Here is a 56640-nt window from a genome sequence, read left to right on the forward strand (position 1 = left end):
GACCAGCAGGATGCTCAGCCCGGAGAGCGCGGTCAGCAGGTAGACCAGCTGGTTGAACTGCAGGCTGGTGGCTACCAGCAGGGCTACGCAGAGCAGCCCGATCAGCCCCACCTCGATGCTCAGCAGGTAGTTCAGCGGCGTGCGCGGGCAGACCTGGCGGAAGAAACTGGCGGTGAAGGTCAGCGCGCAGAGCATGGCCGCGAGCATCGACAGGTTGGCGATCTGCGGCTGCAGGCTTTGCATCTCGCCGAGCCAGCGCGTGCTGATGCCCAGCAGGCTGACGGCGCTCAGCAGCACGCAGGTCTGCGTCGCGGCCAGCCACAGGCTGCTGGTGGCGCGGGTATAGACGAAGCGCACGATGTTGTAGAGCACCAGCATGACCATGGCCCCGAGCAGCAGGCCGTAGAGTGTGCCGCGGCTGTCGTCGGCGGCCATGCTCTGTGCGTGGTGCAGGCCGATGGTCGGGCGCAGGGCGTGTTCGGAGGCCAGGCGCAGGTAGATATCCACAGGGGCATCGAACTGGGGCAGCGGCAGGAGGAAGTCACGGCTGGCCAGCGGGCGACTGGAGAAGGGCAGGTGGCTGCCGGTATGGGTCTGGGCGATCAGTTGGTCGCCGTGCAGCACATAGAGATCGAGGTAGGCCAGGTAGGGGGCGAAGACCCTGAGCATCTGCGCGTCGGGGCTGGCCGGCAGGCGGTGATGCAGCCACAGCGCGGCATTGTTGCCGGGGGTGTACACCGCGGCCAGATCGGTGCGGGCAAAGCGCGCCATATGCCGCGGTGAACGAACGTCATCCAGTTGCAGCTCGGCCCCGGGGTCGGCCAGTTGCGACCAGATAGCCTGTGGTTCCGCCTGGGCGGAGGCTACAGCGAGCGCCATCAGCAGCAGACTGCTGAGCAACAGGTGTATGGCATTCCTCAGCCGGCGCACGGTGAATTCCCTTCGAAAGTAAGTGGTCGGATTATAGCCAAGCTGTTACCCAGCGAAATATGAAAAAGGTGGCCATTTGGCCACCTTTACAGGGTTTTAGCGCTGAATCGGCCTTCAGCCTTCGCCGCGTTCACGGGCAATGGCACGGTAACCTATGTCATGCCGATAAAAACAGCCATTCCAGCTGATCTGTTGCGCCAGGCGATAGGCCTGCTGCTGGGCTTCCTCAACCGTACGGCCGATGGCAGTGGCGCAGAGTACCCGGCCCCCAGCGGTGACCACCTGGCCATCCAACAGGGCGGTGCCGGCGTGGAATACCTTGCCGTCGATCTGCGCGGCGGCGTCCAGGCCTGCGATCACCTCGCCCTTGGCGTAGTCGCCCGGGTAACCACCGGCAGCCAGTACCACGCCGACAGTCGGGCGCGGATCCCACTTGGCTTCGACCTTGTCCAGCGCCTTGGCCAGTGCGGCTTCGACCAGCAGCACCAGGGAAGATTCCAGGCGGCACATGATCGGCTGGGTTTCCGGGTCGCCAAAGCGGCAGTTGAATTCGATAACCTTGGGCTTGCCGGCCTTGTCGATCATCAGCCCGGCGTAGAGGAAGCCGGTGTAGACGTTGCCTTCGCTGGCCATGCCGCGCACGGTGGGGTAAATCACCTCGTCCATCACCCGCTGGTGCACCTCGGCGGTGACCACTGGGGCTGGCGAGTAGGCACCCATGCCGCCAGTGTTCGGGCCGGTATCGGCGTCGCCGACGCGTTTGTGGTCCTGGCTGGTGGCCATCGGCAGCACGTTGGCACCATCGACCATAACGATAAAGCTGGCTTCTTCGCCGTCGAGGAATTCCTCGATCACTACCCGCGAACCGGCTTCGCCAAAGGCATTGCCAGCGAGCATATCGCGCACCGCGTCTTCGGCTTCAGTCAGGGTCATGGCCACGATCACGCCCTTGCCCGCGGCCAGGCCGTCGGCCTTGATCACGATCGGCGCGCCGACCTTTTGCAGGTAGGCCAGGGCCGGCTCGACTTCGGTGAAGTTCTGGTAGTCGGCGGTGGGGATCGCGTGGCGAGCGAGGAAGTCCTTGGTAAAGGCCTTGGAACCTTCCAGCTGCGCAGCGGCGGCGGTAGGGCCAAAGATATCCAGCTTGCGTGTGCGGAACAGATCGACCACGCCCTTCACCAGTGGCGCTTCCGGGCCGACGATGGTCAGCTGCACGTTCTTTTCAGCAAAATCAGCAAGCTGCTCGATGGCCAGCACGTCGATGGCGACGTTCTCGCATTTGGCCTCAGTGGCGGTGCCGGCGTTGCCGGGGGCGACGAAGACCTTCTGCACGCGCGGGTCTTGCGCAACTTTCCAGGCCAGGGCGTGTTCACGACCGCCGCTGCCGATAATCAATACGTTCATGTTTCTCTCCCAATGGAGGCCGGCGTATGGCCGTTTGGTGGATAAGCGAAGCGTTATCCACCCTACAAATTTCGAGGTCGCGATCGGGCTGGTAGATGCAAGGCGTCCGGCCCTTCACCCAGCTGAGTTGCCTTCTGGCAATGAGCATGGGGGGAGGGCCGGACAACGCCGCAGATGCCTGTCCGAGTGCGGCCGATTTTAGTGCCTAAAGTGACGCATGCCGGTAAACACCATGGCAATACCGGCCTCGTCGGCCGCGGCGATGACTTCTGCATCGCGCATCGAACCACCCGGTTGAATCACCGCGGTGATGCCATTGGCTGCTGCGTTATCCAGGCCGTCGCGGAACGGGAAGAAGGCGTCGCTGGCCATGACCGAGCCGGCGACTTGCAGGCCGGCATGCTCGGCCTTGATCGCGGCGATACGGGCAGAGTTCACCCGGCTCATCTGACCAGCACCGACGCCGATGGTCTGGCGGCCCTTGGCATAGACGATGGCGTTGGATTTAACGAACTTGGCCACTTTCCAGGCGAAGATCAGGTCGTGGATTTCCTGCTCGCTCGGTGCGCGCTGGGTGACGATCTTCAGGTCTTCAGCCTTGATCATACCGATATCGCGGCTCTGTACCAGCAGGCCGCCGTTGACCCGCTTGAAGTCCCAGCCGGCGCTGCGCTCGGCCGGCCATTCGCCGCATTCCAGCAGGCGCACATTGGCCTTGGCGGCGACTACGGCGCGGGCTTCGGCACTGATCTTCGGCGCGATAATCACTTCGACAAACTGACGCTCGACGATGGCCTGGGCGGTGGCACCGTCCAGCTCACGGTTGAAGGCGATAATGCCGCCAAACGCAGACTCGGTGTCGGTGGCGTAGGCCAGTTCGTAGGCCTGGCGGATGCCGCCTTCGCTGTCCAGGGCCACGGCCACGCCGCACGGGTTGGCGTGCTTGACGATTACGCAGGCGGGTTTGACGAAGCTCTTCACGCATTCCAGCGCGGCGTCGGTGTCGGCGACGTTGTTGAACGACAGCTCTTTGCCCTGCAGCTGGACGGCGCTGGCCACGCTGGCTTCGCCCTTCTGCGCTTCCACGTAGAACGCCGCGCTTTGGTGCGGGTTCTCGCCGTAGCGCATTTCCTGGGCCTTGACGAACTGGCTGTTGAAGGTGCGCGGGAACGCGCCGCGGTCTTCGGTGGACAGGGTGTCGCGGCTCTGGTCGATGGTGCCCAGGTAGTTGGCGATCATACCGTCGTAGGCAGCGGTGTGCTCGAAGGCTTTCAGGGCCAGGTCGAAGCGTTGGGCGTAGCTCAGGCCACCGGCTTTCAGCGACTCGACTATGCCGGCGTAGTCGCCAGCGTTGACCACGATGGCCACGTCTTTATGGTTCTTCGCCGCGGAGCGGACCATGGTCGGGCCGCCGATGTCGATGTTCTCGATGGCGTCGGGAAGAGAGCAGCCCGGCTTGGCCACGGTGGCGGCGAAGGGGTAGAGGTTGACCGCGACCAGGTCGATTGGCTTGATGCCGTGCTCGTCCATCACCGCGCCGTCGAGGGCGCGACGGCCGAGGATGCCGCCGTGGATCTTCGGATGCAGGGTCTTGACCCGGCCGTCCATCATTTCCGGGAAGCCGGTGTAGTCGGCGACTTCCACTGCGGCTACGCCGTTGTCCTTGAGCAGCTTGTAGGTGCCGCCGGTGGAGAGGATTTCCACGCCAAGGGCGGACAGCTCGCGAGCGAATTCGAGGATGCCGGTCTTGTCGGAAACACTGATCAAGGCACGGCGAACGGGGAGGCGGGTGGTCTGGTCGGTCATTTCAGAGTCCATCAGGCGAAGGTATCGGCAAAAAAGAGCTATCAGCAAAAAAGGCGGCTTATGTGGGCCGCCCTTTTCGGGAGTTCGGGGGTTACAGCAAATCGTATTGCTTGAGCTTCTTGCGCAGGGTGCCGCGATTCAGGCCGAGCAGTTCGGAGGCCTTGGTCTGGTTGCCCTTGACGTAATTCATCACGGTTTCCAGCAAGGGAGCCTCGACTTCGGTGAGGACCAGGTTGTAGACGTCGGTGACGTCGGCACCTTCGAGGTGGGCGAAGTAGTTGTGCAGGGCTTTTTCAACGCTGCCGCGCAGGGTTTGGCCTTCTTCGCTCGGCGTGTTGAGGTGCTGTTTCAAACTGCTGTTGTCACTCACGGGAGCCATTCCACTCTCTAAAGTCTCGGTCAACATCGTCATGCGGCCACCCCTTCTCCATTGTTATGACGTTCGCCGAAAAACTCGCGAACGTTGGCGCACTGCGCGTCCGTACTGTCCAGACGATTGAAGTGGGCGCGGAACTCCCTGGCGCCCGGCAGGGTTGCGAGATACCAACTGACATGCTTACGGGCGATACGTACGCCCATTACATCGCCGTAGAAGGCGTGCAGTGCCGTCAGGTGCTCAAGCAGAATACGTTCCACTTCGAACAGGCCTGGTGCCGGGAGCTGTTCACCGGTACGCAGGTAGTGCTCGATCTCACGGAATATCCACGGCCGGCCCTGGGCCGCGCGACCGATCAGCAGGCCGTCGACGCCGGTGGCAGCCAATACGGCCTTGGCCTTCTGGGGCGAGTCGATATCGCCATTGGCCAGCACCGGTATCGACAGCGCCTGCTTGATCGCGGCGATGGTGTCGTACTCGGCCTCGCCGGTGTACAGGTCGGCGCGGGTCCGGCCGTGTACGGCCAGGGCCACTATGCCGGCGTCTTCGGCGATCTTCGCCACCTCGACGCCGTTCTTGTTCTGCCGGTCCCAGCCGGTGCGGATCTTCAGGGTCACCGGCACGTCTACCGCGGCGACTACCGCCTGAAGAATCTCGCGAACCAGGGCCTGGTCTTTCAGCAGGGCGGAACCGGCGGCCTTGTTGCAGACCTTCTTGGCCGGGCAGCCCATATTGATATCGATGATCTGCGCGCCCAGTTCAACATTGCGCCTGGCCGCTTCGGCGAGCATCTGCGCGTCGCCACCGGCGATCTGCACCGAACGGGGCTCGGGATCGCCCTCGTGCACCATGCGCAGGCTCGACTTGCGGGTATTCCACAGGCGCATATCGCTGGTGACCATCTCCGACACCACCATGCCGGCACCCAGCCGCCGGCACAGCTGGCGGAATGGCTGGTCGGTGACGCCCGCCATGGGGGCGAGGATCAGCTGGTTGGGCAATGTATAGGGGCCGATGCGTAGCGCCGACATAGGGCTTCCCTGCTCAAGAGACCTGCGAAGAGATCTGCTATTGAGGCCGATAGGAGAGTGCGAAAAAGGGTGGGCATGATACCCGCTCTGGATGACCGGAGAAAGGCTGTTTTGAACAAATTCTGAACAGCTATCGGCTTATCGCGAAGGGTTTGGTTGGGGGCGGATTTCCAACCATTGCGCCAGGTGCGCCTTATTCCGGCGAGTGAAAGCTCAGGCTGTAGTTCACGGCCCGGGTGCCTGGGTCGAGGATGTCTAGGGCGATATGGATGGGGGTTTGCGGCGGCATCTCGGCCTTGCCGGCCAGCTCGCCTGCCAGGTATTCGCTGGGTTTGAAGCGGCGGCTGGCCAGGAGCTGGCCGTTGATATCGGCGAAGCGCATCTCCAGCAGCGGGAAGGGCTGGGAGAACGGCGCACGGTTGTAGAGAATGGCGTCGACCACCAGTGCACCGCTGAATTCGGGGTGGCTGCGCACCACCAGGTTGCTGCTCTTGACCTGGGTGATATCGACCTTGGACGGTAGCTGGCAGCCGAGCAGCGGGCAGAGTTGTTCGAACCAGGGGCGGTACTGGTCCTGGCGGGCCAGTTCGTTGAAGTTGTAGGCCAGATACTGGCCGCCCAGGGCGCTGGCCGCGAGCAGGTTCAGCAGACCCCAGCCGAGCCAGCGACCCCAGGGCTTTTGCGCCGGCTGCCAGTCCAGTTGCAGGGGGTCTTCGTCGAGGTCGAAGTGGTAGCTGTCGCGCAGTTCGGGTTCGCTGCGTGTTGCCGGGCTGGTCGCCGCCTTGTGCGGCGCGACAGGCGTTGGGTCGGCTGGCTCTTCGTTCTGGTCTTGGTTCTGCTCCGGCAGTGGTTCTTCGCGCTCGGCGCGCAGGTCGACGTGTGGCTGGGCGGGCTCTTCGTCATCCACGGCCGTGGCGGACAGTTTGACTTCGGGCGGGCCGGCTGGCGGCTCGGCCGTTGGCTGGGGGGCTGGTGTCGGCGCTGCGCGGGTGGCTGGCGCTACGGGTGCTGCTGCGGGGGCGGGTTTGCTCGCATCCTCGTGCAGCAATGCTTCGGCCCAGCGCTCGTCATGAGCGTCGGCCTCGTCCGGTTCGGCCGCCGGGAAGCTCTCGCTGCGGCTGGGGGCCTGATCGATGGCGAGAAACTGCCGGGACAGTTGCTGTTCCTGTTCTTCCAGCTTGGCCAGCTCTTCATCCAGATCGAGGCTGTCGAGATCCAGATCGTCGTGGATCCACAGGGTTTCGTCGGCTTTGCCGCTCGGCGCAGCGCTGGCCGCGCGGGCGGGTGCCGGCGGTGCTGCGGGGGCTACGGGCGCTGGCGCGGGTTTGTTCGGTGGCGGTGCGGCGACCGGCAGTTGCTCACCCTGTTCGCGCAGTTGCTGCGCCGCATTGAATACGTGCAGGCAGGCCCCGCAGCGCACGGCACCATGGGCGGCACCCAGCTGCGCGAGATTGACGCGGAAGCTGGTGCGGCAATGGGGGCACTGGGTGACGAAACTCTGGGTCATGCGGCGATCCGGCTAAACAAGGCGGCTAGTCTAACGTAAGTGCTCGGTAATGCAGCACCTAGCGGCGTACACCGCTAATTCGCACCCAGCCGTCTTTATCGGCGGTGGGGTCGAGGTCAAAGGCGTCGTTGTAGGCGGCGCGCACCTCTTCGGCCTGTTCGGCGAGGATGCCCGACAGTGCCAGGCGGCCGCCCGGCTTGACCAGGCGAGTGATCTGCGGGGCCAGCGCCACCAGCGGGCCGGCGAGGATATTGGCAACTACCACGTCTGCCGGCTGTTGCGGCATGGCGTCCGGCAGGTAAAGCGGGAAGCGCGCCGGGTCGATGCCGTTGCGCCCAGCGTTATCGCGGGAGGCTTCGATGGCCTGGATGTCGATATCGGTGCCCACCGCGTGGGGCGCGCCGAGCAGCAGGGCGGCAATCGCCAGGATGCCCGAACCGCAACCGAAGTCGATCACGCTGCAATCCTGCAGGTTCTGGCCGTCCAGCCATTCCAGGCACAGTGCGGTGGTCGGATGGGTGCCGGTGCCAAAGGCCAGGCCCGGATCGAGCAGCAGATTGACCGCGTCCGGCTCCGGCGCGGCGTGCCAGCTGGGCACTATCCACAGGCGCTGGCCGAAACGCATGGGCTGGAAACCGTCCATCCAGCTACGTTCCCAGTCCTGATCGGCGATCACCTCGGCCTGGTGCTCGGGCAATTCGGCACCGGTCAGCAGTTGCAGGTGAGCGAACACTGCATTGGCGTCGGTCTCGGCTTCGAACAGGGCGAGCAGGTGGGTATGCGACCACAGCGGCGTGGTGCCCAGGTCCGGCTCGAAAATCGGTTGGTCTTCGGCGTCCATAAAGGTCACCGAAACGGCACCCACTTCCAGCAGGGCGTCTTCATAGGTTTCGGCCTGATCCGGAGTAATGGCGAGACGGACTTGTAGCCAGGGCATGGGAAACCTCGTGAGCGCTGTGGCGTGATGGTGCAAATTGGCGCGCAGCTTACTTGAAGCGGTGGGGCGGCTGCCACCGCTTGCGGTCGGCGGAAACGACAAGGGCCGCCCAATGGCGGCCCTTGTCTGAGAGCCTATTTATGATCTGCTGCGCGTCGGCCCTGCTGCGTTAAAAACAGGCTCGGAATGCTCATTTACACCAGTAAACTCCGCTTCCTCGCCGTTTTGACCAGCCGGAGGCTGTTACTAACGTAGCGCCTTGCATGACTCTAGCTCGCGAGATCCTAAACAGGCTCTGATCGCGCTATGCCGAAGCTTAGTGCTTATCCATACCTAGCTTTTTCTCTAGGTAATGGATATTCACGCCGCCTTTGCAGAAGCCCTTGTCGCGGACCAGCATGCGGTGCAGCGGCACGTTGGTTTTGATGCCGTCGACCACGATTTCCTCCAGGGCATTGCGCATGCGCGCCATGGCTTCTTCGCGGGTTGCGCCGTAGGTGATCAGCTTGCCGATCAGCGAGTCGTAGTGCGGCGGTACGGTGTAGCCGCTGTACAGGTGCGAATCGACCCGCACGCCATTGCCGCCCGGGGCATGGAAGTGCTTGACCTTGCCGGGGCAGGGCATGAAGTTGTCCGGGTCTTCGGCGTTGATCCGGCATTCCAGGGAATGGCCGCGGATCACTACGTCTTCCTGGGTAAACGACAGCTTGTTGCCGGCGGCGATGCTGAGCATCTCCTTGACGATATCGATACCGGTGACCATTTCCGAGACCGGGTGCTCGACCTGGACGCGGGTGTTCATCTCGATAAAGTAGAAGTTGCCGTCTTCGTAGAGGAACTCGAAGGTGCCGGCACCGCGGTAGCCGATCTCGATGCAGGCATCGACGCAGCGCTTAAGCACTTCGGCGCGGGATTTTTCGTTGATAAACGGCGCTGGCGCTTCTTCCAATACCTTCTGGTGGCGGCGCTGCAGCGAGCAGTCGCGGTCACCCAGGTGAATGGCGTTACCCTGGCCGTCGGACAGTACCTGGACTTCCACGTGACGTGGATTACCGAGGAACTTCTCCAGATAGACCATGGGGTTGCCGAATACCGAACCGGCTTCGCTGCGGGTCAGCTTGGCCGATTTGATCAGGTCTTCTTCCTTGTGTACCACACGCATGCCGCGACCACCGCCGCCGCCAGCGGCCTTGATGATCACCGGGTAACCGACGTCGCGAGCAATCTGCAGGGCGGTTTCCTCGTCTTCCGGTAGCGGGCCGTCAGAGCCGGGTACTACCGGTACACCGGCCTTGATCATGGCGTGCTTGGCCGACACCTTGTCGCCCATCAGGCGAATGGTCTCGGCTTTCGGGCCGATAAAGGCGAAGCCGGAGTTTTCCACCTGTTCGGCGAAATCGGCGTTTTCCGCAAGGAAGCCGTAGCCGGGGTGAATCGCGGTGGCACCGGTGACTTCAGCTGCGCTGATGATCGCCGGAATATTCAAATAAGACAGTGCGCCGGAGGCCGGGCCGATGCATACGGACTCGTCGGCGAGGCCCAGGTGCATCAGTTCGCTGTCGGCGGTGGAATGCACCGCGACGGTCTTGATGCCCAGCTCTTTACAGGCGCGCAAGACGCGCAGGGCGATCTCGCCGCGGTTGGCGATCAGAACTTTTTCCAACATCGCAGGCTCTCCTCGGTTCAAACGATGGTGAACAGAGGCTGATCGTATTCCACCGGCTGGCCGTTCTCGCCCAGGATGGATTCGATAGTGCCGCTGGCTTCTGCCTCGATGTGGTTCATCATCTTCATCGCTTCGACGATGCAGAGAATGTCGCCTTTCTTCACGCTCGAACCAACTTCGACGAAGTTGCCCGAGTCCGGGCCGGAGGCGCGGTAGAAGGTGCCAACCATCGGCGAGCGCACCACGGTGCCGTTGAGCTTGGCAGCAGCCGGAGCGGCGGCTTCAGCAGCGACCGGAGCCGCGGCAGCCGGAGCAGCTGCTGGCGCAGGTGCTGGGGCGTACATCGGCTGTTGCATATAGGTCGGCTGCTTGCTGTGACGACTGATGCGTACCGACTCTTCGCCTTCGCGAATTTCCAGCTCGTCGATGCCGGACTCTTCCAGCAGCTCGATCAGTTTTTTGACTTTACGAATATCCATAGTTTTTCAACTCCCGGTGAGGTCAGGGGCGCTTAAGATCAAGTTGTTCGAGTGCAGCCTCCAGGGCCAGTCGGTAACCGCTGGCGCCAAGGCCGCAGATCACTCCTACAGCTACATCGGAAAAGTAGGAGTGATGGCGGAAAGCTTCGCGTTTGTGCACGTTGGACAGGTGCACTTCGATGAATGGGATGCTCACCGCCAGCAATGCGTCACGTAATGCGACGCTTGTGTGGGTAAAAGCGGCGGGATTGATCAGAATAAAGTCGACGCCTTCGCCTTGTGCGGCGTGAATGCGCTCGATCAGCTCGTACTCGGCATTGCTCTGCAGGTAGAGCAGGTGATGACCGGCTTCGCGGGCGCGGCGCTCCAGATCCAGGTTGATCTGCTCCAGGGTGGTGGAGCCGTAGGTGCCTGGTTCACGGGTGCCGAGCAGATTGAGATTGGGGCCGTGGAGCACCAAGAGGGTAGCCATGATCCTGAGTCCTTGTTTTTACACTCGCCGGACTATGCCGGAGTCGCCTTGCGACTGTCCAGTTCTGTGCAATAGCCTGCACGATGACCGTAGTTTGCGCCATTAATGTGACCGCTTTGCTTAAAAGCGTTCGCGTGCCTGGATCAGGCGGGCGGCAAAACCGCTGGCATCGATCTCGCCGACGACGCGCAAATCCCGCCATTCGTTGCCCTTGGCGTCGAACAGCAGGATCGCAGGTGGCCCGAACAACTGATAACGGTCGAGCAGGGCGCGTTGCGCGGGGTTGCTTTCGGTGATGTCGAAACGTACCAACTCATAGTCGCCCAGCTGGCTGCCGACCTGCGGGGCGCTGAGCACTTCGCGCTCGATCACCTTGCAGCTGATGCACCAGTCGGCGTACCAGTCGAGCAGCAGCGGTTTGCCGTTATTTTTTGCAGCGAGCAGGGCCGCGTCCAACTCAGCTGGGGTGCTGATGGCTTGCCACTGGCCTGATTGCACCTGAGTCGCCTCGGCGCTGCTGACCATCCGCCCGAGTGGGCGCAGCGGATCATCCTGCCCCTGCAGCGCGCCAACCCAGGCCACCAGGGCGTAGACCAGCAGCGGCAGGCCCAGCAGCTGGGCGAGCTTCTGGTGATGAGTCTTGGGGGTCAGCTCCAGCGCGCCGAGCCAGAGGGCCACGCCGGCGGCCAGCAGGCCCCACAGCGCCAGGCTGACCGGCCCCGGTACGACGCGTTCGAGCAGCCAGATGGCCACCGCCAGCAGCAGAGCACCGAACAGGTTACGCACGGTGAGCATCCAGGGCCCGGATTTCGGCAGCAGCGCGCCGCCGCCGACGGCGAACAACACCAGCGGTGCACCCATGCCCAGGCCCAGGGCCAGCAGCTTGAGGCCGCCGCCCAGGGCATCGCCGCTGGCGCTGATATACAGCAGGGCACCGGCCAGTGGCGCGGATACGCAGGGCGATACCAGCACGCTGGACAGCACGCCGAGGGCCGCCGCGCTGAAAATCGTGCCGCCGTGCAGGCGCTGGCTCAGACGCTGCAAGCGACCGTCGAGGGCTGCCGGCAGGCGCAGTTCGAGAAAGCCCAGGCTGGCCGCGCCGAACAGGGCGAAGAAAATCGCAAACGGCACCAGCACCCAGGGCGATTGCAGGCGTGCCTGCAGATTCAGTTCGGCACCGAACAGGCCCATCAGCGCGCCGAGAATGGCAAAGCTCAGGGCCATTGGCAGCACGTAGGCCAGCGACAGCACCAGGCTGCGCAGGCCGCCTGGCTGGCCGCGCAGCACCACGCCGGTGAGGATCGGCAGCATCGGCAGCACGCAAGGCGTGAAGGTCAGGGCCAGGCCGCCGAGGAAGAACAACGCCAGATCGGTCCAGCTCCAGGATGTCGCTGCATCCGCGCTGGCGTTGCCGGGCGCTGCACCGCCGCCGATGGCCAGTACTATGGTTTCCGGCGGGTAGCACAGACCTTTGTCGGCGCAGCCCTGGTAGTTGACACTGAGATTGAACGGGAGGTTGTCCGGGTTCGCCACCGGCACCTCGATGTCCATCACCTCGTAATATACCTCGACCTCGCCGAAGTACTCGTCGGTCTTGGCCTGGCCGGCCGGCAGCACGGCCTCGCCTAGGCGCACGCTCGCCGGTTCAGCACTGAAACTGAAGCGATGACGGTAGAGGTAGTAGCCCTCGGCGGCGACGAACCGCAGTTTGATCGACTCGCTCGAGCTGTCGATCAGGTTGAGCTTGAAGGCTTCGCTTACCGGCAGAAAATCCGCGCTGTTGTTCAGTGCCGCACCCAGTTGCGCAGGCGCAGGGCGCTGGTCGAGCAGACCGGCGCTGGCGGGCAGGACGAACAGAAGCAGAAGCAGGCTGAGTAGACGGTGCATGGCAGGCTCGTGATGCGGGAATCGCCGCATCATAACGGAGGCGCAAGGCTGCGCGCATGCCTTAGCCTGTAAGCGGTCTTGTCTGCAGGCCGGATGGTGCGCGACAGATTGCCGCGCCAGCGGCCGTCAAACCCTGAAGGCCTGCACCGCGGTATGCAACTGACCGCCCAGTTGCAACAGCTGCTCGCCCTGGTTGCGCCCTTCGCCGATGCGCAACAGGTTGTCGCCGCCCAGCTTGTGGATGCGCTCGCTGTGGCCGCGGATCTCGCTGACCGCGCCGCTCTGCTGGGCAGTGGCGTCGGCGATGCGTTCGGCCATGCTGGCGATGGTGCGGATCGCTGCGACTATCTCGTCCAGCGCGCCATCGGCCGCTTCTGCCTGGCTGGCGGTATGTTCGGCATGCTGGACCTGGGCGCGCATGGCCTGCACCGACTGCAGGGCGGCCTGTTGCAGGCGGCCGATCAGCGCCTGAATCTCGGCGGTCGCGCCGCTGGTGCGTTGCGACAGCGAGCGCACCTCGTCAGCCACTACGGCAAAACCGCGGCCCAGTTCGCCGGCCCGCGCCGCTTCGATGGCGGCATTCAGGGCCAGCAGATTGGTCTGCTCGGCGATGCCGCGGATCACCGTCAGCACCTTGTCGATGGTGGCGGTTTCCTCGGCCAGGCGTTCGATGGCCTGGGCATTGCCCTGCACCTCGCCGACCAGTGAGTGCAAACCGCTCAGGCTCTGGCCGATCACCTGCTGGCCCTGGCCCAGTGCGCGGTCAGCATCACGGCTGGCATCGGCGGCCTGGCTGGCGTCGCCGGCCACCTGCTGGATGGTGGCCTGCAGCTCGCCGAGGGCGTCGTGAATCTGCGCGGTATCGCCGGCCTGGCGCTCGGCCCCGCCGTGCAGGCCGCCGCTGAGCTCGGCCAGGGTGCGGCTGGAGCCAACCACCTGTTCGGCGTGCTGGCGGATGGTACCGACCAGGTCGACCAGGTAGGCGCGCAGACGATTGAGCGAGGCTTCGATATCCGCCAGCTCGCGGATCTTCGAGCCCAGGTGGATATCCGTGGCGAAGTCGCCCTGGGCCCAGGCGGAGAGGGACGGCACCAGGTGGGTGAGGATCTTCGTCAGGCGGCGTTGGATGGTGTCGATGATCAGGGCGATCAGCAGAATCAGGCCGATCATCAGGCCCAGAATCAGTTGCACTTCGCCCTGGATACGTCCGTGTTCGGCGCGCACCAGAGGCTCCAGGGCGGCCAGGGCCTGCTGCACCTGATCGACCTGAGCGCGGGTGCTGCTGGCCAGCACGCCGCGTTGCTCGATCAGCTCACGGGTGCGCTGCAGTTCGGCCGGGTAGCGCTTGATCAGGTTGGCCAGGTCGCGCTTGAGGGCAATGCCGCGGTCTTCGGCCTGGCTGCTTTCGCTGCTTTCGTCTAGGCCCAGCAGGCCGGCAAAGCTGTTGCTGGCGGACTGCTCGGTCTCGGCCACGCCGAGCAGCGGTAAATCGCTGAGTGCCTGCGCCTGTTTTTGCAGTGCGGTAAGTTCGCGCTCGACCTCGCTGACCAGTTCGCCGCGGCCGCTGCTGACCAGCTTGGCCCGGGCATGGCCCAGGCGCGTGAGATGGCGGGCCGCGCTGAACAGCGGGCGGCGATAGCCAGCGGCTGCGGCGGGTTCGCCGCTGTCGGCGTAGTTCGCCAGTTGTTCCAGTGCTGCTTCCATTTCCCGTTCGGCTTGCAGCAGCAGGCCCTGGGGATCGCCGGACAGCTTGCCGGCGGCCAGCAGCTGGTTGGCGCTGAAACGCTGCAGTTCGCTCAGGCTGGGACGCAGGTTTTCCGCCAGCTGTGTTGGCAGGTCGGCGAGCGCCAGCTCCAGGGCAGCCAGGGATTGCAGGGCGGCGCTATGGCGCAGGGCGTCGCCGCTTTCCAGGTATGCCGCAATGTTCTGTGCGCTCTCGCCTTGAAACTGTTGCGACAGGCTCAGGTAGCGCTCCATCAGCTGGTAGGGGCGCTCCAGGGCGCGCTGCGACCACCAGAGCGTCGCCGTCAGGGCCACACAGACGGCGACCAGCAACAGGGTGTTGAGGTTGGTAAGGGATTTAAGGCGCATAGGGCTCGACCGATGGGGAACGGTACGGGCCACCTCCGGGGTGACCGCTAAGTCCGGGAGTTTATTGCTTTTTCATGACCGTAATATGACGGCGCGTGCTGCGTCACAGTTTTCTGCCGGTTGCTCGGCGGTCTGCTTCAGTCGCCCTGGTAAATCTCCACCCGGTTGCGCCCGCCATGTTTGGCCACATAAAGCGCCTGGTCGGCCTGCTGCGAGAGCAGTTTGCCGTCCAGTTCTGGGGCGAGTTGGGAGATGCCGCAACTGAAGGTGCAGGACAGTTCGTGGGGCTGCGCCGAGTACTGGATTTCGGCGAAACGCTGGCGGATTTCGTCAAGCACCAGCTTGGCCGACTGGGCATCGGTGTCTGGCATCACCACCGCAAACTCCTCACCGCCGTAGCGGCCGATATGGTCGCTTTTGCGCAGGCGCTGCTTGAGGAACAAGGCCAGGCTCTTGATTACCCGGTCGCCCATGGGGTGGCCGTAGGTGTCGTTGACCTTCTTGAAGAAGTCGATATCGATCATGGCAAAGCTCAGCGGCTGGCTATCGCGCTCGGCACGAAAGCGCGCATCTTCGAGCAGTTGCAGGGTGTGGGTGTGGTTGAACAGGCCAGTCAGGCTGTCGCGCACCATGCGCGCCTTAAGGTTACGCGCGCGGGCGGCGCGGTTGCGCACCGTGGCGATCAGATGGCGCGGCTTGATCGGCTTGGTAAGGAAGTCATCGCCGCCTTCGCTCATGGCGTCGAGCTGCTTGTCCAGATCGTCTTCGGCCGATAGGTAGATGATCGGTACGCTGACGTAGCGGTCGTTGTGACGAATCACCTTGGCCAGTTCCGGGCCGTTGCACTCGGGCATATACATGTCGAGGATGATCAGGTCCGGCTGGAATTCAGCCAGCTGACCCATGGCGGCAATCGGCTCGATCAGGGTGCGGGTGATGATGCCGGCACTGTTGAGCACCCGTTCGGTGTGGGTGGCCTGTGCCCGCGAGTCATCGATGATCAGCGCCTTGTAGGGCTCGTACTGGGCCACGTGGGTGAGCACTTCAATGCGCTCGAACAGGTTCGAGGCATCCAGATTGCCGGTGAAGAACTCCTGGCCGCCGGCCCGTACTGCCGCTAGACGAGTGGGGGTGTCGGTGTCCTGGCGGCTGAAAAACAGCAGCGGGATCTTGTGCTCCAGGCCTTCCTGTACCGCCTGGGCCAGTTCCAGGCCGCAGCCCGGGCCGGAGAAGTCGACGTCCATCAGAATGGCTGCCGGGTGGCGCTCCAGCACCGCGTCGCGAAACCCGTTGGCGCTGTCGAAGGGCAGCGCGGTCATGCCGAAGAACTCCAGGCGCTGGGCCAGCTGCTCGGCCTGGTCAAGATGCTGCAGGGCCAGGTAGACCGGCTTGCGCAGGGGCGGCAGGACGGTCTGCTCGAAGCGGTCGCCATGGCGCAGGCCGGTACGCGACAGGCGCTGCATCAGCAGGTTGAGCTGGCTGATCAGTTCGCTATTGAGACGGCCGCGATTGCTCGCGACCTGCTCCAGGCAATGACCGATTTCCCCCGCCAGCTGGCTGTGCTCGGCCTGCTCGAAGCGTCCGGCATAGCGCAGCAGCAGTTGGTTGGCCTGGTCCAGCTCGCGCATGCCGCTGTCATTCCACTCGCTGCGCTGCAGGCGTTGCCAAACCTCAAGCAGCTGGCGTGCCTGGTTGATCACGCGCTGGGCGAAGTGCTGTTTGAGACGGTCGCTGCTGGGGTCTTCGTGTTCGGTCATGGCCTTTGGTCTAATTAGGCGGCCTGGCGGTCGCGGGTAATGGCGCATTGCCAGTAATGCTACCACCGACAATTGCCTCTGCGGGTGCCGTCGATCTATTGGCGGCGGCCTTCTGTCTAGAACGTCACACTATGTGACAACGGCAACCGGTAGTAAGTTTGCCGCGCGACGCTGCGCAGCACGTCGCGCTTCCCTTATAGTGCTAGGGTCTGTTGCCGCTTCCGCGCGGTCGTGATGGCGCGGCAATAAACCTTAGGATCTGTTCGCAACCCTGTGCAGGGCTTGCGGTCGAATCACCGAGTTGAGTAAACAAAGGACAAGGCCATGCTGGATTGGAAGAACCGAACTGCCGGCGCACGCAATGGTGCTGCGGACTCCGTCGATAACGTACGCAGCTATTTCGCCGGCGGCTGGGCCGTCCGTGTGGTGGGCGGTCTGCTGGGGCTCTACCTGCTGCTGGCTGTGATCGTGGGCTGGTACTGGAGCCAGGAACCGGCGCAGTTCTCCGTGCAGCAACGTGCCGAAGCCGCCTCCCAGGCGCGCGGGCACAAGCTGGTCAATGGCTACACCACTGCCGAAACCCTCAAACAGGTGGCCAATACCCTGCTCGACAAGCCGGGTGGCTACCTGTCCAACGACCTCGCACCGCCGGGCCTGTGGCTCGATAACATGCCGAGCTGGGAGTTTGGCGTGCTGGTGCAGGTGCGTGATATGTCCCGCGCGCTGCGCAAGGACTTCACCCGCTCGCAGTCGCAGTCCACCGAAGATCCGGACCTGGCTAAGGCCGAACCGCGCTTCCACTTCGACAACAAGAGCTGGGCGCTGCCGGCCTCCGAGGCTGAATACGCCGAAGGCATCAAGTCGCTGGACCGCTACCTGGCGCGTCTGGCCGATCCGAGCCAGTCCAATGCGCAGTTCTATACCCGCGCCGATAACCTCAACAACTGGCTTGGCGATGCCGCTACGCGTCTGGGTTCGCTGTCGCAGCGCTTGTCGGCCAGTGTCGGTCAGGTGCGTCTGAATACCGCAGTGGTCGATCCGAGCCAGCTGGGTGGTGGTGCGCCGGCCGATTTTGTCGAGGGGGTGAATTACGAAACCCCGTGGCTGCAGATCGACAACGTGTTCTACGAGGCGCGCGGTCAGGCCTGGGCCCTGGCCCATCTGCTGCGCGCCATCGAAATCGATTTCGCCGATGTGCTGGCGAAGAAGAACGCCACCGTCAGCGTGCGCCAGATCATCCGTGAGCTGGAGGCCGCGCAGGAAACTCTGTGGAGCCCGATGATCCTCAACGGCAGCGGTTACGGCCTGCTGGCCAACCACTCGCTGGTGATGGCCAACTACATCTCGCGGGCCAATGCCGGCCTGATCGACCTACGTCAGCTGTTGTCGCAGGGCTGATCCATGGCCTGGTCCGAGGCCGAGGTGGCGCACCGCGCCGCCTCTGACGCCGAGCTGATCGCCTGGGTCGACGAGCAGGACCAGCCCCTGGGCGGCGTGCTGCGCGGCGAGTTGCGCGAGCGCCGGCTGATCGGTCGGGGCACTTATATCCTGCTGTTCAACGGTGCCGGCCAGTTGTGCGTGCACCGGCGTACCCTGAGCAAGGCGCTGTACCCCGGTTACTGGGATGTGGCGGCTGGCGGCATGGTGCTCGAAGGCGAAAGCTACGCCGAATCCGCCTCCCGCGAACTGGCTGAGGAGCTGGGCATCGAAGGTGCGCCGCTGATCGAGCACGCGCATTTTTTCTACGACGCCCCGGAAAGCCGCCTGTGGTGCATGGCCTACTCGGCGGTGTCCGATGCGCCGCTGCGCTTGCAGCCTGAGGAAGTGCTGGAGGCGCGGTTTATCTCCATCGACCAGGCTCTGGCCGAGACGCAGCACCTGCCGTATTGCCCCGACTCGCTGGCGGCGCTTGAGCGTTATCTGGCGGCCACTCGCTAGGTCCTCAATACCAGCCAAACCCCGCGTCAGTCCTGGCTTTGTGCAGGATATCTGGGCGTTTTGTTCGGCATCCTGAACAACGTCGCCAATCCACCGATTAATGGCGCATTTTTACACTTAGCAGCGCAGGTTTTTGCCGTTACACTGCGCGGCCTTCAAGCCCTGGCCGTGTATCGCCAGGGTGCGCTGCCCCTGCCTGAGTGGGGCTTCGCGGTCGACTATGAATGCTCAGTCGATCAGTCGCTATCCTGACCCCTTCGAGGACCAACCGGTGGTCAAGAAAGCTTCCTCATTTGCCGCCCTGAGCGGCCTGGTGTATTCCACCGACAGCGGCCGGCATTGCCCGGATTGCAGTCAGCCAGTGGACGCCTGCATCTGTAAACAGACCCTGATCCCCGAAGGGGATGGTATCGCCCGCGTGCGCCGTGAAAGCAAAGGCCGCGGCGGCAAGACGGTGACCACCATCAGTGGCGTGCCGCTGGCCATCGATGCGCTTCAGGAGCTGACCAGCGCACTGAAGAAGCGCTGCGGTTGCGGCGGCTCGCTCAAGGACGGGGTGATCGAGATTCAGGGCGAGCATGTCGAACTGTTGATCGCCGAGCTGATCAAGCGTGGCTTTAAAGCCAAGAAGTCCGGCGGCTGATCCAGTCTTTTCTAAACTTCCTCGGCTAAGGGGCTGCTGTCGTTTCATCGCTTGCGCTGAAACGACAGCAGCCCCTTGGGGTCACAGCCGAGCAATCGTCATTTCCAGACTTTAATCTGTACGCGTCTTGGCACTGCCAAGGCCACTATCGCCAGCAAGGGAGACTTCGATGTCTGCACGACGCACACGCAAAGATGACGGCAGCCAATGGACCGTAGCGGACAGCCGCAGCGTCTATGGCATTCGCCATTGGGGCGCGGGTTATTTCGCGATCAATGACCAGGGCCGCGTCGAGGTGCGTCCGAACGGACCCGAGAGCACGCCCATTGACCTGTATGAACAGGTTGAAGAACTGCGCTCCAGTGGCCTTAGCCTGCCGCTGTTGGTGCGTTTTCCGGACATCCTGCAAGACCGCGTGCGTCGGCTCACCGGTGCCTTCGATGCCAATATCGCGCGCCTGGAATACCAGAGCCAGTACACCGCGCTCTACCCGATCAAGGTCAACCAGCAGGAGGCGGTGATCGAGAACATCATCGCCACGCAGAACGTCTCCATTGGCCTCGAAGCCGGCTCCAAGCCGGAGCTGATGGCGGTGCTGGCGCTGGCACCCAAGGGCGGCACCATCGTCTGCAACGGCTACAAGGACCGCGAATTTATCAAGCTGGCCCTGATGGGGCAGAAGCTCGGTCACAACGTGTTTATCGTGATCGAGAAAGAGTCCGAAGTGCAGCTGGTGATTGAGGAGGCGGCCGAACTCAAGGTCGCCCCGCAGATTGGTCTGCGCGTGCGTCTGTCCTCCCTGGCTTCGAGCAAGTGGGCGGACACTGGCGGTGAAAAATCCAAGTTCGGCCTGTCCGCGGCGCAGCTGCTGTCTGTGGTCGAGCGCTTCCGCGCCGCGGGTCTGGATCAGGGCATCCGCCTGCTGCATTTCCATATGGGCTCGCAGATCGCCAACCTGGCCGACTACCAGCACGGCTTCAAGGAAGCCATCCGCTATTACGGCGAGCTGCGTGGTCTGGGTCTGCCGGTCGACCATATCGACGTCGGCGGCGGCCTGGGGGTGGATTACGACGGCACCCATTCGCGCAACGCCAGCTCGATCAACTACGACATGGACGACTACGCCGGTGTGGTGGTGGGCATGTTGAAGGAGTTCTGCGATGCCCAGGAGTTGCCGCATCCGCATATCTTCTCGGAAAGCGGCCGTTCGCTGACCGCGCACCACGCCATGCTGGTGGTGCAGGTTACCGATGTGGAAAAACACAACGACGAGATCCCCCGGATCGAGGATGTCACCAGCCTGCCGGAAACCGTGCGTTACCTGGTCGAGCTGCTCGGCCCGACCGATATCGAGATGGTCACCGAAACCTACTGGCGCGCCACCCACTATATGAGTGACGTGGCCAGCCAGTACGCCGACGGCAAACTCAGCCTGACCGAAAAGGCCCTGGCCGAGCAGTGCTACTTCGCCGTATGCCGGCGTTTGCACAACTCGCTCAAAGCCCGTCAACGCTCGCACCGTCAGGTGCTCGATGAGCTCAACGACAAGCTGGCCGACAAGTACATCTGCAACTTCTCGGTGTTCCAGAGCCTGCCGGATACCTGGGCCATCGGCCAGGTGCTGCCGATCCTGCCGCTCAACCGCCTCGACGAAGAGCCCATGCGTCGCGCGGTGCTGCAGGACCTGACCTGCGACTCCGACGGCAAGATCCGCCAGTACGTCGACGAGCAGAGCATCGAAACCAGCCTGCCGGTGCACGAAGTGCGCGAGGGCGAGGACTACCTGCTGGGGATCTTCCTGGTCGGTGCCTATCAGGAAATTCTCGGTGATATGCACAACCTGTTCGGCGATACCGACTCGGTGAATATCTACCAGAACCCCAATGGCAGCGTGTACCACGCCGGTATCGAGACCCACGACACCATCGAGGACATGCTGCGCTACGTGCACCTGTCGCCCGAGGAGTTGATGACTCACTACCGCGACAAGGTCGCCAGCGCCAAGATCAGCCCGCGTGAACGTACCCAGTTCCTTGACGCGCTGCGTTTGGGGTTGACCCGTTCGTCCTATCTGTCGTCCTGATCGCGGGCAAGCCCGCTCCTACAAAAGACAAGGCCCCGCACTGCGGGGCCTTTTGCTATCTGCTGGCCCTGATCAAGAGCCCTAGGGTGGATCGGGGCGCGTAGCTGACGCTCTTTTCATCCACCACAAGCACAATTGGTGGATGGATAAAGCGTCATCCACCCTACGACAGCGCTCGTTAGGCCCCGATCAGGCTCTGCCCGCAGACACGCATCACCTGCGCGGTGGCCGCGCCGGAACCTGGCTGGGCGAACCAGGCCACGGCTTCGGCGACGTCCTGGGGCTGGCCACCTTGGCCCATGGAGTTCATCCGCCGGCCGGCTTCGCGGATGGTCAGCGGGATGGCGGCGGTCATCTGGGTTTCGATAAAGCCGGGGGCAACGGCGTTGATGCTGATGCCGCGTTTGGCCAGCATCGGTGCCCAGGCCTGGGCCAGGCCGATCACGCCAGCTTTGCTCACCGCGTAGTTGGTTTGGCCCATATTGCCGGCGATGCCGCTGATCGAGGCGATCAACACCACGCGGCCGTTGTCGTGCAGCTTGCCGGCGTCCAGCAGGGCCTGGGTCAGCACCTGCGGGGCATTCAGGTTGACGTTGATCACCGAGTTCCAGAACTCGTCGCTCATCTTCGCCAGGGTCTTGTCGCGGGTGATACCGGCGTTGTGTACGACGATATCGACGCCGTCCGGCAGCGCGTCAATCAGCTGCGCGGCAGCATCGGCAGCGCAGATATCCAGGGCCAAGCCGCGGCCGCCGAGGCGCGCGGCCAGGGCATCCAGCGCTTGCTTGGCGGGCGGTACGTCCAGCAGCACCACTTCGGCACCGTCGCGGGCCAGGGTTTCGGCGATGGCCGCACCGATGCCGCGCGAGGCACCGGTGACCAGGGCCTTCTTGCCGGCGAGTGGGCGGGTCCAGTCCTTGACCTGCTCGCTGCAGGCATTCAGGCGCAATACCTGGCCGGAGACATAGGCGCTTTTCGGTGAGAGGAAGAAGCGCAGCGCGCCTTCCAGTTGTGTTTCGCCACCCTTGCCGACATAGATCAGCTGAACGTTGCCGCCGCGGCGGATTTCCTTGCCCAGGGCGCGGGTAAAGCCTTCCAGTGAGCGCTGCACGCTGGCAGCAATCGGGTCTTTCAGGGATTCCGGGGGGCGGCCCAGGACCACCACCCGCGGGCATTTGCCCAGGCCCTTGAGGGCCGGCTGGAAGAAGTCGCGCAGCTCGATCAGCTGCTCGAAACGGGTCAGCCCGCTTGCGTCAAACACCAGGGCCTTGAGCTTGGGGCCGTGCTCGGCGGTCCAGCGCGGCAGCTCGAACTGGCCTTCTTGAGGGGCGAACAAAGCGTCGGTCAGCTTGTTGGCAAATGGCAGCACGGCGCTGGCCAGGCTGCCGTCGCCACCTATCAGCAGGGCACCGTCCACCGGCCGGCTGCGGCCCGCCATCCAGCGCTCCAGCAGCAGCGGAGCGGGCAGGCCGAGCGCGCCGACCAGGCGGCGACCGGCGTTGGAGTTGGCGAAGGCGAGATAACGGTCGGACATGGAATGGCTCCTGCGCATGGATCGAAAGTGCGCCCACTCTACGCAGGCCACGGCAATGCGCAATTGACCGCACCGCCTGCCGCGCTGGCAAGGCGGCCAATGCGGGTGGCCAGGTATAGGCTAGCCTTGGCCCCCATTCATCTGCCTCACTAGCCAAGGACCTCTCCATGACCCAGTCGCGCCGCGTCGCCATTGTTGGCGGTAACCGCATTCCGTTCGCCCGCTCCAATACCGTCTATGCCACCACGAGCAATCAGGAAATGCTGATCAGCGCGCTGGATGGTCTGGTCGAGCGCTTCAATCTGCACGGCGAGCGCCTCGGCGAGGTAGTGGCCGGTGCGGTACTCAAGCATTCGCGCGACTTCAACCTGACTCGCGAATGCGTGCTGGGCTCGCGCCTGGCCCCGGAAACCCCGGCCTATGACCTGCAGCAGGCCTGCGGCACTGGCCTGGAAGCGGCGCTGCTGGTGGCCAACAAGATCGCCCTCGGGCAGATCGAATGCGGTATCGCTGGCGGCGTCGACACCACCTCGGACGCGCCGATCGGGGTCAACGAAGGGCTGCGCAAGATTCTCCTGCAGGCCAACCGCGGCAAGAGCAACGGCGACAAGATCAAGAGCCTGCTGCAGATTCGCCCACGCCATCTGGCCCCGGCCGTTCCGCGCAACGGCGAGCCGCGCACTGGGCTGTCCATGGGCGAGCATTGTGAGCTGATGGCGCAGGCCTGGGCCATTCCCCGTGACGAGCAGGACCTGCTGACCGTGGCCAGCCACCAGAAACTCGCCGCCGCTTACGCCGAAGGCTGGCATGACGACCTGCTCACTCCCTTCCGTGGCCTGACCCGCGACCAGAACCTGCGCGCCGATATCAGCCTGGAAAAACTCGCCACCCTCAAGCCCTGCTTCGAGCGCAGCCCGCGCGGCACCATGACCGCCGCCAACTCGACGCCGCTGACCGATGGCGCGTCCCTGGTGCTGCTGGCCAGCGAAGACTGGGCCAAGGCCCGTGGTTTGCCGATCCTGGCTTACTGGAAGGATGGCGAAGCGGCGGCGGTGGATTTCGTCGGCGGTAAGGAAGGCCTGCTGATGGCCCCGGCCTACGCGGTGCCGCGTCTGCTGGCGCGCAACAAGCTGAGCCTGCAGGACTTCGATTACTACGAAATCCACGAGGCCTTCGCCGCCCAGGTGCTCTGCACCCTCAAGGCCTGGGAAGACGCCGACTACTGCAAGACCCGTCTGGGCCTGGATGCGCCGCTGGGTTCCATCGACCGCAGCAAGATGAACGTAAAGGGCAGCTCCCTGGCTGCCGGCCACCCCTTTGCCGCCACCGGCGGGCGCATCGTCGCCAACCTGGCCAAGCTGCTCTCGGTGGCCCAGGAAGGCCGCGGCCTGATCTCGATCTGCGCCGCTGGCGGTCAGGGTGTGACTGCAATCCTGGAAAAGTAATCAAACAGTCGTATTCGCACGCTGTGCGGGTACTGATGTATGCAACTCCGTGATTTAGAGCGGCCCACGCAGGTGGTGCCGCTCTTTTTTATGGCGCGTCATTCGATGGCCGCGCGTCCTCCGTGGCAGGGGTTGGGCGGCACTCCGCTTTAGCCGCGACTTGTAGCGCCGCCAAGGTCTGTCGCGGCTAAAGCCCCTCCCACAAAACTGCCCGTATACCATTGATTTTATGGCTTATTGCGTTTTCTGTAGGAGCGGGCCATGCCCGCGATCGAGGCCAGCGCCGATATCGAAGGCCAACCCCGTTTTTACAGGTGCCTACAAGCCAATAGACGCGATGCCTCTAGTTTGCTGCGCGACGGGGAATTTCCCTCAGCCAAGCTGACTTCACAGGAGGGCGAGCACTATTGCGTCTGGTCAGCAGACTCGCCCTCAAGCAACGCGGCCTTGCGTGCCAGGCCCCAGCGGTAACCGCTGAGGCTGCCGTTGCTGGCGATCACCCGGTGGCAGGGCACCAGCAGGCCCAGCGGGTTGCTGGCGCAGGCACGGGCGACGGCGCGGGGGTGGCTGCCCAGTTGCGCGGCCAGTTCGGCGTAGTTACGCGTCTGCCCAACTGGGATTTGCTGCAGGGCGCGCCATACCTGCTGCTGAAACGCCGTGCCGCGAATATCCAGCGGCAGCTGGGCGGCGCGCTGCGGTTCGCTGATCTGCGCCAATACCTGGCGCAAGCTGTCGCCCAGACCTGCGTCATCCATGGACAGCTCGGCGGCAGCAAAACGTTGCTGCAGTTCAGTCAGCAGGGCGGCCGGGTCGTCACCAAACAGCAGCGCGCAGATGCCCTTGGCGCTGCTGGCTAGCAGCAAGTGGCCGAGCGGGCAGGGCACGATGCTGTAGCGCAGCTGCTCGCCGGCGGCCTGTTTACGTCGTTGCGCCGGGGTCAGGGTCGCTGGCTGCTGATACAGCGCGCGGGTGCCGGAGTAACCGGCGCTTAGGGCGGCGTCCAGCACGCTGTCTGCTGCGGGCAGCTGCTGCTCCAGCCGCGCACGGCGTTGCGCTTCGCTCCAGGCCTTGGGCGTCAGCCCGGTGCGGGCCTTGAAGGCGCGCGCCAGGTGCGAGGCGGACAGGCCGATACGGGCGGCCAGTTGAGTCAGGGTTAGTGGCTTGTCGCTGTTATCGAGCAGGCGGCAGGCGGCGCTTACCAGTTGGTCAAGCTGTTCGGCAGGGCTCAGGCCCTGGGGCGAGCAGCGCCGGCAGGGGCGAAAGCCGGCCTGTTCGGCCTCGGCCGGGGTGCGCTGGAAGCTGACATTGCGCCGCAGCGGCCGGCGCGCCGGGCAACTCGGCCGGCAGTAAATGCCGGTGGAGTGCACGGCGAAGACAAACTGGCCGTCGTACTGGCTATCGCGGCTGCAGACGGCTTGCCAGCAGCTATCAGGGTCGAGCATCGCTTGGCTCCCATTGGCTATGGGCCGATTGTCGACCTTTGCCGGCGCTGCGCCAATCCGAATCAGGCTTTCAAACGCCACTCGTCCTCACTGCCAGTCGAGGCTCAGCTCGGCCTGCCAGGCGAAACGCTCGAAATGGCTGGTCACCACCTTCTTCAGGCTTTCCAGGCCTTCGCTGCTGGCGCTCTGCACGCTCAGGCGCAGGCCGTCGGCTTCGGCCTGCAACAGCGCCAGGCCGCTGTCGAACTCGATACGGCCCTGCTGCTCATCGAAACTCACCGGAATCTTGTGGGCGAAGTGTTTGCACAGCCGGCTGATATAGCGGGCCGGTGTATCCGTGGCGACATGGGCGCTGGCGTTCAATTGCATGGGTTTCTCCTGAATAAGGGAGGGTTCAATAGCCGACGGTAAAGCGCTGGCGCAGGTGCTGCGGGCGCTCCAGCTCATCGATGATGGCCACGGCCAGGTCGGCCACCGAGATCTCTGCCGGGGCATCGCCATTCATCAGCAACTGGTCGCCGCCGAGACGGAACTGGCCGCTGCGCGCGCCGGGCTGCAACAGCGCCGGTGGCGAGATAAAGCTCCAGTCCAGCACAGTTTCAGTCTGGAGCAGGTTGAGGGTCTGCCGCGCGCCTTCGGCACCTTCCTTGTATTCGGCGGGGAAGTTCGGGGTGTCGATCAGCTGCAGACCTGGGGCGACATACAGGCTGCCCGCGCCGCCGACCACCAGCAGGCGCTGCACGCCGGCCTGTTTACTGGCGGCGATGATCGCCTGGCTGCCCTGGATAAAGCGTTCGCGGATATCCGCCGTGCCCCAGCCGGGGTTGAAGGCGTGGATCACCGCGTCGTGGTCCCTGAGCTGCACGGCTAGTGCGTCGGCGTTGTAGGCATCGCCGGCTACTGCGGTTAGCGCCGCGTGCTGCGGCAGTTTCGCGGGATCACGGACGATGCCGGTGACCTGATGGCCGCGGTCCAGGGCTTCTTGTAGAACAGCTGCGCCAACAAAGCCGCTGGCACCGATCAGAGCGAGTTTCATGGGTATCTCCAGATGGGATTAAGTGAGACAGATAATCGCAGCTGGATAACGCTCGGAAAAATAGGCTAAAAAGGCTTTAACCATTAAGCAGGGCTTACGAATGGGGCAGTTAAAACGTATGGCAGTGTTTGCCACCGTGGTCGATCGCGGCTCCATGGTGGCGGCGGCCGAGGTGTTGGGTATGACGGCCTCGGCGGTCAGCCAGCAGATTCGCAAACTCGAAGAAAGCACCCAGGTCAGCCTGCTGCACCGCACCACGCGCAAGTTGACCCTGACCGAGGCGGGCGCGACCTTCTACCAGAGCTGCGCCCAGGTGCTGGCGCTGGCCCAGCAGGCTGAACAGCGCCTGGCCGAGTTGCGCGATGCGCCGGTGGGCGAGCTACGGATTGCCGCGCCGGTGGGGTTGCCCGGCAAGTTGCTTAGCGCGGCGCTGGCACCCCTGCTGAGTGCCCACCCTGGGCTGAGCCTGCGGTTATTTTTCCACGACGAGAAGATCGATCTGGTCGAGCAACGTATCGATCTGGCCATCCGCGTCGGCCGCCAGGAGGATTCCAGCCTGGTGGCCCGGCATGTGGTCGACTGGCCCATGCTGCTGTGCGTGGCACCGGCCTACCTGGCGCGCTGCGGCTGGATCGCTACGCCGCAGCAGCTGCTCGGCCTTGACTGGATCGGGCTCAACACCGACCGCGCGCAGTATCTACAGCTGCGCGGGCCGTCCGGTGGCGAGGAGCGCCTGCGGCTGGAGAGCCGGATTGCCTGCAACAATATTCTCGCGGTGCGCCAGTTCACCCTGGCGGGCATGGGCGTGTCGTTGCAGCCAGAACCGGAAATTCGCGAGCTGCTGGCCCGTGGCGAGCTGCTCAATCTGCTGCCGGATTGGCATCCAGAGCCCATCGGCCTGCATATCGTCACACCGCGCCGCGATGCGCAACCGGCCAAGGTGCGCTATGCCATCGCGGCGCTGCGCCAGCATCTGCAGGCACTCTGATAGGCGGTAGGGTGTGGCGCTATTGCCAGTCGAGGTATAGCTCGGCTTGCCAGGCAAAGCGCTCGAAGAGAGCGGTAATCAGGTGCTTGAGCTTTGTCAGGTCTTGCTGGTTATTGCTCAGTACGGTGATGTGCAGGCCTGTGCTGTCCGCATGCAGATGCGAGAGGCCAAAGGCAAACTCGATGCGGCCCTGCTGCTCATCGAAACTGACCGGCAGCTTGTGGGCGAACTGTTCGCACAGGCTACTGATATAGCGCGCCGGCGTAGCGGTGACGACATAGCTGGAGGCGATGCAGGGTGCGCTGATGCCATTGCAGCGGTTGAAGTGAGCATGGCGCTGGGCGGCCAGGGTGTCGCGTACCGGCTGCATAGGGTGCGGGTAGAGGGCTGGCCTCTGAGTCTGGGTGCGGATGCCAGATTGGGCATATTTCATGGGTATTCCCCCAATCACTGCTGGCTAAGGCAAAGGTGCCTTCGCGGGTGAAGATAAAGTCCAGTGCGTGTCGCACACCTTTCGGCGTTAGCAGCTGATATGTAGCCATCGGACTGCACTTAATTCCTTTTGGTTGCATCAAAGATCTGCTTGTAGCGATTGGTTTGCTTGGGCTGGTCACCGCTGGCCCCCTGTCAGGGGCCGTGGTTGAGCGGTTCGCGCCACCCTGGAGGGGACCGGAGAAGCCCTTCGGGAAGCGGGACTTACCGACGGGAGGGTGGGCGATGCCCAAAGATTGCCGTATAACGGGCGGCATATGCGCATTGGGCAACACAGGACCCCTGATTAAAGCTGATGAAGACGCCAAAACGTATTGAACCCCTGGTCGAAGCGGGTCTGGTCGACGAAGTGATACGCCCGCTTATGAGCGGTAAAGAGGCCGCGGTGTATGTGGTGCGCTGTGGCGAAGAGCTGCGTTGCGCCAAGGTCTACAAGGAAGCCAATAAACGTAGCTTCCGTCAGGCCGCGCAGTATCAGGAAGGCCGCAAGGTGCGCAATAGCCGCGACACCCGGGCCATGGCCAAAGGCTCCAAGTACGGTCGCAAAGGCCAGGAAGATGCCTGGCAGAACGCCGAGGTCGCGGCCCTGTTTCACCTGGCCAGTGCCGGGGTGCGGGTGCCCAAGCCCTATGACTTCCTCGAAGGCGTGCTGCTGATGGAGCTGGTCACCGACGACGAGGGCGCGGTGGCACCGCGTCTCAACGATGTCGACCTGCACCCGGACGATGCCCGCGAGTTCCACGCCTTTATGATCCGCGAAGTGGTGAAGATGCTTTGCGCCGGCCTGGTGCATGGCGACTTGTCGGAATTCAACGTGCTGCTCGGCCCCGAAGGCCCGGTGATTATCGACCTGCCCCAGGCGGTGGATGCGGCGGCCAATAACCATGCCTTCAGCATGCTGGAGCGCGATGTCGGCAATATGGCCGATTATTTCGGCCAGTTCGCCCCGGAGTTGAAGTTCACCAAATACGCCAAGGAAATGTGGGCGCTCTACGAAGAGGGCAAGCTGACCCCCGAGACGCCGCTGACCGGCGAATTCGACGACCCGGAAGAGTCGGCCGATATCGATGCGGTGATGCGCGAAATCAAGGCGGCCCTGGCCGATGAAGAACGTCGCCAGGCGCTGCTCAATGCCGACGACGAACCCCAGGGCGCAGAACCGCCGCCCTGGGCGCAATAGGCTGAGATCGTTGCCGACAAAAATGCCGCTCACCTGATCAGGTGAGCGGCATTTTTTATGTCAGTTATCCATGACTGCCCGTGTTCAGTCTGTAGGGTGGATCGGGGCGCGTAGCCGACGCTTTTTTCATCCACCATCCGGATGCGAGGTGGTGGATGGGTGGAGCGACATCCACCCTACGGGGACCGCGCCATGAGCGTAGGGCTAAGGCTATAGCCGCGCAGCTTTGAAAGTATCGCAGCGGCCGACATCACCGCCGTCAAAACCGGTCTTGAACCAGCGCACGCGCTGCTCCGAGGTGCCGTGGGTGAAGGAGTCCGGCACCACCTGGCCGCGGCCCTGCTTCTGCAAGCGGTCATCGCCGATGGCGTTGGCGGCGTTCAGGGCTTCCTCGATATCCCCGGGTTCCAGCCAGTCATGCCGGCGTTGGCCATGGAAGGCCCACACGCCCGCCAGGCAGTCGGCTTGCAGTTCCTGACGGACCAGCAGACCGGTGGCTCCTTCCACCCGCTCGCCGCGCTGGCGGGCGGCATTGACCTTGGCCGAGACGCCGAGCAGGGTCTGCACATGGTGGCCGACCTCATGGGCAATCACATAGGCCTGGGCAAAGTCGCCCGCCGCGCCAAAGCGCTGTTCCAGCTCGCGGAAGAATGCCAGGTCGATATACACCCGCTGATCGCCCGGGCAATAGAAGGGCCCGACCGCCGAGTTGGCGAAGCCGCAGGCGGAATTGACCCCGTCACGGAACAGCACCAGGGTCGGGTCCTTGTACTGCCGACTGGCTCCCTGGAATATTTCCCGCCAGGTGTCTTCGGTGTCGCCGAGTACAGCGCGGACGAACTCCGACTGCTCGTCATTGGCGGCCGGCGCGGAGCTTTGCGGCGCGCTAACCGAGCCACCCTGCATGGCCTGGCCGGCCAGCTGGCCAAGAATCTGCATCGGGTCCTGGCCGCTGAGCAGGCCAACGATCACCACGATGGCAACGCCGCCCAGAGTCAGCCCCTTGCCGCCGCGCATACCACCGCTCTTGCCCCGTGCATCCACCACGTTGTCGCTGCGTCTTCCGCGTTTCCAGCGCATCTGTTTATCCCTGGCTATGTATCGCTATTCGAATATTGGCCTGTCGCCGCTGGATCAGTTGCCCGGGTACTGGCTAAGCACCTGATCCTGGCCCTGCTTGTCCAGGCCGATCACTTCGTAGGCCTGGCGCACGTCGCCGTATTCCATGCCCGGCGAGCCGGTCGGCATGCCCGGTACGGCTGCGCCGAGCAGGTCCGGGCGTTGGCGCAGCTTGAGGATGTCCGCGGCGGGTACATGGCCCTCGATAAACTGGCCGTCGATCACCCCGGTATGGCAGGAGGCCAGGCGCGGCGGTACGCCCAGGCGTTGTTTGAGCGCACTCATGTCGTTTTCGACATGGTCGTTGACCTGGAAACCGTTGTCTTCCAGGTGGCTGATCCAGGCCTTGCAGCAGCCGCAGTTGGGGTCGCGGTGTACGTCGATGCTGAGCACCTCGGCAGCCTGAGTCAGGCCGGCGAAGCAACAGAGAAGCAGGGCGGAAAGACGCATGGTAAGGATCCTCTTGAGGGCGGGTTGAGCATAGCGCGCTTGCCGGGGGCACCGTAACTGCTGCCTGTCGCTGCGGATGACGTATGCTGCGCTGACAATCGATAACAAAGGATGCTGGCAATGCTGTTTGCGCGCGTGGTTCTACTGCTTCAAGTGCTGGCTCTGGTGGGTTTGGGCCTGGCGTATTTTATTCTGCCCCATGAGATGGCCAACCTCAGCGGTATGCTGCTGATGGCTCCGGCGGCGGCGACCGATGTGCGTGCCTATTACGGCGGCCTGCAACTGGGGCTGGCGGCCTTTATCGGCCTGTCCCTGGTGCGCCATGACCTGATCCGCGCCGCCCTGACCCTGCTGGTGCTGGTTTACAGCGCCCTGGCCTTGGCGCGTATCGGCGGTCTGTGGCTGGACGGCGGTGCTCAGCAGACCTTCAACCTTTACGCGCTGCTGCTGGAGGTGGTGTCGGTGGGGCTGTGTTTCTGGGCGCTGCGGGGGCTGCAGCGCGACTAGTTGTGCCCTACCGCCGCTCCAGCAGCACACCCGACTCCATATGGTGGGTGTAGGGGAACTGGTCGAACAGCGCGCAGCGCGTCACCTTGTGGCTGTCGCTGAGCTGGGCGATATTGGCGGCCAGGGTCTTCGGGTTGCAGGAGATATACAGGATGCGCTCGAAGCGCCGGGTTAGTTCGCAGGTGTCCGGATCCATGCCTGCGCGCGGCGGGTCGACGAACACGCTGCCGAAGTCGTAGCTCTTCAAGTCGATGCCGGCCAGGCGGCGGAACGGCCGCACCTCGTTGAGCGCTTCGGTCAGCTCCTCGGCGGACAGGCGCACCAGGCTGACGTTATCCACGCCGTTGTCGGCCAGGTTGGCCAGGGCGGCGTTGACCGAGGATTTGCTGATCTCGGTGGCCAGTACCTTGCGCACCCGGGTGGCCAGCGGCAGGGTGAAGTTGCCATTGCCGCAATACAGTTCCAGCAGGTCATCCTGGCGTTCGCCCAGCGCAGCAAAGGCCCAGGCGAGCATCTTCTGGTTCACCTCACCGTTGGGTTGAGTAAAGGCACCTTCCGGCTGGCGATAGCTGAAGGTGCGACCGGCCACCTGCAGTTTTTCCTCGACAAAATCCCGTCCGATCACGATGCGCTTGCCCTTGGAGCGGCCGATGATGCTGACCTGCAGATCCGCCGCGAGCTTCTCCGCCTCGGCTTGCCAGGCCGCATCCAGTGGGCGGTGGTAGCACAGGGTGATCAGTCCGTCGCCGCTCAGGGTGGTGAGGAATTCGACCTGGAACAGTTTGAAGCCCAGGGCCTTGGAGGCCTGCCAGGCGGCTTTCAGGCGCGGCATCAGGGCATTGATCTGCGCGCTGGCGATGGGGAAGTCTTCGAAGAAGATCGGCGTGTGTTTGTCGCCGGCTTCGAACATGGCGTAGTGACGGTCTTCACCTTCGCGCCACAAGCGGAATTCGGCGCGCAGGCGGTAATGCTCGCGGGGCGACTCGAACACTTCGGGAGCGGGAGCGTCGAAGGGGGCCAGCAGCTCGATCAGACGCTGCTTCTTTTCGGCGAGTTGGCTGGCGTAGCTGGCGGGATCGAACTGGGAGCGGCTCATGGGGGGACTCGAACAGTGAATAAGTTGCAGCCGTAGGCTGGGGCTGGCCTCGTAGGCCTGCGACGCAAGGAGATGGTGGGTTACGGCGCGTCAATATTGGCGGTGTTGCCAGATATCGTCTACGCGCCTAACCCACCCTACGGTTCTTTACGCAAACCAGCCCAGCTTGACCACGAACAGCAGCGACAAGACTACCAGTGCCGGGTTGAGTTCGCGCCAGCGGCCGGCCAGCAGCTTGACCAGGGTCCAGGTGATAAAGCCGAAGGCGATGCCGTTGGCGATGGAAAACGTCAGCGGCATGGCCAGGGCAGCGACCACCACGGGGGCGGCGACGGTCAGGTCGTCCCAGTCGATCTGCGCCAGGCTGCTCATCATCAGCACGGCGACGAACAGCAGCGCCGGTGCGGTGGCGAAGGCCGGTACGGCACCGGCCAGCGGGGCGAAGAACAGGCTGAGCAGAAACAGGGCGGCGACCACGCAGGCGGTCAGGCCGGTGCGCCCGCCAGCGCTGATGCCCGCGGCGGATTCGATATAGCTGGTGGTGGTGCTGGTACCCAGCGCGGCACCGGCCATGGTGGCCGTGCTGTCGGCCATCAGTGCGCGGCCCAGGCGCGGCATCTTGCCTTCCTTGTCGAGCAGGTCGGCTTTCTGCGCGACCCCGACCAGGGTGCCGGAGGTGTCGAACAGGTCGACGAAGAGGAAGGCGAAAATCACGCTGATCAGGCCGATATCCAGTGCGCCCATGATGTCCAGTTGCAGCAGGGTCGGCATCAGCGACGGCGGCATCGATACCACGCCGGTAAGCTGCGACAGGCCGAACAGAATCGACAGGCCGGTGACCAGCAGAATGCCGATCATCACCGCGCCGGTGACCTTGCGGTAGGCCAGGGCGGCGATCACGAAGAAGCCCAGGCAGGCCAGCAGCGTGCCGCCCTGGCTCATGTCGCCGAGGGTCACCAGGGTGGCGGGGTGGTCGACCACGATGCCGGCGTTCTTCAGCGCGATGATCGCCAGAAACAGGCCGATACCGGCGGCGATGCCGGCGCGCAGGGCCAGGGGGATGCTGTTGATGATCCACTCGCGGATCTTGAAGATCGACAGCAGAAAGAAGATCACCCCGGAGAGAAACACCGCGCCCAGCGCCACCTGCCAGGTATGGCCCATGGTCATGACCACGGTGTAGGTGAAGAAGGCGTTGAGACCCATGCCCGGTGCCAGGGCGATCGGGTAGTTGGCGACCAGGCCCATGATCAGCGAGCCGATGGCGGCGGCCAGGCAGGTGGCGACAAATACCGCGCCATGGTCCATGCCGGTCTTGGCCAGCATCTCCGGGTTGACGAAGAGGATATAGGCCATGGTCAGAAAGGTGGTCAGGCCGGCGAGCACTTCGGTGCGCACCGTGGTGTTATGGGCCTTGAGTTGGAACAGTCTTTCCAGCATGCGGAACTCTCCGTAACGGCGGCGGTGCCGTGTTTATGCAAAAAGAAAGCAAAGCACATCCGCGCGCAGGTGCAGGATTTTGCTGGCGATCCGGGAAAAGGCGCGCATCATATCAGCTCACCCGAGAGGGGTGAATTTATGACCGAACAGACAGTTTTAACACCAAGGAGAGCACTATGACCGCACGGGCCCTGATCAGCGTTGCCGACGGCATCGAAGACCTTGAGTGCGTGACCTTGATCGATGTGCTGCGGCGCGCCGAGATCGAAGTGGTGGTGGCCAGCATCGAAGGCCGGCGCATGATCACCTGCGCCCGCGGCACCCGGCTGACCGCCGACACCATGCTGGTGGACGTGCTGGCCCAGGCCTTCGACCTGATCGTGTTGCCCGGCGGCATGCCGGGCGCGCAACACCTGGCCGAGCACGAGCCGCTGGCCGAGCGGGTGCGTGAGCAGGCCAAGGCCGGCAAGTTGTTCGCCGCCATCTGCGCGGCCCCGGCCGTGGCCCTGCAGCATTACGGCGTGCTCAAGCAGCGCCGGATGACCTGTTATCCGGCGTTCAGTGATCGGCTGAGCGGCTGTGTGTTTGTCGATCAGCCGGTGGTGGTCGACGGCAACTGCATCACCAGCCAGGGCCCGGGCACTGCCTTGGAGTTCGCCCTGTGCCTGGTCGAGCAATTGGCTGGCAAGGCCAAGCGCAAGGAAGTCGCCGAGGCCATGCTGGTGCCCTGAGCGCGCCTCAGGCGGCGTTGGGTGGGTCCTGCGGGTGCAGGTGGTCGCGCCGGGCCAGCGCCGGGAACAGGCGAATCCACAGGCCGCAGACCACGATGGCCCCAACGCCGCCGATCAGCACCGCCGGTACGCTGCCGAACCAGGCGGCGCTGACCCCGGCGCGGAAATCCCCGAGCTGATTGGATGCGCCGATAAACAGGCCATTGACCGCGCCGACCCGGCCGCGCATCTCGTCCGGGGTCTGCAATTGCACGAAGGCCGCGCGGATCACCATGCTGACCATATCCGCCGCGCCCAGCAGGACCAGGGTAGCCAGGCTGAACCACAGTGAGGTGGACAGGCCGAAGCCGATGGTCGCCACGCCGAAGATCGCCACCGCGCTGAACATCACCGGGCCGACCCGGCGCTCGATGGGAAAGCGCGCCAGCCACAACGACATCAGCAGTGCGCCCACCGCCGGGGCCGAACGCAGCAGGCCGAGGCCCCAGGGGCCGGTGAGCAGGATGTCCTTGGCAAACACCGGCAGCAGCGCCGTAGCTCCGCCCAGCAGCACCGCGACCATGTCCATCGACACTGCGCCGAAGACCTCGGGGCGGCTACGGATAAAGCGAAAGCCGGCCAGCAGCGAGGTCAGGGAGACTTTCTGTTTGAGTGGCAACTGTCGCCCCGGCAGGCTCAGCATCAGTGTCAGGGCCGCGAGGTACAGCGCCAACGCCGGGCCGTAGACCCAGCCGGCGTCGATGGCGTAGAGCAGGCCGCCGAGCGCCGGGGCGACGATGGTGGCGGTCTGCATGGCCGAGGCGGAAGCGGCCACCGCGGCGGGAAACAGCCCCGGCGGCACGATATTGGGCAGCAGCGCCTGGGTGGTGGGCATCTCGAAGGCGCGGGCGGTGCCCAGGGCGAAGGCGATCAGAAAGATCATTTCCCGGGTCAGGCTGCCCTGGCTGCTGGCCAGCAACAGGCATAGCGCGACCAGACCCTGGGCCGCCTGGCAGAGGGCGGCCACCTTGCGCCGGTCGAAGCGGTCGGCGACATGCCCGGTCAGCAGGATAAACAGCACCCGCGGCAGAAACTCCACCAGGCCGACCAGGCCCAGGTCGAGCACGTTGCCGGTCAGGGCATACATCTGCCAGCCGATGGCAACCGCGAGCATCTGGAAGCCACTGGCGGTCAGCACCCGCGCGCACCAGAAGGCGATAAAGGGGCGTTGGTGGCGAAGAAGTAGTTTGCCGTGGACTGACATGATTATTAGATAGCTAGCTACTGAAGATGCCGCAGCCTAGCATGGCTGCGCCCCCGAACAAGGGCTGTGCGCGACAAATAACCACAGCAGCAAGGCTCGGGTGAGGGGGTAGTCTTTTACCTATGCTTGATCCAGGTCAAAGCCCGCATTGGGTTTTCCTGCGGGCCACCTTGGCCCCGGCCACTGGCTTTCCTGCCCATGACAAGAACAAACGACTCTTTTTGCGCTCCTATAGCAAAGGCGCGCACACGGCTGTGCCCCGAATAACCTGATGAGGATGCTCCATGTTCGGTATAGAGGCGCTCGACCTGGCTCGAGTGCAGTTCGCCTTCACCATTTCCTTCCATATCGTCTTTCCGGCCATCACCATCGGCCTGGCCAGCTACCTGGCCGTGCTCGAAGGCCTGTGGCTGAAGACGGGCGAAACGGTGTACCGCGACCTGTATCACTTCTGGGCGAAGATATTCGCGGTCAACTTCGGCATGGGTGTGGTCTCCGGCCTGGTCATGGCCTATCAGTTCGGCACCAACTGGAGCGCCTTCTCCGACTTTGCCGGGGCGGTCACCGGGCCGCTGCTGACCTATGAAGTGCTCACCGCCTTCTTCCTCGAAGCGGGTTTTCTCGGCGTGATGCTGTTCGGCTGGCACCGCGTCGGCCCTGGCCTGCACTTCTTCTCCACGGTGATGGTGGCCATCGGCACGCTGATCTCGACCTTCTGGATTCTCGCTTCCAACAGCTGGATGCACACCCCCCAGGGCTTCGAGATTATCGATGGGCGGGTAATCCCGGTGGACTGGTTCGCCGTGGTGTTCAATCCGTCCTTCCCTTACCGCCTGGCGCATATGGCCACGGCGGCGTTCCTCGCCACGGCGTTCTTTGTCGGCGCATCGGCGGCCTGGCACTTGTTGCGCGGGCGCGACAACCCGGCGATCCGCAAGATGCTGTCGATGGCCATGTGGATGGCCCTGCTCGTTGCGCCAATCCAGGCGGTAATCGGCGATTTCCATGGCCTCAATACCCTCAAGTATCAGCCGGCGAAGATCGCCGCCATCGAAGGCCACTGGGAAAACCATGGTGACGAACCGACCCCGCTGATCCTGTTCGGCTGGCCGGATATGGACGCCGAAGAGACCCGCTTCAAGATCGAGATTCCCGCCCTCGGCAGCCTGATTCTGACCCACAGCCTGGACAAGCAGGTGCCGGCGCTCAAGGAGTTCGCCAAGGAAGATCGGCCCAACTCGACCATCGTGTTCTGGACCTTCAGGGTCATGGTCGGCCTGGGTATGCTGATGATACTCACCGGCCTCTGGGGCCTGTGGCTGCGCAGCCGCGGCAAGCTGTTCCAGAGCCGGCCGTTCCTGCACCTGGCGGTGTGGATGGGGCCTTCGGGGATCATCGCCATCCTCGCCGGCTGGTACACCACCGAGATCGGTCGTCAGCCGTGGATCATCCACGGTCTGATGCGCACCGCCGATGCCTCCTCCGGACACAGCTTCGCGCAGATGAGCCTGACCCTGGCGCTGTTCGTGGTGGTCTACTTCGCCCTGTTCGGCGCGGGTATCGGCTATATGCTGCGCCTGGTGCGCAAGGGCCCGGTCACCGATGAAGGCCAGGAACCCGCCGAGGGCGGCCCTGGGCAGAAACGTACGCCGTCCCGTCCGCTGTCCGCGCCCGAAGAGGGCCTGGAAGAAGGCGACACTGACTCGCTGGCTGAGAGGAATTGAATATGGGTATGGATCTCTCGCTGATCTGGGCCGTGATCATCGCCTTCGGGGTGATGATGTATGTGGTCATGGACGGCTTCGATCTGGGCATCGGCATCCTCTTCCCCTTTGTCAAAAGCGAAGGTGAGCGCGATGTGATGATGAACACCGTGGCACCGGTGTGGGACGGCAACGAGACCTGGCTGGTGCTCGGCGGCGCTGCGCTGTTCGGGGCCTTTCCGCTGGCCTATGCGGTGGTACTCAGCGCCCTCTACCTGCCGCTGATCTTTATGCTGCTGGGGCTGATCTTTCGCGGCGTGGCCTTCGAGTTCCGCTTCAAGGCCAAGGCCGCCAAACGCCACCTGTGGGACAAGGCCTTTATCGGCGGCTCGCTGACCGCGACCTTCTTCCAGGGGGTGGCCCTGGGAGCCTATATCGACGGCTTCGAGGTGGTCGACCGGGTGTTCGTCGGCGGTGCGCTGGACTGGCTGACGCCGTTCTCGCTGTTCTGCGGTCTGGCCCTGGTCGCCGCCTACGCCTTGCTCGGCTGCACCTGGCTGATCATGAAGACCGCAGGCCGTCTGCAGCAGCAGATGCACGATATGGCGCGGCCACTGGTGTTGGTGGTGCTGGCGGTGACCGGCATCGTCAGCCTGTGGACGCCGCTGGCCCACGCCGAAATCGCCGAGCGCTGGTTTAGCTTGCCGAATATCTTCTGGTTGATACCGGTACCGCTGCTGGTGCTGCTGTGCACCTGGGCGCTGCTGCGCGCGGTGGCCAGCAACGCCCACTACTCACCGTTCCTGCTGACCCTGGCGCTGATCTTTCTCGGTTACAGCGGCCTTGGCATCAGCCTGTGGCCCAATATCATTCCGCCGTCGATCAGCATCTGGGAAGCCGCCGCGCCGCCGCAGAGCCAGGGCTTTATCCTGGTCGGCGCGGTGTTCATCATCCCGGTGATCCTGATGTACACCGCCTGGAGCTATTACGTGTTTCGCGGCAAGGTCACTGAAGAAGATGGCTACCACTGAGGAGCGCAGGATGACCGATGCAGGCGAAAAAAAACCGCTATGGCAGCGGCTCGGCTGGCTGGTCGCGATCTGGGCCGGCAGCGTGCTGGCCCTGGGCGCGGTGTCCTATCTGCTACGGCTGTTTATGCAGGCCGCGGGGATGGGGACGCCCTGATCGGCCGGCGATATGTGGGGTTTGCGTAGGGTGGGTTAGGCGCATGGCGGGATGGTCCTGCGTTGCGCCTGTATTTGCTGCGCCGTAACCCACCATGGCGTCGACGCGGGCTTGTGTCTGGTGGGTTACGCGGCACCCGAATAGCGCTGTTGCTTGTGCATTAAGGTGTTCAGTGCCGCTAACCCACCCTACGGATTCGCGGCGTGCCGGGTTTATTTGATCGCTTTAAGCACTACAAACTTCGGTGTGGCGGCCACCTGTTCGACGCCGCGGAACAGCCGTTTGAGTTTGGCGTGGTAGCCCAGGTGGCGGTTGCCGACTATCCATAGCTCGCCGCCGGTCACTAGCGCCGCGCGGGCCTGCTGGAACATGCGCCAGGCGAGAAAGTCGCCGACCACCTGCTGCTGGTGGAAGGGTGGGTTGCACAGCACCAGGTCCAGCGAATCCGCCGCCTGTTCGGCCAGGCCATCGCCGGCGCGGATTTCTACCGGGCGTTCGCCCAGGGCGGCGCGCCAGTTTTCCTCGGCCGATTGCACCGCCATATAGGACTCATCGACCAGGGTCACTTCGGCCTGCGGGCTGCTCAGGGCATAGGCGATGGCGAGCACGCCGTTGCCGCAACCAAGATCGGCCACGCGCACGCGGCCCAGGTGTTTGGGCAGGTGCGGGAGAAAGGCGCGGGTGCCGATATCCAGGTCTTCGCGGCAGAACACATTGGCGTGGTTGCGCAGCTCGATGGCCGGTTTTTCCAGGCGATAGCGCGTCGGGTAGGGCGATACCGCGGCTGGTTTGGCTGCAGGCGTGGCTAGCAGCAGGCGGGCCTTTTTAACTGCCAGCGAGGCCTGCACCGGGCCGATATATTTTTCCAGCAGGTCGCCGGCGGCGCGCGGCAGGTGCTTGATCATCGCCGCAGCAATCACCTGCGCGCCTGGGGCCAGCTGACCATGCAGACGGATCAGCTGCTCTTCCAGCAGCGCCAGCGTCTTGGGCACGCGGATCAGTACCCGATCGAACGGCCCCTCGGTTGTGGCGCTGGCCGGCACGAAGCGCACCGCCTCTGCCGGCAAATGGTTACGCGCCAGGTTGGCTTGCAGGCCCAGGTAGCCCAGGTGCGAGTCGCCGCTGCTGGTGACCTGGGCGTGCCCGGCCAGGCTGGCGGCCAGGGCTCCGAAGTTGTCGTTGAGCACCAGCACTCGGGCATCCGCGGGTAAGCCCTGCTCATGCAGATGGTTGAGCAGGTACTCGTCGGCGGCGTCGAAGGCTTGCAGGGGCTCGGCCTGCTGCTCGGGCTGGCGGATCAGGTCGAGCTGGGCAAAAGGCGTAACGAATATAGGCATATGGACTACTGGTGTTTGTGGGCGGCGCTTTGCGGGACACTGTGACAGGTCGTTGGAAAACTACTGCGCTCGGCTATGCGGCATTGAAGTTAGCCTTCGCGCGCTAGGTTTTTTAACGGCCTGGCAGATAGTCGGCGCAGCAGAGGGAGTGAAGTATGACCGCCAGTGAAGACAAGTTCACCCGGCAGATTCTGAGTGATGTGCGGGTCTGGTCGCCCAGCCTGTTCAGCCTGCGCTGTTCCCGCGATCCGGGGTTTCGGTTCCGCGCCGGGCAGTTCGCCCGCTTGGGCGTGCAAAAGGCCGACGGCAGCGTGGTCTGGCGCGCCTATTCGATGGTTTCGGCCCCCCATGACGAGTTTCTCGAATTCTTCTCCATCGTCGTGCCCGGCGGCGAGTTCACCGGCGAGCTGAGCCGACTCAAGGCCGGCGACAGCCTGCTGTTGGAGCGGCAGGCCTTTGGCTTTCTCACCCTCGAGCGCTTTGTCGATGGCCGCGATCTCTGGCTGCTGGCCAGCGGCACCGGCTTGGCTCCCTTTCTCTCGATTCTGCAGGACTTCGAGGTGTGGCAGCGTTTCGAACGCATCGTGCTGGTCTACAGCGCGCGCACTGCTGCGGATCTGGCCTATCAGCCGCTGATTCATGGCCTGAAAACGCTGCCGCACCTGGCCGAATACGCCGACAAGCTGGTTTACCTGCCGCTGGTTACCCGCGAGCAGGCCCAGGGCTGCCTGCACGGGCGCATCACCAGCCTGCTGACCAGCGGCGAGCTGGAACGCGCCGCCGGCCTGAAGCTGGGCCCGGAGCACTCGCGCGTGATGCTCTGCGGCAACCCGCAGATGATCGACGACACGCGAGCCCTGCTGAAACAGCGCGATCTGCAGCTCAGCCTGAGCCGTCGGCCGGGGCAGGTGGCGGTGGAGAACTACTGGTAAGCCAGCCGGTTACTGCGCGGGTTCAGGCGGGCTGGGCGGGGGCGGCTCGGCGCGGGGCGCGCAGAGCGGCAGGCGGATCGCGAAGCGCACGCCCCAGCCTGGCTGGCTGGCTACTTCCAGCTTGCCGCCGAGCACCCCGGTGACCAGGTTGTGCACGATATTCAGGCCCAGGCCGCTGCCGCCCTGACCCAGACGGGTGGTGAAGAAGGGGTCGAAAATCCGCGACAGGTGTTCCGGGGCGATGCCGTGACCGTTGTCGGACACGGCCAGCTCGATCCAGCCCGGCTCATAGGGGAAAGCGTACAGGCCGATCTTGCCGTGCTCCAGGCCCTGCAGGCCATGAGTCAGGGCATTGTTGATCAGGTTGACCAGCACCTGGCCGAGGGCTCCGGGGTAGCTGTCCAGTTCGATCTGGTCGTCGATATTGCTGTCGATGACGAAGGGCGTCTTCTTCAGTGTCGGGCCCAGGGTGATAAGGATTTCCTTGACCACCTCGCTGAGCTGGAAAGTGCGGCGCTGAGCGCTGGCCTGGTCGACCGCGACCTGCTTGAAGCTGGTGATCAGTTCGCTGGCCCGGCGCAGGTTGCGCACCAGGATGTCGGTGGCGGTCTTGTTGTCCTGTAGGAACTGGTCGAGCACCGAGCGCTTGAGCGCCCCGGCGCTGACGGCGGCGGCAATCTCCCGGCTGTGGTCTTCCAGGGTGCTGGCGGCCATCAGGCTATTGCCGACCGGGGTGTTCAGCTCATGGGCGATACCGGCGACCAGGGAGCCAAGGGCGGCGAGCTTCTCGCTCTGGACCAGGTCGATCTGCGCGCGCTGCAGGGTCGCCATGGCGGTGCTCAATTCTTTGTTGCTCTTGCTCAGGGCCTCGGTGCGCTCGGCCACGCGCTGCTCCAGGGTGGCATTGAGTTCCCGGTAGGCATTCTCGGCGCGCTTCTGGTCGGTGACGTCGATGTTCATGCTGACGAACTGCAGGCTGCCATCGGCCGCGGGAATGCTGAAAGTGGTGGTCAGCACGCAAAGGCTGCGCTGCGGGTTGAGCTGCAGCTCGCTCAGGTAGGGGCCCACCGACGTACCCTTGGCGGCTTGGGCGAGGCTGGCGAGAAACATCGCCTGTTGCGCCGGGGTGTGGAACAGCTGGTCGAGGGTCTTGCCCAGAGCGACTTCCCGGGGGATCTCGTAGATGCGCTCGCTGGCATGGTTCCACAGCAGGATGCAGCCGTTGCCATCGAACCACTGCACGGCGACGTTGGGCGTGTACTCCAGGGTGGCGAGCAGGCGCTCCTCGCTTTCGCGCAGGCTCTGGGCGGTGTCCAGCAGCGCCTGCTCACGCTCGAGGATGGCCCCGACCATGCGCCGCAGGCTGGCTCCCAGGGTATTGAGCTCGCGAATGCGGCTGGGCTCCATGGGCAGGTCATAGTGGCCGTTGGCGATTTCCCCGACATGCCGGGTGAACTGCGAAATGCGCCGCGCCAGGATCCAGCTGGTGCGCCCGGCGATCAGCAGGGCGATGGCGAGGGCCAGGCCAAGGGCGCTGAGAATGCGCCGCCAGGTGCCCTCGATCAAGGCATAGGCCTGCTGCTGTGGCTGGGTCACCAGTACCTGCCAGTCCGGGCCCTTGACCTTGCGCGCCAGGCCGAGCAGCTGTTGGCCGTCCAGGTTGAAGCTGCGTACCGATGGGTTGTGCAGCACCTGCAGGTGGCCGAGGTTGAGCTGTTGCCCGGGCTCGGCGCTTTGCGAATCGGCGATCAACTGATACTGGCGATCGAGCATGCGGATTTGCAGGTCGCTGTCCTGGCTCAGCTGGCGGGCCAGTTCGGGGAGCGGGCTGATCGCCAGTTCGCCGACCAGGGTGCGCGGGCCCAGGGGTTGCGCCAGGGCCACCGCCAGGCGTGAGCTGACGGTGGAGAGAAAGCTGTTGGACCAGACGCTCTGGCGGCTCAGTTGCGCCTGGCGGACGAAGTCGCGGGCGGAGATATCCAGGCCGTACAGGTTCTGCCGTAGTTTGCGGCGGCTGGCCGGCAGACCGATGGCTTTGATCCGGCCGGTTTCGTCGGTCAGGTAGATGGCCTCGTAGAAATCCAAGCTATCGGCATAGGCGTCAAGCAGGGTCTGGGCCTGCTGGTTATCCAGCTTCGGGCTGCTGTGGAACAGTTCGGCCAGAGCTCCGAGTTCGCGGTTGGCGATGCTGAAATGGCGTTCCAATTGGTGGGTGATGGCCTCGGCGGCAAAGCGCTGGCGGTTTTCCACCTCCTTGATCATCAGCGGTTCGTAATACAGGCGAAACAACAGGCCGACCGCCAGCACCGGGATGCAGGCCACCAGGATAAAGCGACTGGCCAGGATCAGCAGCAGGGGGCGGGCCGCGCCCAGCTTACTCAGGGCTGCTGAAACGGCCATCGCGCACCACCATGGGGTAGAGAATGCTGTCGCTGTCGCCAAAATCATCGAAGACGATCGGGTGTTGCAGGCCCTGGAACTGGCGAATGCGCAGCAGCGTCTGCTTGGGCTGTTCGCCGGGCTGGCGCTGCTGCAGGGCCGTGAGCAGGACGCGGGTGGCGTTGTAGCCGGTCAGTGCGGCGGTATCTATATGTTGGGCAAAACGCGCCTGGTAGCGCTGCTTGAAGGCGACAAAGTCGGCGGAGTTGTCGTTCAGGTCGAAGGCCTGTGCGGTGATCATGCCTTCGACTGCGCGGCCGCCCATTTCGATCAGGGTGTCCGCCGCGCCCCAGGCCGGGGTGGCGAGTATCAGCTGTGGCTCCTGCTGGCGCAGCTGGGTGGCCAGCAGGGCGGTGTCCAGGGCGCTGCTGATTAGCACCACGGCGGCGGGCTGGTCGGCCAGGGCGCGGCGCGCCAGGTCGGCGAAGTCGGTCTGCTGGTCGCGACTGAATTCCACGGTCAGGCCGACCTCGGCCCCGCTGGCCTGCAGGTGGCGCTTGAAGTCGGCAAGCCAGGGCAGGGTGTAGCTGCGGTTGCGCAATTCGATAATCACATTGACCCGCTGTATGCCCTGGCGCTGTCCCAGGTGGTTGGCGATATCGCGGGCGTCCGGGTTGGTGTGGCTGAGGGTGCGGAAAAACTGGTCGTCGCGCCCGGCCAGCAGTGGGCTGAGCGGCGTTCCTCCCATCAGCAGGATGCCGGCCTCGGTAAACAGTGGGGCCAGCTGTTCGGCGATCAGGCTGGTCATGGGGCCGATGGCGGCCTCGACGGGCACCGCGATCAGTTCTGCAGCCGCCTGTCGGGCCCGTTGCGGGTCGAAGCCGTCATCGCGGTACAGCAGCTCGATGGGCCGGCCCTGAATACCGCCAGCGGCATTGGCTTCTTCGACGGCCAGCTGCATGCCATTGCGCCCGGCCAGGCCGAGGCTGGCACCGGGTCCGGAGACATCGACTATTACCCCCAGGCGAATGGGCGTCGGCGCGCTGGCTTGTTCCTCGCACGCGGCCAACAGCAGGGCGGTGCAGAGTACCAGCAGCCCGTGCAGTTGTGTCCTGGCGGGTGTCGTCATACTGGGCATGGCGGATAACCGTCAGGTAGGTCGCGCCTCGGGGGCCAAGGCATCGAAGTGGATCGGGCCCCGCAGGTCGGCATATTTGCGCGGGCGCAGCGGGGTGTTTCAGGCGTTTGTCGCGGGCCAGGGCCAGCCGCTCCGTCACGGCTCCGGTGTCGTGATAAAGCTCAGCAGCGCGGCCAGTTCTAGGGGCTTGGCAAACAGGTAGCCCTGGCCTTCGTGGCAGCCCATCTGGGTGAGCGAGGCGGCCTGGCTTTCCTGCTCGATCCCTTCTGCGATCAGTTCCAGTTGCAGGCTGCGGCCCAGCTGAATAATGGTTTCCACGATGCGTTTGCTGCCATCGCTCTGCTCCATCTGCCGGACAAAGCTGAGGTCGATCTTCAAACGGTCGACATTCAGGCGTTCGAGGTAGCTGAGCGAGGAGAAGCCGGTGCCGAAATCGTCCACGGCGAGGCTCACGCCCAGGCCCTTGATGCGGTTTAGCAGGTCGATCATAAAAGTGGCGTCGAGCATGGCCACTGACTCGGTGATTTCCAGCTCCAGCAGACTCGGGTCGATGCCGCTCTCCTCGAGCGTGCGCTCCAGGGTGGCGAGGAAGTCGGCCTGGCGAAATTGCGCCACCGAGACGTTGACCGCCATGCGCAGCGGCTGGCCGCTGTGCTGGATGATCTGCTGCAGGTCGCGGCAGGCGCTGCGCAGCACCCATTCGCCGAGGCTGACAATCAGCCCGGAGCTTTCCGCCAGAGGAATAAACTGCGCCGGGGCGACGAACTGGCCGTCATCGGTGCGCCAGCGCAGCAAGGCTTCGACGCCGATCAGCTGGCGGCTGCCCAGGGCCATCTGCGGCTGGTAGACCACGAACAGGCGCTCGCGCTCGAAGGCGCTGCGCAGCTCCTGAAGCAGCTGCACGCGGGCGCGGGTGTCCTGCTCCATGGCGCGGGTAAAGTGGCTGATGCTGCCGCGTTGCTGGCGTTTGCCATGCTTGAGGGCGATATTGGCCGCCTTCAGGGCCTCGCTGCCGTTGCCGTCGATCTGGTCCAGGCAGGTCAGGCCGATGGTGGCGGTGATGCGCCGGCTCAGCCCGGCAAAGTACAGCGGTTGCTGAAACAGGCCGCGCAGGCTGTTGGCGCAGACCACCTGGTTGCCGGCCAGGATGGCGAACACATCGCCTGCGGCCCGTGCCAGCAGGGTGCCGGGCGGCAGTGCCTGCTGCAGGCGTGCGGCGACCGCCAGCAGCAGGGCATCGCCGTGCTGGTGGCCGAGGGTGTCGTTGAGTTCGGAGAAACCATCGATATCGATCAGCGCCAGGGTGGTCTCGCCCGGTGCCGGACCGGTCAGCGCCTGGTCGAGCGCCTGGACCAGGGCCAGGCGGTTGGGCAGGTGCAGCAGCTGGTCGTTGTAGGCATGGTCCTTGAGCAGGCTGAGCAGCAGCACATTGTCCAGGGTGATGATGATGTTGCTGCAGAACACCTCGAGCAGTTGCCGATCCAGCTCGTTCAGCGGACGTCCGGTCTGCAGGTAGGCGGCCATATGGTTATGGCTCTGACCGGGGAAGAACAGGGTGGTCGAATGGCTGCCGTAGTGATTGCTGCGCTCGGCCAGAGCCTGATTGAGCGCTCGGGCGATCTGCTGGTCGGGCAACTCTTCCAGCTGCTTGTCGATGCAGCCCATCAGGCTACCGGCGGCTGCGACGATCAGGGCGTGGGCCGGCGAGGCCTGGTGGTCGTAGGCGCAGACCACGCCTTCGGGCGGCAGGCCGAGCAGGCCGCAGATCTGGGTGATGATCCCGGCGGCGAATTCGCTGACTCCCTGGCGTGCCAGCAGCTGACTGCTGGCGCGGATCACCATGCCCAGGCCGTGGCGGCTGGCGTTGATGGTGTGGATCTGGTCGTAGCAGCGGATGGCCGTGGTCAGCGCGGTGTATAGACGGTTGCGGGTCAGTTCGGACTTGGTCTTGTAGTCGTTGATATCGTAGTCGCGGATCGCTTCCATCTCCGGTGCGTAGCCCGGTTGGCCGGTGCGCAGGATGATGCGGATTTCGCTGTTATGCAGGTCTTTGCGGATCAGGCGGACCAGGTCCAGGCCGGCATGCTCCGACTCCATCACCACATCCAGCAGCACCACCGCCACCTGCGGCTGCGCGGTCAGCACGCTGACCGCCTGGGCGGCCGAGTAGGCATGCAGAAATTCTAGGGGGCGGTCGAGGATCTCGGTATTGGCCAGGGCGAAGCAGGTCGATTGATGCACGTCCCGGTCGTCGTCGACGATCAGGATGCGCCAGCAGGGCTCGGCTGGGTTGCGATCACTCGAGTGGGTTTCGTCGTCGAAAGCGAACAGATCGTCTTCTACTACATCGCTCATGTTCAGGCCTTGTTAAGGTATGGCGGACGCTTTCGCCGGCACTTGGGTTGGACCTCTGCGGGTCCTGGATGAGCAGCCAACAGGGCTGGGTTACCAAGCAAGTCACTAAATAGTCTAGGCGAAAAAAAACTGCACACGGCCTGACGGGTGCAGTTCCTGGGGCGTGACTCGCGGGGCGGCATCTACCCCGTGGGAATCAACGGTTTTCCTGCTGGTTCTTGAGCAGATCGCGGATCTCGCTCAGCAGCTCCTGCTCCTTGCTCGGGGCCGGCGGCTCGCTCGGTGCGGCTTCCTCTTCACGCTTGAGGCGGTTGATCACTTTGATCCCCATAAAGATGGCGAAGGCGACGATCAGGAAGTCGAGGATGCTCTGGATAAACTTGCCATAGGACAGGGTTACGGCGGCGACATCGCCTTCGGCGGCCTTGAGCACCACGGCCAGGTCAGAGAAGTCCACCCCGCCGATCAGCACGCCCAGGGGCGGCATCACCACATCGCCAACGAAGGACGAGACGATCTTGCCGAAGGCGGCACCGATGATGATGCCCACGGCCATGTCGACCACGTTGCCCTTGACGGCGAAGGCCTTGAATTCGCTGATAATGCTCATGTTTCTTTCCCTGATAGGTGGTGTGCGCTGAAGTGTAATCCAGGTCGCGACGCTTGCCAGCCAGTTGTCAGGTAGGAAAGTGCACTTCGGGTAACGACTCGAAGGCCGGTTTGGCCAGCAGATAACCCTGAAACAGTTCGACGCCCATGTCACGCAACGCGTGCAGTTCGCCCAGGGTTTCGATGCCTTCGGCGATCACCCGAATCTGCAGTTTGCGGCACATCTGCAGGGCGGCTTCGACCAGAATCTGGCGCACGCTGTCCTGGTCGATATTGCGGATCAGCTGCATATCCAGCTTGATCAGGTCGGGCTGGAAATCGGCCAGCAGGTTGAGGCCGGCATAGCCTGCGCCGAAGTCGTCGATGGCGGTCATAAAGCCTTGTTTACGATACGCGCGCAGGATACCGGTGAGGTGGTCGACATCCAGCACCTGCTCCTGCTCGGTGACTTCGAAGATGATCCGCTCGAGGGGGAAGTTATAGCGCTTGGCCGCCTCCAGGGTGGCGCGGATGCAGGTTTCCGCCTTGTACACGGCATTGGGCATAAAGTTGATGGAAACCATCGCCGGCACCTGCAGCCTGGCGGCCCACTCCAGCGCCTTGATCCGGCAGCTCTGGTCGAAGGGGTAGAGGTTTTCCGGGGTCAGGCGACCCAGCACGCTGCCAGCGGACTCTCCGGCGCTGCCGCGCACCAGGGCTTCGTGGGCGAAGATTTCGCGGGTAGTGAGGTTGACGATTGGCTGAAAAGCCATGCTGATCGGGAAATCCAGGCCTTTGCCGTCGCGACATGCCGTGCAGCCGGGGTTCTTATCCATGGAGCACTCTCATCGTGGTCACAACCTAATACCCGGCAAACGATAGCAGGTATCGCGGGCCTGTAGGGGCCCGCTTCGGCAGAGCCGGCTGTGCTGGTCTAGTCTGAACACAGACCCGCCATGAGGATGCCGCTATGCCATTGGAACATCATCCGCTCAGCCGTGAATTTCCCGAACTCAAGCCGCAGCTTGGGGCCCTGCTGGCGGCTGACGGCCACTTCGCGCGTCTGGCCGAGGAGTATGAAGAACTCGACAAGCGTATCTATGAGGTGGAGAGCGGACGTATCGCCATGGACGAGATGCTGTTGCTGGGGCTGAAAATGCAGCGGGTCAGCCTCAAGGACGAACTCGGGCTGTTGCTGCGCGGCGGGTCTTGATCGGTTGGTGTTGATCCCGGTCAAGGGGGAGCTGGTGGGCAGGGGATAGGCTGGTTGCCAACATACATCCCACGAGGAGCGCCACCATGCACGTTGAACACCACCCCTTGAACAAAGACTTCCCCGAACTGCACGCGGCTTTGCACGAGCTGCGGGTTAACGATGCCCATTTCGCCCGCCTGGCTGACGAGTATGAAGCCCTGGACAAACGCATCTGCCGCGTCGAGGACGGCGTCGAAGTACTGGCCGACAACGACCTGGCGTCCCTCAAGCTGGCCCGCGTCGATCTCAAGGATGAAGTGGCGCGTCGTCTCAATAGTGTTGCCAAGCCCTGCTGTGGCTGCTGCAAAGGGTAGGGCTGTGGGCGGACCGTGGATTAACCACGGTCTATAGCTGTAAATATATCCAGCTATTTCGTATCATCCGGGCTCAGCTTTCCGAGGAGTCTGGCATGGCCAAGGCCAAACGTATGTACGGCTGCACCGAGTGCGGCTCGACCTTTCCCAAATGGGCCGGCCAGTGCGGCGATTGCGGGGCCTGGAACACCCTGGTGGAAACCCTGCTCGAAACCAATGCCGCCACCCCTAGCGGGCGTTCGGGTTGGGCGGGCGAGCAGGCGCAGATCAAGACCCTGGCCGAGGTCAGCGTCGAGGAAGTGCCGCGCTTTTCCACCGCCTCCGGCGAGCTTGATCGGGTACTCGGTGGTGGCCTGGTGGACGGCTCGGTGGTGCTGATCGGCGGCGACCCGGGCATCGGCAAGTCGACCATTCTGCTGCAGACCCTGTGCAATATCGCCACGCGCTTTCCCGCGCTGTATGTCACCGGCGAGGAATCCCAGCAGCAGGTGGCCATGCGCGCCCGCCGCCTGGGCCTGCCGGAAGACAAGCTCAAGGTCATGACCGAGACCTGTATCGAAACCATCATCGCCACCGCGCGCCTGGAAAAACCCAAGGTGATGGTGATCGACTCGATTCAGACCATCTTCACCGAGCAACTGTCCTCGGCCCCCGGCGGCGTGTCTCAGGTGCGCGAGAGTGCGGCGCTGCTGGTGCGCTTCGCCAAGCAGAGCGGTACGGCGATCTTCCTGGTTGGCCATGTAACCAAAGAGGGCGCGCTGGCCGGGCCGCGGGTGCTCGAGCATATGGTCGACACCGTGCTGTATTTCGAGGGCGAGTCCGATGGTCGCCTGCGCCTGCTGCGCGCGGTAAAGAACCGCTTCGGCGCGATCAACGAATTGGGCGTGTTCGGCATGACCGACAAGGGCCTGAAGGAAGTCACCAATCCTTCGGCAATCTTCCTCACCCGCGCCCAGGAAGAAGTCCCCGGTAGTGTGGTCATGGCCACCTGGGAAGGCACCCGGCCAATGCTGGTGGAAGTGCAGGCGCTGGTCGACACCAGCCATATGGCCAATCCGCGCCGCGTGACGCTAGGCCTGGACCCGAATCGACTGGCCATGCTCCTGGCCGTGCTGCACCGGCATGGCGGTATTCCCACCTATGACCAGGACGTGTTCCTCAACGTGGTCGGCGGGGTCAAGGTGCTGGAGACTGCCTCGGACCTGGCGTTGATGGCCGCAGTGATTTCCAGCCTGCGCAACAAGCCGCTGTCCCATGATCTGTTGGTGTTTGGCGAGGTTGGGCTGTCGGGCGAAATCCGCCCGGTGCCGAGCGGTCAGGAGCGCTTGAAAGAGGCGGCCAAGCACGGCTTCAAGCGCGCCATCGTACCCAAGGGCAATGCGCCGAAAGATCCGCCGCCCGGTTTGCAGGTGGTTGCAGTAACGCGCCTGGAGCAGGCGCTGGATGCATTGTTCGAGTAGCGAAGAGCTTTCGTAGCCCGAGTAAGCGCCAGCGCAATCCGGGGGTGGTTTAACGCCGAACGCCGCAGTCCCGGATTGCGCCAAGGCTTATCCGGGCTACCTGTTTGTCCAGCCTCAGTCCGCTTCGCCGAGGGCGGCCAGTTCCCGTTCCAGCAGGCTTTCGTCGCCTAGGTTGAGTTCGACCAGGCGGCGCAGGTGGCTGATCGAGTCGAGGTCGATATGCCGGCAAACGAAGCCGAGCAGATTGTCCTGGGTGCGGGTCAGCACCACTTCCATCCGCACGTAGGTATCGTCGGCCAGCTGAATGCGGGCTTCGAAGGGCTGGTGCGGGTCGCCATTCCAGCCGCCGGGACGCTTGATCAGCAAACCTTTCAGTGACACGTCATGCAACTCGACTGCCCAGCTCCGTTCACCTTGAAGGATCTCGGTGGGGGCATCGAAAGCGATGCGATGAAAGCGCCGCCGCTCGTTGGCTGTATTGCTCATGCAAAAAACTCCTGCGGGGTTTAGTCCACTATAGCCAAGGTGGGTGTCGAGGGTACGGTTTGTTTACCTGGCGCGCGGCACAAAAAAGCCCGCCGGAGTGGGCGGGCTTTTCGGTAGCGACGTGTCGCTTAGTTGCCGTAAACCGGGAACTTAGCGCAGACCGCTTTGACTTGCTCGCGCACGCGCGCTTCAACGGCTTCGTCGCCCAGGTTGGCGAGGATTTCGCAGATCCAGCCAGCCAGTGCGCGGCACTCGTCTTCCTTGAAGCCGCGGGTGGTCACGGCTGGGGTGCCGATGCGCAGGCCGGAGGTGACGAAGGGCGAACGTGGGTCGTTCGGCACGCTGTTCTTGTTCACGGTGATAAAGGCGCGACCCAGGGCGGCGTCGGCGTCTTTGCCGGTGATGTCCTGCTTGATCAGGCTGAGCAGGAACAGGTGGTTTTCAGTACCGCCGGAGACCACGTCGTAGCCGTTTTCAATAAACACGCTGGCCATGGCCTGGGCGTTCTTGATCACTTGCTGCTGGTAGGCCTTGAACTCAGGCTGCAGGGCTTCCTTGAAGCACACGGCCTTGGCGGCGATTACGTGCTCCAGCGGGCCGCCTTGGCCGCCTGGGAATACCGCGGAGTTGAATTTCTTCTCCAGCGCTTCGTTGGCGCGGGCGAGGATCAGGCCACCGCGTGGGCCGCGCAGGGTTTTGTGGGTGGTGGTGGTGACCACATCTGCGAACGGCACCGGGTTCGGGTACACGCCAGCAGCAACCAGACCGGCTACGTGAGCCATGTCGACAAACAGGTAAGCACCGACTTTGTCCGCGATGGCGCGGAAGCGTGGGAAGTCGAGAACCTGCGAGTAGGCGCTGAAACCGGCGATGATCATCTTCGGTTTGTGCTCAACGGCCAGGCGCTCGACTTCGTCGTAGTCAATCAGGCCGGTGACATTGTCGATGCCGTACTGCACGGCGTTGTACATCTTGCCGGAGAAGCTGACGCTGGCACCGTGGGTCAGGTGGCCGCCGTGGGCCAGGCTCATGCCGAGTACGGTGTCACCAGCTTCCAGCAGGGCCATATACACGGCGCTGTTGGCCTGGCTGCCTGAGTGCGGCTGGACGTTGGCGTAGTCGGCACCGAACAGCTCCTTAGCGCGGTCGATAGCCAGCTGCTCGACGATATCGACGTATTCGCAGCCACCGTAGTAGCGCTTGCCCGGATAGCCTTCGGCGTACTTGTTGGTCAGTACCGAACCCTGGGCTTCCATCACCGCTGGGCTGGTGTAGTTCTCCGAGGCGATCAGCTCGATGTGATGTTCCTGACGCTGGGCTTCCTGCTCCATCGCGGCAAACAATTCGGCGTCATAACGGGCGATAGTCAAATCACGGCTGAACATGGCATTCCCCTGAGAAAAAGCAGCTGGGCGGTAGAAAGAGGGGGCGAATTCTACCCCATCTCGGCCGGGCAGGGGTATGCAGCGCAGTCATGTGGCGGACAAGTGGGGCTCATGCACAAGGCAGTCTTAAGCTGCATGTTTGCAGTTTTGTAGCCCAGATAAGCGCCAGCGCAATCCGGGAGCTTTGCTCGCAACGGCATCTCCCGGATTGCATCCGGGCTACGGGACTGCATCCCGATCCATTACCTTGAGCAACCCGCGACCCGTAGGGTGCCACTCGCCGCAGGCAGTGCGCCTTGGTTCGCTGCTGTGGCACAAAAGCCGGCGGGCTGTCGCTGCGCGCCGAGCGGATGCCTAATGCGCTGATCCTACAAATTGCGCCTAGCTGAGCATAAACAACGCGGTGCCGCTAAACAGTGCGGTGAATTGCTTGGCCGGCATCGGTCGGCCGAGCAGGAAGCCCTGCACTTCGTCGCAGTCGTGGCCACGGAGGAAGTCCAGCTGGGCCAGGGTTTCCACGCCCTCGGCGATCACCGTGAGGTTGAGGCTATGGGCCATGGCGATAATGGCGCGGGCGATCTGGCCGTCCTGTTCGCCGTGGGGCAGGCCATCGACAAAGCTGCGGTCGATTTTCAGCACGTCGATGGGGAACTGCTTGAGGTAGTTCAGCGACGAGTAGCCGGTGCCGAAGTCGTCGATGGCCAGGCACACCCCCAGGCGCTTGAGGCTGGTCATGGTTTGCATGGCATTGGTCACGTCGTCCATCAGGATGCTTTCGGTCAGTTCCAGTTCCAGGCAGGCCGACGGGATACCGCTGTCCTTGAGGATGCTGGCGATGCGCAGGCCCAGATCGCCTTCGGCAAACTGCCGGGCCGACAGGTTGACCGAGATCTTCGGCACCCGCACCTTGGCCTGATGCCATTGGCTGAGCTGGTGGCAGGCCTCGCGCAGCACCCACTCGCCGACCTGGACCACCAGGCCCAGTTCTTCGAGCACCGGGATAAAGTCGTTCGGCGGCACCAGGCCGCGGGTCGGGTGCTGCCAGCGCAGCAGCGCCTCGGCCCCGGTCAGGCGCTTGCCGTCGCCGGAGAACTGCGGCTGGTAGTAGAGCCTGAATTCGTCCTGCTCCAGAGCGTGGCGCAGGTCGCTTTCCAGCTCCAGGCGCTCCAGGGCGCTGGCGTTCATGTCGGCCTGGTAGAACTGGAAGTTGTTCTTGCCGCGTTCCTTGGCGTGGTACATCGCCGTGTCGGCGTTCTTCATCAGCTGGCTCAGTTCGCTGCCGTCCTGGGGGCTGAGGGCGATGCCGATACTGGCGCTGACGAAGAACTCGCGGCCTTCAAGGATAAACGGCTGGGCCAGGCTGGCGAGGATCTGCTCGCCGACATGGATGGCCCGTTTCAGCGCGCCCTCGCGGCTGGCATCGGATTGCAGCAGCAGGGTGAATTCGTCGCCGCCCATGCGCGCCACGGTGTCGTCACCGTCGACGCAGGCGGCCAGGCGCACGGCCACTTCCTTGAGCATGCGGTCGCCGGCGGCGTGGCCCAGGGAATCGTTGATCGGCTTGAAACGATCGAGGTCGAGGAACATCAGCACCACCCATTCCTGATGCCGCTCGCCATGCTGCAGGGCATTGTGCAGGCGGTCCTGGAACAGGGTGCGGTTGGGCAGCTGGGTCAGGGCGTCGTAGTAGGCCAGGCGGTGAATGCGCTGTTCGCTGGCCTTGCGCTCGCTGATGTCGCTGAAGAAGCACACGTAGCTGACCAGGTCGCCCTCGTCGTCCTTGACCGCGGTGATACCGACCCAGGCTGGGAATTTTTCGCCGTTGCGCCGTTTCAGCCACACCTCGCCCTCCCAGCTGCCCTGCTGGTTGAGCTGGCGGATCACGAAGCTGAGGTGGCTGGCCTGCTGGGTATCGGCGGTAAGCATGCTCGGCAGCTGGTCGAGAATTTGCTTGGAGCTGTAGCCGCTGACTCGGCTGAAGGCGTTGTTGACCTGGACGATATAGCCAGCCGGGTCGGTGACCAGAATCGCCGCAGTGGAGTGCTCGAACACCGTGGCGGCCATGCGCAGGTCTTTCTCCGCGCGGCGTTGCTGGCTGATGTCGCGGCCCACGCCCAGCAGGCCTTCAAAGCGTCCGCTGTCGTCCCACATGGGTACCAGGCGCAGCTCTATCGGAATCTTCTTGCCATCGGCATGCAGGCAGTCGAAGACGAACAGCTGCGGCAGGAACTGCGCGCGCAGTTCGGCCAGGCGCTGTGGATCGCCCAGAGCGGCGCTCACCCGATCCAGCAGGGCATAGAAACCGGTCAGTTGCCGCGGGTTGGTGGCCAGGCCGTGGAAGCCGTTGCTCAGTGTCCACTCGCTGTCGTAACCGAGCACCTGCATGACCGAGGGGCTGACGTAGTTGAGCTGCAGCCTGTCGTCGGTGGAGAAGATTACATCGCTGATGCTTTCCGCCAGCATCCGGTAGCGCTGCTCGCTGGTGCTCAGGGATTCGCTGCGCACGATCTGTTCGGTGATGTCCTTGGCCACGCCGATCAGTCGGCTGACCCGGCCGCGCTCATCGTAGGCCAGGGCCTGCTCGCGGATATCGAACCAGTGCCAGCTGCCATCGCGGTGCCGCCAGCGCAGCTCGAATTGCATCAGCCGGCCTTTGCCCAGCACCTGCTGGATATTGCGCATGCGCAGGTAGAGTTCGACGTCGTCGGGATGGAGGATCCTCTCCCACAGCCGCTCGCCCATTTCGCGTAGCTCGACCTTGTTGTAGCCCAGCTGCGGACCCAGATGATTGTTGCTGTACATCACCCGCTTGGCGGCGATGTCGTGCACGTAGATGGTATCCGGTACCGCGCTGACCACATCGGACCAGAAGCGCTCGCGCTCGATCAGCGAGGTTTCGACGCGCTTGCGGCTGGTGATATCGCTGATGCTCAGGGTTACCGAATTGAGCTCCAGCGGGTTTTCCGGCAGACGCAGGAGCAGCCACAGGTGGCGTTCCTGGCCCTGCAACGTGTTGATCTGGCGTTCCATTTCCAGCTGGCCATTGCCCGTGAGCAGGGCGCTGATCAGCTGCAGGCGGAAGCCTTCGGGGTGCAGCGGGCCGCTGTTGAACAGGTGCTTCCAGGCCTGCTCGGTGGAGTCGACACCGAGCAGACGCAGGGCCACCTGGTTGGTTTCGGTCAGGCGCAGGCGCTGGCAGAGCGCCTGGTGCCGTTGCGGGTCGGCCGCCAGCCAGTGCAGTAGGCCGGGCACGTCGCGGATCTGCTGGTGCTGCAGGTAGGCATGCAGGTAGGCATGCAGGTCGGCCAGATCGAGCACGCACAGGGCGGTACCGGTGCCTTCGAAAATATCCTGATAGCGCCGGCGGGTTTCGCGCAGCACTTGATTGGCATGCTGCTCTTCGGTGACGTCGCGCAGCACCCAGACAAAGCCGCCGTGTGGGGACTCCTCGCCCAGATCGCTGCGGCTGATGTCGTACAGCCGTGGCTCCCCGTTCTGGCGGATTTCCACCAGGTCCGGACCCAGCTCATGGGATGCGCCGTTGCCGTGCAGCAGCATGGGGTCGAGGCGCGGTAGCAGCTGCAGCAGGTGCCAGTTGTGCGCCTCGGCGTTGCTCAGGCCGAACAGGCTTTCGGCCTGGGGGTTGAGGTACTGCAACTGGCCGTTGCCGTCGGTCACCAGCACCCGCTCTTCGATCGCACCCAGCACCGTCGCCGCCTGTTGCAGGGAGCGCCGCGAGGCGGTGTTGAGGGCGTGCAGGTTGCGCTGCTCGTGCAGCAGGCGATACAGGGCGAACAGGGTGAGCAGGGCACAGAGGATAAATAGCAGCAGCTTGCTGGCCAGTTGCGGCAGTTGCTGGGCGCGCACCTTGCGCTCGTTGAACAGCGCGCGCAGCTGCCAGTCGCTGCCGGCCAGCGGGTTGAGCAGGATGGTCTGGGCCAGGTTCTCGGCCGTGACGGGAGGCGCAATCGGGCTGTCCGGCGACAGGCTGTCGCCCTGGCTGGCGATGACCCGCTGCGAGTAGCGGTCTTCCAGCAGCCACTGCTGGGGGCTTTGATGGTGCTCGCTAAGCCAGCTGCGCAGCGCTCGGTTGGTCAGGTGCAGGACCCAGAAACCCTCACCTTGCGTCTGGCGCAGCATCAGGTAGATCTCGCCGCCGTCCTGGGCGCTGAAGGTATAGAAGTAGTTGTGCGGCTGGCCCCGCTGGAACAGTTCACGGAGGTACGTCACGTTCGGCGGCGGGGCTCCGGCGCTGGTCAGCATTTGCCCCCGGGCATCCAGCCAGATCAGCCCGCGCAGTGTTGGAAACACGCCGCGTAGCGAGCCAAGCAGGGCCTCGCTGGCTGCGCCCGGTGCAGGCGGGCGGCTGTGGGGCTGCAGCAGGGCCTGGCCGGCGCTGGCCTTGAGCTCCAT

At 63.9% G+C, this 56640-nt stretch carries 49 protein-coding genes (2 of these 49 running past the window's edge); 17 read left to right on the plus strand and 32 right to left on the minus strand.

Annotation, left to right across the window (positions count from 1 at the left end; all coding sequences use genetic code 11):
• From VMP31_RS08435 to VMP31_RS08495, 13 genes are all read right to left on the minus strand, one after another.
• Positions 1-930, minus strand: partial view of a hybrid sensor histidine kinase/response regulator gene (locus tag VMP31_RS08435; RefSeq protein WP_325505975.1) — the 5' portion only. It extends 1854 nt beyond the left edge of the window; 930 of the gene's 2784 nt are visible here — the first part of the coding sequence; the start codon lies at positions 928-930; its stop codon lies off the left edge, out of view.
• 114 nt (positions 931-1044) lie between these two features.
• The gene (purD, locus tag VMP31_RS08440; RefSeq protein WP_325505977.1) at positions 1045-2334 is read right to left on the minus strand and encodes a phosphoribosylamine--glycine ligase; all 1290 of its coding nucleotides are present in this window, start codon (positions 2332-2334) and stop codon (positions 1045-1047) included.
• Between the two features lie 198 nt (positions 2335-2532).
• Positions 2533-4140: a bifunctional phosphoribosylaminoimidazolecarboxamide formyltransferase/IMP cyclohydrolase gene (purH, locus tag VMP31_RS08445; RefSeq protein ID WP_325505979.1), complete on the minus strand. Its 1608-nt coding sequence runs from the start codon at positions 4138-4140 to the stop codon at positions 2533-2535.
• A gap of 91 nt (positions 4141-4231) precedes the next feature.
• Positions 4232-4552 (minus strand): DNA-binding transcriptional regulator Fis, encoded by a 321-nt coding sequence (gene fis / locus VMP31_RS08450; protein WP_325505981.1) that lies wholly within the window; start codon positions 4550-4552, stop codon positions 4232-4234.
• Positions 4549-5547: a tRNA dihydrouridine synthase DusB gene (gene dusB, locus VMP31_RS08455; protein ID WP_325505983.1), complete on the minus strand. Its 999-nt coding sequence runs from the start codon at positions 5545-5547 to the stop codon at positions 4549-4551. The genes fis and dusB overlap by 4 nt, the downstream gene beginning before the upstream one ends.
• A gap of 193 nt (positions 5548-5740) precedes the next feature.
• The gene (locus VMP31_RS08460) at positions 5741-7054 is read right to left on the minus strand and encodes a DUF3426 domain-containing protein (protein WP_325505985.1); all 1314 of its coding nucleotides are present in this window, start codon (positions 7052-7054) and stop codon (positions 5741-5743) included.
• Positions 7055-7112: 58 nt separating this feature from the next.
• Positions 7113-7991, minus strand: a complete 879-nt coding sequence (gene prmA / locus VMP31_RS08465; RefSeq protein ID WP_325505987.1) for a 50S ribosomal protein L11 methyltransferase — start codon at positions 7989-7991, stop codon at positions 7113-7115.
• 316 nt (positions 7992-8307) lie between these two features.
• Positions 8308-9657, minus strand: a complete 1350-nt coding sequence (accC, locus tag VMP31_RS08470; RefSeq protein WP_325505989.1) for an acetyl-CoA carboxylase biotin carboxylase subunit — start codon at positions 9655-9657, stop codon at positions 8308-8310.
• Between the two features lie 17 nt (positions 9658-9674).
• On the minus strand, positions 9675-10136 hold the full coding sequence (gene accB, locus VMP31_RS08475; protein ID WP_325505992.1) for an acetyl-CoA carboxylase biotin carboxyl carrier protein: 462 nt from the start codon (positions 10134-10136) through the stop codon (positions 9675-9677).
• A 22-nt stretch (positions 10137-10158) separates the two neighbouring features.
• Positions 10159-10608 carry a type II 3-dehydroquinate dehydratase gene (gene aroQ / locus VMP31_RS08480; protein ID WP_325505993.1) on the minus strand — a complete coding sequence of 150 codons (450 nt, stop codon included), beginning with the start codon at positions 10606-10608 and terminating at the stop codon, positions 10159-10161.
• A gap of 120 nt (positions 10609-10728) precedes the next feature.
• A complete protein-coding gene (locus VMP31_RS08485) occupies positions 10729-12495 on the minus strand; it encodes a protein-disulfide reductase DsbD (RefSeq protein ID WP_325505995.1) in 1767 nt (588 codons plus the stop codon).
• 126 nt (positions 12496-12621) lie between these two features.
• Positions 12622-14586, minus strand: a complete 1965-nt coding sequence (locus tag VMP31_RS08490) for a methyl-accepting chemotaxis protein (RefSeq protein WP_325505997.1) — start codon at positions 14584-14586, stop codon at positions 12622-12624.
• A 137-nt stretch (positions 14587-14723) separates the two neighbouring features.
• Positions 14724-16343 carry a PleD family two-component system response regulator gene (locus tag VMP31_RS08495; RefSeq protein ID WP_325505999.1) on the minus strand — a complete coding sequence of 540 codons (1620 nt, stop codon included), beginning with the start codon at positions 16341-16343 and terminating at the stop codon, positions 14724-14726.
• Between the two features lie 324 nt (positions 16344-16667).
• On the opposite strand from VMP31_RS08495, the gene VMP31_RS08500 reads away from it, so the two are divergent.
• The 5 genes from VMP31_RS08500 (at position 16668) to speA (ending at position 21007) form a co-directional block, all read left to right on the plus strand.
• Positions 16668-17741, plus strand: coding sequence for a DUF2333 family protein (locus tag VMP31_RS08500; protein WP_325506001.1), 1074 nt, complete (start codon positions 16668-16670; stop codon positions 17739-17741).
• Between the two features lie 3 nt (positions 17742-17744).
• Positions 17745-18281, plus strand: a complete 537-nt coding sequence (locus VMP31_RS08505; protein WP_325506003.1) for an NUDIX hydrolase — start codon at positions 17745-17747, stop codon at positions 18279-18281.
• Between the two features lie 60 nt (positions 18282-18341).
• Positions 18342-18533 carry a hypothetical protein gene (locus tag VMP31_RS08510; RefSeq protein ID WP_325506005.1) on the plus strand — a complete coding sequence of 64 codons (192 nt, stop codon included), beginning with the start codon at positions 18342-18344 and terminating at the stop codon, positions 18531-18533.
• A gap of 19 nt (positions 18534-18552) precedes the next feature.
• Positions 18553-18924 (plus strand): translation initiation factor Sui1, encoded by a 372-nt coding sequence (locus VMP31_RS08515; RefSeq protein WP_325506007.1) that lies wholly within the window; start codon positions 18553-18555, stop codon positions 18922-18924.
• 169 nt (positions 18925-19093) lie between these two features.
• On the plus strand, positions 19094-21007 hold the full coding sequence (gene speA / locus VMP31_RS08520; protein ID WP_325506009.1) for an arginine decarboxylase: 1914 nt from the start codon (positions 19094-19096) through the stop codon (positions 21005-21007).
• Positions 21008-21185: 178 nt separating this feature from the next.
• Here speA and VMP31_RS08525 read toward each other — a convergent pair whose 3' ends face one another.
• On the minus strand, positions 21186-22541 hold the full coding sequence (locus VMP31_RS08525) for a 3-oxoacyl-ACP reductase (RefSeq protein WP_325506011.1): 1356 nt from the start codon (positions 22539-22541) through the stop codon (positions 21186-21188).
• Between the two features lie 167 nt (positions 22542-22708).
• Here VMP31_RS08525 and VMP31_RS08530 point away from each other — a divergent pair, with 167 nt between their 5' ends.
• The gene (locus VMP31_RS08530; protein WP_325506013.1) at positions 22709-23986 is read left to right on the plus strand and encodes an acetyl-CoA C-acetyltransferase; all 1278 of its coding nucleotides are present in this window, start codon (positions 22709-22711) and stop codon (positions 23984-23986) included.
• Between the two features lie 404 nt (positions 23987-24390).
• Here the strand turns inward: VMP31_RS08530 and ada are convergent, their stop codons facing one another.
• The 3 genes from ada to VMP31_RS08545 all read right to left on the minus strand — a co-directional run bounded on the left by ada (position 24391) and on the right by VMP31_RS08545 (position 26464).
• The gene (ada, locus tag VMP31_RS08535; protein WP_325506015.1) at positions 24391-25428 is read right to left on the minus strand and encodes a bifunctional DNA-binding transcriptional regulator/O6-methylguanine-DNA methyltransferase Ada; all 1038 of its coding nucleotides are present in this window, start codon (positions 25426-25428) and stop codon (positions 24391-24393) included.
• 87 nt (positions 25429-25515) lie between these two features.
• Entirely contained in the window at positions 25516-25797 is a 282-nt protein-coding gene (locus tag VMP31_RS08540) for a DUF2218 domain-containing protein (protein WP_325506017.1), read from the minus strand.
• Between the two features lie 25 nt (positions 25798-25822).
• Positions 25823-26464, minus strand: coding sequence for an NAD(P)-dependent oxidoreductase (locus VMP31_RS08545; RefSeq protein ID WP_325506019.1), 642 nt, complete (start codon positions 26462-26464; stop codon positions 25823-25825).
• Between the two features lie 100 nt (positions 26465-26564).
• Between VMP31_RS08545 and VMP31_RS08550 the strand changes: the two genes are divergently transcribed.
• Positions 26565-27452 carry a LysR family transcriptional regulator gene (locus VMP31_RS08550; RefSeq protein ID WP_325506021.1) on the plus strand — a complete coding sequence of 296 codons (888 nt, stop codon included), beginning with the start codon at positions 26565-26567 and terminating at the stop codon, positions 27450-27452.
• 19 nt (positions 27453-27471) lie between these two features.
• Here the strand turns inward: VMP31_RS08550 and VMP31_RS08555 are convergent, their stop codons facing one another.
• Positions 27472-27885, minus strand: coding sequence for a DUF2218 domain-containing protein (locus VMP31_RS08555; protein ID WP_325506022.1), 414 nt, complete (start codon positions 27883-27885; stop codon positions 27472-27474).
• Positions 27886-28239: 354 nt separating this feature from the next.
• Here VMP31_RS08555 and VMP31_RS08560 point away from each other — a divergent pair, with 354 nt between their 5' ends.
• The gene (locus VMP31_RS08560) at positions 28240-29124 is read left to right on the plus strand and encodes a PA4780 family RIO1-like protein kinase (protein WP_325506024.1); all 885 of its coding nucleotides are present in this window, start codon (positions 28240-28242) and stop codon (positions 29122-29124) included.
• A 210-nt stretch (positions 29125-29334) separates the two neighbouring features.
• Here VMP31_RS08560 and ypfJ read toward each other — a convergent pair whose 3' ends face one another.
• Both ypfJ and VMP31_RS08570 read right to left on the minus strand, forming a co-directional pair.
• The gene (gene ypfJ / locus VMP31_RS08565; protein ID WP_325506026.1) at positions 29335-30204 is read right to left on the minus strand and encodes a KPN_02809 family neutral zinc metallopeptidase; all 870 of its coding nucleotides are present in this window, start codon (positions 30202-30204) and stop codon (positions 29335-29337) included.
• Between the two features lie 54 nt (positions 30205-30258).
• On the minus strand, positions 30259-30693 hold the full coding sequence (locus VMP31_RS08570; protein ID WP_325506028.1) for a DUF411 domain-containing protein: 435 nt from the start codon (positions 30691-30693) through the stop codon (positions 30259-30261).
• A 120-nt stretch (positions 30694-30813) separates the two neighbouring features.
• Between VMP31_RS08570 and VMP31_RS08575 the strand changes: the two genes are divergently transcribed.
• Positions 30814-31200: a DUF4345 domain-containing protein gene (locus tag VMP31_RS08575; protein WP_325506030.1), complete on the plus strand. Its 387-nt coding sequence runs from the start codon at positions 30814-30816 to the stop codon at positions 31198-31200.
• 7 nt (positions 31201-31207) lie between these two features.
• Here VMP31_RS08575 and trmA read toward each other — a convergent pair whose 3' ends face one another.
• Both trmA and VMP31_RS08585 read right to left on the minus strand, forming a co-directional pair.
• Complete coding sequence (gene trmA / locus VMP31_RS08580; RefSeq protein ID WP_325506032.1) at positions 31208-32296, minus strand: tRNA (uridine(54)-C5)-methyltransferase TrmA; 1089 nt, start codon at positions 32294-32296, stop codon at positions 31208-31210.
• Between the two features lie 147 nt (positions 32297-32443).
• Positions 32444-33736 (minus strand): NCS2 family permease, encoded by a 1293-nt coding sequence (locus VMP31_RS08585; RefSeq protein WP_325506034.1) that lies wholly within the window; start codon positions 33734-33736, stop codon positions 32444-32446.
• A gap of 176 nt (positions 33737-33912) precedes the next feature.
• On the opposite strand from VMP31_RS08585, the gene VMP31_RS08590 reads away from it, so the two are divergent.
• A complete protein-coding gene (locus VMP31_RS08590; protein WP_325506036.1) occupies positions 33913-34467 on the plus strand; it encodes a DJ-1 family glyoxalase III in 555 nt (184 codons plus the stop codon).
• A gap of 7 nt (positions 34468-34474) precedes the next feature.
• Here the strand turns inward: VMP31_RS08590 and VMP31_RS08595 are convergent, their stop codons facing one another.
• Entirely contained in the window at positions 34475-35710 is a 1236-nt protein-coding gene (locus VMP31_RS08595; protein ID WP_325506038.1) for an MFS transporter, read from the minus strand.
• A 284-nt stretch (positions 35711-35994) separates the two neighbouring features.
• Between VMP31_RS08595 and VMP31_RS08600 the strand changes: the two genes are divergently transcribed.
• From VMP31_RS08600 to VMP31_RS08610, 3 genes are read left to right on the plus strand one after another with little or no spacing between them, the layout of a single operon-like run.
• On the plus strand, positions 35995-37434 hold the full coding sequence (locus tag VMP31_RS08600; RefSeq protein ID WP_325506040.1) for a cytochrome ubiquinol oxidase subunit I: 1440 nt from the start codon (positions 35995-35997) through the stop codon (positions 37432-37434).
• Positions 37435-37436: 2 nt separating this feature from the next.
• Positions 37437-38444 carry a cytochrome d ubiquinol oxidase subunit II gene (gene cydB / locus VMP31_RS08605; protein ID WP_325506042.1) on the plus strand — a complete coding sequence of 336 codons (1008 nt, stop codon included), beginning with the start codon at positions 37437-37439 and terminating at the stop codon, positions 38442-38444.
• A gap of 10 nt (positions 38445-38454) precedes the next feature.
• A complete protein-coding gene (locus VMP31_RS08610; RefSeq protein WP_325506044.1) occupies positions 38455-38598 on the plus strand; it encodes a DUF2474 domain-containing protein in 144 nt (47 codons plus the stop codon).
• A 212-nt stretch (positions 38599-38810) separates the two neighbouring features.
• Here VMP31_RS08610 and VMP31_RS08615 read toward each other — a convergent pair whose 3' ends face one another.
• Positions 38811-39935 (minus strand): class I SAM-dependent methyltransferase, encoded by a 1125-nt coding sequence (locus VMP31_RS08615; RefSeq protein WP_325506046.1) that lies wholly within the window; start codon positions 39933-39935, stop codon positions 38811-38813.
• A 155-nt stretch (positions 39936-40090) separates the two neighbouring features.
• On the opposite strand from VMP31_RS08615, the gene VMP31_RS08620 reads away from it, so the two are divergent.
• On the plus strand, positions 40091-40867 hold the full coding sequence (locus VMP31_RS08620) for a ferredoxin--NADP reductase (RefSeq protein WP_325506048.1): 777 nt from the start codon (positions 40091-40093) through the stop codon (positions 40865-40867).
• Between the two features lie 9 nt (positions 40868-40876).
• On the opposite strand, the gene VMP31_RS08625 is transcribed toward VMP31_RS08620, so the two are convergent.
• From VMP31_RS08625 to VMP31_RS08645, 5 genes are all read right to left on the minus strand, one after another.
• Positions 40877-43267 carry an ATP-binding protein gene (locus VMP31_RS08625; protein ID WP_325506050.1) on the minus strand — a complete coding sequence of 797 codons (2391 nt, stop codon included), beginning with the start codon at positions 43265-43267 and terminating at the stop codon, positions 40877-40879.
• Positions 43242-44384 carry an ABC transporter substrate-binding protein gene (locus tag VMP31_RS08630; RefSeq protein WP_325506052.1) on the minus strand — a complete coding sequence of 381 codons (1143 nt, stop codon included), beginning with the start codon at positions 44382-44384 and terminating at the stop codon, positions 43242-43244. Before VMP31_RS08630 ends, VMP31_RS08625 begins: the two co-directional genes overlap by 26 nt.
• A 135-nt stretch (positions 44385-44519) precedes the next feature.
• Positions 44520-46739, minus strand: coding sequence for a bifunctional diguanylate cyclase/phosphodiesterase (locus tag VMP31_RS08635; protein ID WP_325506054.1), 2220 nt, complete (start codon positions 46737-46739; stop codon positions 44520-44522).
• A 196-nt stretch (positions 46740-46935) separates the two neighbouring features.
• The gene (mscL, locus tag VMP31_RS08640) at positions 46936-47349 is read right to left on the minus strand and encodes a large-conductance mechanosensitive channel protein MscL (protein ID WP_325506056.1); all 414 of its coding nucleotides are present in this window, start codon (positions 47347-47349) and stop codon (positions 46936-46938) included.
• Between the two features lie 67 nt (positions 47350-47416).
• A complete protein-coding gene (locus VMP31_RS08645) occupies positions 47417-48163 on the minus strand; it encodes an EAL domain-containing protein (protein ID WP_325506058.1) in 747 nt (248 codons plus the stop codon).
• A 134-nt stretch (positions 48164-48297) separates the two neighbouring features.
• Between VMP31_RS08645 and VMP31_RS08650 the strand changes: the two genes are divergently transcribed.
• From VMP31_RS08650 to radA, 3 genes are all read left to right on the plus strand, one after another.
• Positions 48298-48540, plus strand: a complete 243-nt coding sequence (locus VMP31_RS08650; RefSeq protein WP_325506060.1) for a YdcH family protein — start codon at positions 48298-48300, stop codon at positions 48538-48540.
• Between the two features lie 86 nt (positions 48541-48626).
• Entirely contained in the window at positions 48627-48896 is a 270-nt protein-coding gene (locus VMP31_RS08655; RefSeq protein WP_325506062.1) for a YdcH family protein, read from the plus strand.
• A 95-nt stretch (positions 48897-48991) separates the two neighbouring features.
• Complete coding sequence (radA, locus tag VMP31_RS08660) at positions 48992-50356, plus strand: DNA repair protein RadA (RefSeq protein ID WP_325506064.1); 1365 nt, start codon at positions 48992-48994, stop codon at positions 50354-50356.
• A 114-nt stretch (positions 50357-50470) separates the two neighbouring features.
• Here the strand turns inward: radA and VMP31_RS08665 are convergent, their stop codons facing one another.
• The 3 genes from VMP31_RS08665 to VMP31_RS08675 all read right to left on the minus strand — a co-directional run.
• The gene (locus VMP31_RS08665; RefSeq protein ID WP_325506066.1) at positions 50471-50842 is read right to left on the minus strand and encodes a PilZ domain-containing protein; all 372 of its coding nucleotides are present in this window, start codon (positions 50840-50842) and stop codon (positions 50471-50473) included.
• A gap of 128 nt (positions 50843-50970) precedes the next feature.
• Complete coding sequence (gene glyA / locus VMP31_RS08670; protein ID WP_275960643.1) at positions 50971-52227, minus strand: serine hydroxymethyltransferase; 1257 nt, start codon at positions 52225-52227, stop codon at positions 50971-50973.
• Positions 52228-52608: 381 nt separating this feature from the next.
• Positions 52609-56640, minus strand: the 3' portion of a protein-coding gene (locus VMP31_RS08675) for a sensor domain-containing protein (RefSeq protein ID WP_325506069.1). The gene runs 159 nt beyond the window's last position; the window shows 4032 of its 4191 coding nt (coding positions 160-4191); the start codon falls outside the window, past its right edge; it ends in the stop codon at positions 52609-52611.

The sequence above is a fragment of the Pseudomonas sp. genome, assembly GCF_035512415.1.
GTDB lineage: Bacteria > Pseudomonadota > Gammaproteobacteria > Pseudomonadales > Pseudomonadaceae > Aquipseudomonas.

Coding starts and splice junctions, on each gene's coding strand:
- dusB (WP_325505983.1), bottom strand. CDS start 5,547: ATGTCGGCGCTACGCATCGGCCCCTATACATTGCCCAACCAGCTGATC.
- VMP31_RS08485 (WP_325505995.1), bottom strand. CDS start 12,495: ATGCACCGTCTACTCAGCCTGCTTCTGCTTCTGTTCGTCCTGCCCGCC.
- VMP31_RS08525 (WP_325506011.1), bottom strand. CDS start 22,541: ATGTCCGACCGTTATCTCGCCTTCGCCAACTCCAACGCCGGTCGCCGC.
- VMP31_RS08600 (WP_325506040.1), top strand. CDS start 35,995: ATGTTCGGTATAGAGGCGCTCGACCTGGCTCGAGTGCAGTTCGCCTTC.
- speA (WP_325506009.1), top strand. CDS start 19,094: ATGTCTGCACGACGCACACGCAAAGATGACGGCAGCCAATGGACCGTA.
- cydB (WP_325506042.1), top strand. CDS start 37,437: ATGGGTATGGATCTCTCGCTGATCTGGGCCGTGATCATCGCCTTCGGG.
- VMP31_RS08550 (WP_325506021.1), top strand. CDS start 26,565: ATGGGGCAGTTAAAACGTATGGCAGTGTTTGCCACCGTGGTCGATCGC.
- radA (WP_325506064.1), top strand. CDS start 48,992: ATGGCCAAGGCCAAACGTATGTACGGCTGCACCGAGTGCGGCTCGACC.
- VMP31_RS08665 (WP_325506066.1), bottom strand. CDS start 50,842: ATGAGCAATACAGCCAACGAGCGGCGGCGCTTTCATCGCATCGCTTTC.
- VMP31_RS08655 (WP_325506062.1), top strand. CDS start 48,627: ATGCACGTTGAACACCACCCCTTGAACAAAGACTTCCCCGAACTGCAC.
- purH (WP_325505979.1), bottom strand. CDS start 4,140: ATGACCGACCAGACCACCCGCCTCCCCGTTCGCCGTGCCTTGATCAGT.
- aroQ (WP_325505993.1), bottom strand. CDS start 10,608: ATGGCTACCCTCTTGGTGCTCCACGGCCCCAATCTCAATCTGCTCGGC.
- prmA (WP_325505987.1), bottom strand. CDS start 7,991: ATGCCCTGGCTACAAGTCCGTCTCGCCATTACTCCGGATCAGGCCGAA.
- VMP31_RS08495 (WP_325505999.1), bottom strand. CDS start 16,343: ATGACCGAACACGAAGACCCCAGCAGCGACCGTCTCAAACAGCACTTC.
- VMP31_RS08530 (WP_325506013.1), top strand. CDS start 22,709: ATGACCCAGTCGCGCCGCGTCGCCATTGTTGGCGGTAACCGCATTCCG.
- ada (WP_325506015.1), bottom strand. CDS start 25,428: ATGCTCGACCCTGATAGCTGCTGGCAAGCCGTCTGCAGCCGCGATAGC.
- VMP31_RS08460 (WP_325505985.1), bottom strand. CDS start 7,054: ATGACCCAGAGTTTCGTCACCCAGTGCCCCCATTGCCGCACCAGCTTC.
- VMP31_RS08585 (WP_325506034.1), bottom strand. CDS start 33,736: ATGCTGGAAAGACTGTTCCAACTCAAGGCCCATAACACCACGGTGCGC.
- mscL (WP_325506056.1), bottom strand. CDS start 47,349: ATGAGCATTATCAGCGAATTCAAGGCCTTCGCCGTCAAGGGCAACGTG.
- VMP31_RS08595 (WP_325506038.1), bottom strand. CDS start 35,710: ATGTCAGTCCACGGCAAACTACTTCTTCGCCACCAACGCCCCTTTATC.
- VMP31_RS08500 (WP_325506001.1), top strand. CDS start 16,668: ATGCTGGATTGGAAGAACCGAACTGCCGGCGCACGCAATGGTGCTGCG.
- VMP31_RS08590 (WP_325506036.1), top strand. CDS start 33,913: ATGACCGCACGGGCCCTGATCAGCGTTGCCGACGGCATCGAAGACCTT.
- VMP31_RS08545 (WP_325506019.1), bottom strand. CDS start 26,464: ATGAAACTCGCTCTGATCGGTGCCAGCGGCTTTGTTGGCGCAGCTGTT.
- VMP31_RS08490 (WP_325505997.1), bottom strand. CDS start 14,586: ATGCGCCTTAAATCCCTTACCAACCTCAACACCCTGTTGCTGGTCGCC.
- fis (WP_325505981.1), bottom strand. CDS start 4,552: ATGACGATGTTGACCGAGACTTTAGAGAGTGGAATGGCTCCCGTGAGT.
- VMP31_RS08620 (WP_325506048.1), top strand. CDS start 40,091: ATGACCGCCAGTGAAGACAAGTTCACCCGGCAGATTCTGAGTGATGTG.
- VMP31_RS08635 (WP_325506054.1), bottom strand. CDS start 46,739: ATGAGCGATGTAGTAGAAGACGATCTGTTCGCTTTCGACGACGAAACC.
- VMP31_RS08540 (WP_325506017.1), bottom strand. CDS start 25,797: ATGCAATTGAACGCCAGCGCCCATGTCGCCACGGATACACCGGCCCGC.
- VMP31_RS08560 (WP_325506024.1), top strand. CDS start 28,240: ATGAAGACGCCAAAACGTATTGAACCCCTGGTCGAAGCGGGTCTGGTC.
- trmA (WP_325506032.1), bottom strand. CDS start 32,296: ATGAGCCGCTCCCAGTTCGATCCCGCCAGCTACGCCAGCCAACTCGCC.
- VMP31_RS08615 (WP_325506046.1), bottom strand. CDS start 39,935: ATGCCTATATTCGTTACGCCTTTTGCCCAGCTCGACCTGATCCGCCAG.
- VMP31_RS08625 (WP_325506050.1), bottom strand. CDS start 43,267: ATGGCCGTTTCAGCAGCCCTGAGTAAGCTGGGCGCGGCCCGCCCCCTG.
- VMP31_RS08650 (WP_325506060.1), top strand. CDS start 48,298: ATGCCATTGGAACATCATCCGCTCAGCCGTGAATTTCCCGAACTCAAG.
- VMP31_RS08575 (WP_325506030.1), top strand. CDS start 30,814: ATGCTGTTTGCGCGCGTGGTTCTACTGCTTCAAGTGCTGGCTCTGGTG.
- VMP31_RS08505 (WP_325506003.1), top strand. CDS start 17,745: ATGGCCTGGTCCGAGGCCGAGGTGGCGCACCGCGCCGCCTCTGACGCC.
- VMP31_RS08630 (WP_325506052.1), bottom strand. CDS start 44,384: ATGCCCAGTATGACGACACCCGCCAGGACACAACTGCACGGGCTGCTG.
- VMP31_RS08555 (WP_325506022.1), bottom strand. CDS start 27,885: ATGAAATATGCCCAATCTGGCATCCGCACCCAGACTCAGAGGCCAGCC.
- VMP31_RS08645 (WP_325506058.1), bottom strand. CDS start 48,163: ATGGATAAGAACCCCGGCTGCACGGCATGTCGCGACGGCAAAGGCCTG.
- ypfJ (WP_325506026.1), bottom strand. CDS start 30,204: ATGCGCTGGAAACGCGGAAGACGCAGCGACAACGTGGTGGATGCACGG.
- accC (WP_325505989.1), bottom strand. CDS start 9,657: ATGTTGGAAAAAGTTCTGATCGCCAACCGCGGCGAGATCGCCCTGCGC.
- accB (WP_325505992.1), bottom strand. CDS start 10,136: ATGGATATTCGTAAAGTCAAAAAACTGATCGAGCTGCTGGAAGAGTCC.
- VMP31_RS08570 (WP_325506028.1), bottom strand. CDS start 30,693: ATGCGTCTTTCCGCCCTGCTTCTCTGTTGCTTCGCCGGCCTGACTCAG.
- purD (WP_325505977.1), bottom strand. CDS start 2,334: ATGAACGTATTGATTATCGGCAGCGGCGGTCGTGAACACGCCCTGGCC.
- VMP31_RS08610 (WP_325506044.1), top strand. CDS start 38,455: ATGACCGATGCAGGCGAAAAAAAACCGCTATGGCAGCGGCTCGGCTGG.
- glyA (WP_275960643.1), bottom strand. CDS start 52,227: ATGTTCAGCCGTGATTTGACTATCGCCCGTTATGACGCCGAATTGTTT.